Origin of the sequence: Leisingera sp. JC1 (genome assembly GCF_001679925.1) — a bacterium.
GTDB lineage: Bacteria > Pseudomonadota > Alphaproteobacteria > Rhodobacterales > Rhodobacteraceae > Leisingera.
This window is the reverse complement of record NZ_LYUZ01000035.1, coordinates 57,011-113,701: the sequence shown is the minus strand read 5'-3', so window position 1 is coordinate 113,701 and position 56,691 is coordinate 57,011. Positions and strand designations below refer to the sequence as shown.

Sequence of the window (56,691 nt, the reverse complement as noted above, 5' to 3'; positions counted from 1 at the left end):
CACGCGGCTCCATCGAACCGGGCAAGCTGGCGGATTTCGCAGTGTTGAACCGCAATCCGCTGGAGGACCCGGAGCTGATTGAGACCACCAAGGTCACCCGCACCATCCGCCGAGGGCAAACCGTTTGGGCGCAGGAGCAGTGATAATGCAGGCCAAACCGCGGATCGCCATTGCAGGCTTTCAGCATGAAACCAACTGCTTTGGCACCACCAAGGCCGGGCTGGCGGAGTTCGAGATGGCGGATTCCTGGCCCGCCATTCTGCACGGAGAGGAGGTGATAGCGGAGACCCGAGGCATGAACCTGCCCGTCGCAGGCTTTGCCAAAGCTGCGGAAGACGCCGGGATGGAACTGGCCCCCATCCTGTGGTGCGCGGCGGAACCGTCAGCGTATGTCACCGATGAAGCTTTTGAAACCGTCTGTGCCAAAATTCTGGACGGCCTGCGCGCCGCTGGGCCGCTCGTTGGCATTTTCCTGGAGCTGCACGGCGCCATGGTGAGCGAAAGCCACCCCGACGGCGAGGGGGAACTTCTACGGCGGGTGCGCGCCTGGGCCGGGCCGGACCTGCCCATCGTGGTCAGCCTCGACCTGCACGCGAATATCTCTGCGGCGTCGGTGGAACTGGCCGATTACATCGCGATCTACCGCACCTATCCGCATCTCGACATGGCTGAAACCGGCGCCCGCTGCGTGCCGGTGCTGCAGCACCTTCTGGCAGGCGACAGGCTGCACAAGGCATTCCGGCAGATGAACTGCCTGATCCCGCTGCATGCGCAATACACCACTGCCACACCTGCGCGGGAGCTTTATGCCGCGCTGCCGCCGCTGGAGCAGGCGGGCGTGCTGGCAGACATCGCGCTGGGGTTCACCGCGGCGGATTTCCCTGACACACGCCCCTCTTGCGTGGCCTATGCCCGGACTTCTGGCGCCGCAGCACAAGCCGCGGACCATATCGCCAGGCTGTTTGCTGATCTGGAACCGCACTTCAGCCACCCGATGCTGACACCGCAGCAAGCCGCAGAGATTGCCTGCCAGCCGCGCGCAGGCAAACCGGTTGTGCTGGCAGACGTGCAGGACAATCCGGGTGCAGGCGGCACCTCTGACACCACCGGGCTGCTGGCGGCACTGGCGCAGTCAGGCGCGCAGGGCGTTCTGATGGGGCTGTTCCATGACCCCGCAACCGCCGCCGCGGCGCATGAAGCCGGGCAGGGCGGCATCTTCCGCACAGCACTTGGCGGACGCTCAGGCGCAGAAGGCGACCAGCCGTTTGAAGCAGAGTTTCAGGTTCTGGCGCTTGGCGATGGCCGCTGCCCCTATAGCGGAGAGATGTATGGCGGCGGAGTAGCGGAGCTGGGTCCCGCAGCGGCGCTGCGGCTGCATGGGACAGGCGCAGACATTACCCTAGTTGTCACCAGCATCCGCAACCAATGCCTCGACTTGGCGCATTTCACCCATATCGGGCTGGACCCGGCGGCATTCAGCACGGTCTGCGTGAAAAGCACCGCCCATTTCCGCGCTGACTTCGAGCCCATCGCCAGCGCCGTTTATCCGGTAGCGGCCCCGGGCGTGTTTCCCTGTGATCTGGGCGGGTTCCCGTACAAGAACCTGCACCCGGACGTCAGAACCATCCCTGCAAAGGGCTGACACCTGTTGCAGGGATGGTCTTTGCAGGCGGCCAGGGGAAACCGCCTGCGGGGAGGATCAGTCCTCGTCCTCTCCGTTCTGGTAGGGCACCACCAGCGTCGGGATCTGCGAGCGGCGCAGCACCCGTTTGGCCACAGTGCCCAGGAACGTATGGGAGAACCCGTGGTCATGGGCCCCCAGCACGATCAGGTCGCATCCCAACTCGACCGAACGGCGCAGGATCACCTCTGCCGGGTGGCCGTCGGTCACCTCAACTGAGGTGACCTGATCGCGGATCCTGGCCTCGTCGCCTTCAAAAGATGCCCAGAACCGCGCCTGCCGCTCGGCCAGCATCTGCTTGACCATCTCATGCCGCCGCTTGGCCGCGGATTTGCGGGTTTCATCGTTCAGCACGAACATCTCGAAAGTGATGCGCGCATCCTCTGAAATCGGCTCATTCACATGCAGCACGTGAATTTCCGCCCCTGTCGCGTGCGCCAGACTGGCCGCATGGCGCAAGGCCAAGGTGGAGTTGTGCGACAGGTCGGTGGCAAACAGGATGTTTGTGATCATCGGTTTCATGCCGGTCTCCTTTCAGATCAGTAGCCGAACAGCCGCGGCAGCCACAGCGAGATTTCCGGGAAGAAGGCGATGATGAAGATCGCAATCGTGTTCACAGCCGCAAAGGGCAGCGCCCGCAGCGAAATCGTCTCAATCGAGATGTTCGAGATGCCAGAAGCAATGAACAGGTTTTCCCCCAAAGGCGGCGTCTGGAAGCCGATACCCAGGGTACAGACCATCACCACACCAAAGTGGATCGGGTCGATGCCCACTGAATAGGCCACCGGCAGCATCACCGGCACCAGGATAAGGATGGTGGCAAGCGTCTCCATGAACATGCCGACAAACAGCAGGAAGAAGATGATCAGCGCCCAGATCACATAGAGGTTCTGGGTAAAACTCAGCATGCTGTCCGCAATCATTGCAGGGATCTGGTTTTCCACCAGCAGGCGGCCGAACACGGTGGCAGTGAACAGGATCAGCAGCACGCGCCCGGTCAGCCAGGTGGTCGCCTCCAGCGATTGGAACAGCGACGACCAGGTCAGTTCGCGGTAAATGAAGACACCGATCACAAGGGTATAGAAGATCGCCACGATGGCCGCTTCGGTCGGGGTGAAGAAGCCGGTGTAGATCCCGCCCAGGATCACCAGGGGCGCCATCAGCGACCAGAATCCGCGGTACATCTCGCAGCCCACATTGCGGATCGACCAGCCGTCAGCAGATCCTTTGTAGCCGCGCTTCTTTGACATGAAGAAGTTCAGGATCAAGAGGCTGGTCGCGATCAGGAAGGCTGGCACAAAACCTGCAATGAACAGCTTGGAAATCGAAACGGACTGGAAGGTTCCGTATTTCTCCACTGCTTCCGGCGGCGGCGCCATGCCCAGGGCCGCGATACCGAAGATCACCATCGGGATCGACGGCGGGATGATGATGCCCAAACCGCCGGAGGACGCCGTGACCGCGGAGGCATAGCCCTTTTCATAGCCACGGTTGATCATTGCCGGGATCATCAGCATACCGACCGCCGCCGTGGTGGCAGGACCAGAGCCGGAGATTGCGCCAAAGAACAGGCAGGCCATCACAGTGGCGGCGGAAATGCCGCCTGTGAACGGCCCGGCCAGGCTTTCAGCCACATTGATCAGCCGTTTCGAGATGCCTGCGGCCTCCATCAGCGCACCGGCCAGGATAAACGCGGGCAGCGCCATCAGCGGGAAGGACCCGACAGAGGTAAAGGCGATCTGCACAAACTTGATCGGGTTTTCATCCAGATAGAGGAACGACAGCAGCGACGACACCCCGAGCGCGACAGTGATCGGCGCCCCCAGAAGCAGCAGCAGCAGAAAGGATCCAAACAGGATCGTGACGATTTCGGTTTCCATAGTCCTGTCCCTCCCGGTTAAGTGCGGTTGTCCGCGCCAGCGGCGGCCTTGATTTCATCAAGGTCGATCTGGTCGGGATCGTGGATATCTTCGCCGCGGATCAGCTTGCGGTAATTCACCTGCAGAATGCGGATCGTCATCAGCGCAAAGGCGATGGGCAGAACCATGTAGATGTATTTCATCTCGACGCCCAATGTCTGCGACTTCCAGAACTTGTTCATCTTGTTGAAGACGAAATCGGTGGCCAGCCACAGGAAATAGCAGTTGAAGAACAGCCAGAAGAGGTCGGCAAAGGCCTCGATGTACTTGATCCAGCCCGCAGGCAGAAACTTGAACTGGAAGGTGACCCGGTTATGCGCACCTTTCAGCGCCGCATAAGAGGCTCCGAAGTAGACGAACCAGACGAACATGTAGACCGACAGCTCTTCGATCCACGAAAACGAATGGCCGAACACCTCGCGCGAGACGATCTGCACAAACAGCAGAATGACAAAGCCGGACAGCAATATTCGGCAGATATAGCTTTCTATGTTGTCCAGGAATTTCCAGAACATGATGTACTCCTCCCCTGTGCAAAGCAGCGCCGTAGCGCTGCCTTGTTATTTTTCTCATTCAAMCCAGAGGTTTACTGGGCCGGATCGCGGCCAATTGTGGTCAGCACGGTGTTCAGCTTCTCGACACCGCCGATGGAGTCATAGAACTGCGGCCACACGGCTTCAGTTGCCAGCTTGATGAACTCGGCTTCGTCGTTTGCCGGATCGTCGATCTGCATGCCTTTAGCCAGCAGCTCTTCTTTGATCTGTGCCTCGATGTCGCGCAGGAACTGAGCCGACTTAACTGTCGCTTCCTTGCCCGCCTCGATCAGGATCTGCTGGTCTTCTTCGGACAGGTCCTGGAACACCGCCTCGGAGACGATCAGCGGCTCGATCGAAAAGATGTAGCGCAGGTTGGTCACATATTCCTGCACTTCATAGAACTTCATCGCGTTGATGGTGGTGTAGGGGTTGTCCTGGCCGTCGACAACCTTGGTCTGCAGGCCGGTGAAGGTTTCGGACCAGGCCATCGGAGTCGGGTTGATGCCCCAGGATTTGTAGGTCTCGATCATGATTTCGTTCTTGGGAACGCGGATGACCAGATCCTGCAGGTCAGCCACGGTGGTGACCGGCTTCTTGGAGTTGGTCAGACGGCGGAAGCCGGTGTAGGTCCAGGCCAGGATACGCACGCCGGCGTCCCGGATGGTGTTTTCGGTCAGCTCCTGGCCGATCGGGCCCTGGGTCAGCTTTTCCGCATCTTCCAGCGACAGGATCACATAGGGCAGGGTGAACACACCGACGGTCGGCGAGAACGGCGTGACGTTGTTGATCGCCAGCAACGACATGTCCAGGGTACCGATTGCGGCCTCATTGACAGTGTCCTGCTCCGACCCCAGCTGGCCGTTCAGGAACATGGTGCCGGTGTGCTTGCCGCCGGACTTTTCTTCCAGCGCCTCGATGAAGAACTTGCCGGTGCCTTCCTGCGAGCTGCCGGCACCGTCGCCCACGGCGATCTTGAAGTTCTTGGCGGAAACAGCGCCGGTGGTCAGCAGCGCAGCGGCGGAAACGGCTGCCGTCAGGGTGCAGACCTTCTTGAGAAATGACATAACTTCCTCCCGTATTGTCATTCTGGGGCCCAAGGTCCGGGGTGGCGCGCCCTCCACAGCGCATCTGCCAACCGGTTCCAGCCTTGGTCTGCCGGAAGCTACATTGCGTTTGTGGTTTCTTGAATGTAAACTTTTGAACGCAAAGTTTCACATATATCGAACCTATTGATGGCCCGGAAATCCAACCTCAAACATGTCGCCGATGCTGACCTGAAATTGCTGCGTGTGTTCAAAGCCGTCGCCGAAAGCGGCGGCCTGGCCGCAGCGGAAACCGAGCTGAACATCGGCAAGTCCACCATATCGAAATATCTCGCCGATCTGGAACTGCGGCTGGACCTGAAATTGTGCCATCGCGGTCCGGCCGGGTTTTCGCTGACCGACGACGGCAGCAAGGTGCTGAAATCCGCAGAGGGCTTGCTGCTCTCCGTTTCAGGCTTCCGGGCGGAAGTGAATGAAATCAAGCAGCAGCTGGCCGGCACTCTGCGTATAGCCTTGTTCGATCAATGCGCCTCAAACCCCGAGGCCTTTGTTGCCGGAGCGATCCGCTCTTTCAACAAAGCTGCCCCAGCAGTCGAAATCGACCTGTCGCTGGAGCCGCCCAACGTGATCGAAACCAATGTGATCGGCGGGAAGATCGACGTTGGCATTCTGGCGCTCCACCGGCCTTCGCCCAGCCTGAACTACGCGCCCCTTTATGGAGAGGACATGTTTCTCTACTGCGGCAAGGGGCATCCTTTCATGGATTGCGATCACGCCAGCCTCCGCCTGGAGGACGTGCGCGCGGCCAATTACGCTGGCATCCGGGTGAACTCCCCCAACCTGCACGTTGGCCAGACGCTAGGCTTCCGCCGCGCCGCCAAGGTCCAGAACGAGCAGGCACTGGCCATCCTCGTCATGTCCGGCAGCTATCTCGGCTTTCTGCCCGACCACTTGGCCGACAAGTTTGTCCGCGACGGGATGATGCGTAAAGTTCTGCCGGAACAGATTTACTACAGGAGCCAATTTGCAGCCGTCACCCGCAAGCGCCCGGCAATGAACCGCATCACCAGGCTGTTTCTCGACCAATTGACCGCAGCGCACTCCGGTCAGCAGCCGGACGGTATGGCACAGGAAAAGGCAGCCCCCGTCAGATGATATCCAGCGAAACTTTGACCCGGTCCATCACAACCGAGGACGTAAAGCGGCTGACATTGGATTCATCAAAGAAGTATTCTTGGGTGAAGGCCTCGTATTCCTTTATGTCCTTGACGATGACCATCAGGATGAAATCCGCTTCGCCGGTAGTGTAATAGCATTGCTGCACCTGCGGCGCCCTGCGCATCTTGCGTTTGAATGCATCCAGATGCATCCGGCTTTCGCGCTCCAGGACCACCTGCACGATCACTGTCATTTCGCGGCCCATCTTGGCCGCCGAGAGGACCGCGATTTCCCTTTCTATCACCCCGGTATCACGCAGTTTCTTCAGCCGCTTCTGCACCGCCGGTGCTGACAGTCCGACTTCCTGGCTGATCGCCTCTGCAGTCAGCTGCGCATTTGCCTGGATCAGCCGCAGTATGTCGTGGTCTTTGTTGTCCATAGCTGATTTTTGGGCCGGTTTGGCTGGAATGACAACTTGAAAACCTGCGCCAGACCCACCCGCAAGCAGCTGCCGCAAGGAGCTTGCGGATGTAAAACTCCAAAATATGAATGTATCACAGGATGACAATTTGCGGCATCCAAACGGCGTATCACCAGCAGCAGCGGCCAGTCCGGCCTCGAAAACAAAGGCTTTTGACAGCTGTTTCGCCGAAATGGCGCAAAGTTCAAATTTGCGGCATCAATTCCGCAATGTTTCCGGAAAACTTCATTTGTGCCTGGCTTACGGTACACGTTTTATCAGGACTTTCGGGAGTATGACTCCTCAAGGCCCCGGTGCGACCGGGCGCCGCAGACTGCAGGAGACCCTGGCCAATGCCCCGACTAACGAAACTGCCTCTGAAGCTGAAACTGCCGCTGATCATGGTGGCCCTGACAGGTGTGTTCCTCGTCACTGTGTCAGTGCTGGTCTATTCCATGGCAGAGCGCAGCATCCGCGAAAACGCATTTGCGGCCCAGAAGATCGAAGCCAAATCCGGTGCCCAGGCACTGGGGTTCCTGATCAAAGCGGCGCGCTCCGATGTCTCCAGCCTGGCGGGCCAGCCTGCGGTGTTCCGCGCGATAAGCAACTTCGAACGGGTGATCGGCATGGTCGAGGAAGACGACCCGGTTGCGTATCTCAAGCAGACTTATGCAGCCGGAAACCCCAACGCCGCGGACCAGCGGGAGGAATTGACGGATGCAGGCGACGGTTCCTACTACAACCAGTCGCATGTCACCTACCACCCCACCTTCCTGCAAAGCCTGCGCCTGAACGGCTATCAGGACCTGTATCTGATCACCCCCGCCGGGCAGGTGGTCTATTCGGTGAAAAAGCAGGACGATTTCATGACCAGTGTTCAGGAAACGCCTGACAGCGGTCTGTCGCAGGTGTTCCAGGCTGCGCTGGAAGCAGAGGCAGGCACAATCGCAGTGGCGGATTTCGCCGCTTACAGCCACAGTCCGGAAGCCGCAGCCTTCATGGCCGCGCCAGTGTTTGCCAAGAACGGCAAAATCGCCGGGGTCATTGCCATCCAGCTCGGCACCGATGGCGTCGTCAGGGCCCTGACCAGCAACCTGTCCGGCGGCACCCATCAGAACATCTATGTGGTCAGCAGCGACGGCGTGGCGCGCAGCCCGTCCTCGGTTGGGGGTCTGTTCCCGGCACTGCAGAAACTGCCGGAAACACCGCAGATCAAGGCCGCCAAATCGCATGAGGCAGGCCAATTTGAAGGAGTTCCTTCCTCGCTTGGCGAACGCGCCATTGCCCAGGTGGTGCCGCTGGGCCTGCCCGGATTCGACTGGTCGCTGGTGCTGGAAACCGATGAGCATACCGCCTTTGCCGTGGTCGAGCGCATCCGCCTGATCGCTGCCGGCATGATCGGTGCGGCGCTGCTGGCGGCGATCGGCGTGTCCTGGCTGGCGGCGCGCAGCGTCACCCGTCCGATCCACGCTCTGCGCGAAGCCACAAATGCGCTGGCCGATGCCGACTACAATTCTGAAATCCAGGGCCTCGCCCGCGGTGATGAGCTTGGCGATCTGGCCCGCAGCCTCGACACCTTCCGCGGCAAGCTGAAGGACGCGGATGAGGCCGCCGCCCGAGAAGTGGAGGCCGCCCGTCATACCGCCGCCGTGGTAGAGAGCATGAGCGCAGCCCTGTCGGAGCTCCAGCGCGGCAACCTGGCCTGCGACATCCGGGCACCGTTTGACGGTCACTACGAAACCCTGCGCGAAAACTTCAACCGCAGCCTCGAACGCCTGCGCGGCTCCATGGCCGAGGTGGTCGGCGCCGCCGGAAACGTTGGCCGTTTCTCCGAGGAACAGCGCGGCGCAGCAACCGAGATGGCGCACCGCACCGAAAGCCAGGCCGCAACCTTGGAAGAAACTGCAGGCTCCATCCGTGAGCTGACCGGCGGCATCCGCGACACGGCAGAGCGCGCGGGCCGCATGGACGACACCATGCGCGGCGCCCGCAGCGAGGCAGAACAAAGCACCGATGTGGTGACATCAGCGGTGGCGGCAATGGATCAGATCCAGGAGGCCTCCGCAGAGATTTCCAAGATCATCAACATGATCGACGACATTGCCTTCCAGACCAACCTGCTGGCGCTGAACGCAGGCGTCGAGGCCGCCCGCGCAGGTCCTGCAGGCGCTGGCTTTGCCGTGGTCGCCTCCGAGGTGCGGGCACTGGCACAGCGCGCTTCCAATGCGGCCGGGCAGATCAAGGGTCTGACTTCCGCCAGCGAAGAGCATGTCGCCAATGGTGTTGCCATGGTGGGCCGCGCCGGTGATGCGCTGACCCGGATTATCGAACAGGTCTCGGCGGTTTCGGGGCTGGTCACCGAGATCGCCGATGGTGTCCGGGCGCAATCGCGCGGGCTGGAAAAGATCGACGGCGCCATGCATCAGCTGGACAACATGACCCAGCAGAACGCCGCCATGTCCGAAGAGGCTGCCGCCGCCAGCCAGCTGCTGCAGCATGAATCGCAAAGTCTGACAGACATCGTCGGCCGCTTTGATTTGGGTGGTGAAGGTGCAGAACCGGATTTTGCGGCAGATCCGCACCGGCTGAGCGCTTGAACCCGAACCGGCAGGCTGGAGTCAGACTTCAGCCTGCCGGCAAGAAACGTGCTTTCAGCTACTTAAGCTTAACATAAGTCTCATTACAGGCCGCTTGCCTAGACCCCCAGGAACCGGTCCGCAATATCCGCAGGCAGCTCGGCTATCCGGCCCTCCCAAGCGTTGCTGCCCTTGTTGAGGATCACCGCTCTGTCTGCCACGGCGGAAAGTTCCTTGAGCGATTTGTCCACGACCAGGATCGACAGCCCCGCCTCGCGTTTCAGCCGGGCGATCGCGGCCCAGATTTCCTGCCGCACCACCGGCGCCAGCCCTTCGGTCGCCTCGTCGAGGATCAGAAGCCGCGGATTGGTCATCAACGCACGCCCGATGGTCAGCATCTGCTGCTCGCCGCCCGACAGCGATCCGGCGGCCTGGGTCCGGCGCTCCTCCAGCCGCGGAAACAGCTCTGCCACCTTGGCCATATCCCACGGGCCCGGGCGGGCGGCGGCGATCAGGTTCTCCTCCACTGTCAACGGCGCGAAACAGCGCCGGCCCTCGGGCACCAGCCCAACCCCCAGCCGCGCGATCTTGTGCGACGGCAGCTGGCGCAGGTCGTGACCGTCAAACGTCACCGCGCCCTCGGAAGCCGCCAGCATCCCGCAGATTGTCTTGATGGTGGTGGATTTACCCATGCCGTTGCGCCCCATCAGCGCCACAACCTCGCCCTCGCCGATCTCCAGATCGACCCCGAACAGCGCCTGTGCCGGGCCATATGACGCTTCAACCCCTTGCAATGACAGCAAGCTCATGCGGCGGCGTCCTCTCCCAGATAGGCACGGCGCACCTCTGCGTTGGCGCGGATCTCATCCGCAGTACCGGTGGCGATGATCTGGCCGTAGACCAGCACGCTGATCCGGTCCGCCAGGGCAAAGACCGCATCCATGTCGTGCTCCACCAGCAGGATCGGGGCCTCCTGCCGCAAGCCATCGAGGAACCCGGTCAGCGCCTTCGATCCGGCGGTGCCAAGCCCCGCCATCGGCTCATCCATCAGGAACAGCCTCGGTTTCAGCGTCAGCGCCACCGCCACCTCCAGCTGGCGGCGCTGGCCGTGCGACAGGTCAGCGGTGCGGCGGTTGGCGTCATCCATCAACCCGACCCGCTCCAGCGCGTCGCGCGCCCGCTCCAGCAGTTCCGGATCCTTCATCACATTGCGGAAGAAACGGAACACACGGCCCCGCCCGCCAAGCGCGCCCAGCACCGCGTTCTGCAGCACCGTGTATTCCATCGCCAGTGCGGAGATCTGGAACGTCCGCCCCAGCCCCATCCGCGCCCGCGCCACTGTATCCAACGCAGTCACATCCTTCCCCAGCAGCTCTACCGTGCCGCTGTCGGGTGTCAGGTTGCCTGCAATCTGCTTGATCAGGGTGGATTTGCCCGCCCCGTTCGGCCCGATCAGCGCGTGGATTTCACCGGGCCGCAGATCCAGCGAGACATCGCGGCTGGCCTGCAGCGCGCCAAAGCTCTTGTTCAGGCCCGTGGTTTTCAGAACGACATCAGCCATGCGCCTTCTCCCGTCCAGCAATCGCCCCGATCAGCCCGCCGCGGGCAAACAGCACGATCAGCAGCAGCAGCACGCCCAGGAAAATCTGCCAGTAATCGCTGATCCCGCCCAGCAGATGCTCCAGCAGGATATAAAGCGCAGCCCCTGCAACCGGACCATAGAGCCGCCCGACGCCGCCAAGGATCACAAAGATCATGATCTCGCCGCTGGTGTGCCAGCTGAGCATGGTGGGGCTGACGAAGCGATTCAGATCGGCAAACAGCGCCCCAGCCAGACCGGTGATGGCGCCGGAAATGACAAAGGCCGTCAGCCGCAGTGTAAACGGCGTCAGGCCCACCGCCTGCACCCGGTCCTCATTCTGCCGCGCCGCCGCCAGCGCCAGACCAAAGGGCGAGCGCGCCAGCCGTGCCGCAAACACCAGCGCCAGGCAGAGGATGACATAGGCAATGGCAAAGAACTGAATCGGATCCAGCGTGTTGAGGCCTGGAAACTCATTCCTGACCCAGATCGACAGCCCGTCCTCGCCGCCATAGGCGCTCCAACTGATCGCGAAGTAATAGAGCATCTGACCGAAGGCGAGCGTGATCATGATAAAGTAGACCCCGGAAGTGCGCAGGGACAGCGCGCCGATCACCAGCGCGGCAAGCGCGCTGAAAACCACAGCAACCAGCCAGATCAGCGGCATCTGGTTGCTGCCCTCGAACAGGAACGGCCACTCAAACAGCGGCTCATAGTTCTGGGCATGGGCGGCCAGAATGCCCATGGCATAGCCGCCGATCCCGAAAAACGCCGCATGGCCCAAGCTGATCAGCCCGCCAAGGCCGAGGGCAATGTTCAGCCCCACCCCGGCCAGCGCCAGGATCGCCGCCTTGGTCGCTAGCGTGATGATGAACGGCTCATCCAGTGTCCAGGCAGCCAGCGGCACGATTAGCAGCGCCGCAATCATCGCCCAGTTGAGCAGGCTCTCACGCGTCAGCATCATGCGCTCCCCCCATAAAGGCCAGAGGGGCGCACCAGCAGGATCGCCGCCATCAGAATGTAGATCAGCATCGAGGCCAGCGACGCCCCGGCAGAGGCCGCACTGGCCGGGTCCATGAACAGGGTAAACAGTTGCGGCAGGAACACACCGCCCAAGGTGTCGGTCATCCCCACCAACAGCGCCCCGGCCAAGGCGCCCTTGATGGAGCCGATGCCGCCAATGACGATCACCACAAAGGCCAGGATCAGCACCGGTTCGCCCATACCGACCTGCACCGACTGGATCGCCCCCACCAGCGCGCCCGCCAGCCCGGCCAGCGCCGCGCCAAGGGCGAAGACCAGCGTGTAGAGCTTTGAAATATCAACGCCGAGCGCGGCAATCATCTCGCGGTCGGCCTCGCCTGCCCGGATCTGGATGCCGATGCGCGTGCGCGCAATCAGCAGGAACAGCCCGGCGGCGATGGCCAAACCAATCAGGATGATCGTCAGCCGGTACAGCGGATACTGAATGCCCCCCGGCAGGCTGACCGGCCCCGACAGGTAGGACGGCACGTCCAGGAACAGCGGGAAGGAGCCGAACAGCCAGCGTGTGCCCTCAGAGAAAATCAGGATCAGCGCAAAGGTTGCCAGCACCTGGTCCAGATGGTCGCGCCGGTACAGGCGCCGGATCACCACCAGCTCCATCAGCGCGCCCGCGGCGGCGGCGGCGGCCAGGCTTGCGATCAGCGCCAGCAGGAACGAACCGGTCCAGCCCGCCACCGCCGCGGCGGCAAAGGCGCCAACCATATAGAGCGAGCCATGGGCCAGGTTGATCAGCCCCATCACCCCGAACACCAGCGTCAGCCCGGCTGCCATCAGGAACAGCATCATCCCGAGCTGGAGCCCATTCAGGATCTGCTCCAGAACTAGAATATACGTCATTTGATTTTCCGAAGGGGAAGTCTTGCCGTGTGCGGGGGCACCTCAGGCGCCCCCGTCCGGATCAGGTCTTACATCTTGCACTCGCCCGCATAGGCGTCGGCGTGATCGCTCAGGCCGGTGGCGATGATCTTGTTGGTATAGACGTCGCCTTCCTTGATCACTTCACGGACATAGATGTCCTGGATCGGGTGGTGGTTGTCGCCGAACTTGAAGTCACCGCGGACCGATGCGAACTCCGCCGCCTTCAGCGCCGCGCGGAAAGCGTCCTGGTCTGACACCTCCGCCTTGTCCAGCGCGCTCAGGATCAGGTTGGCTGTATCGAACCCCTGACTGGCATAGAGCGACGGCAGGCGGCCGTACTTCTCCTGGAAGGACACGACAAATTCAGCGTTGGCCTCGTTGTCGAGGTCCTTGTTCCACTGCGAGGTGTTCTTCACCCCCAGCGCGGCGTCACCCACCGCCTGCAGAATGCCCTGGTCAAAGGAGAACGCCGGGCCGACCACCGGCAGGTCCACACCGCTGCCCGCATATTGCTTGAGGAAGGAGATTCCCATGCCGCCAGGCAGGAAGAAATAAACCGAGTCTGCGCCCGACGCCCGGATCTGCGCGATTTCGGCGGCATAGTCAGTCTGGCCCAGCTTGGTGTAGATCTCACCGGCCAGCTCGCCTTGGTACATCCGCTTGTAGCCGGTCAGTGCGTCCTGGCCCGCCGGGTAATTCGGCGCCAGGATGAAGCTGTTCTTCAGCCCCGCCTCGTTGGCATAAGCGCCCGCGGCCTCGTGCAGGTTGTCATTCTGCCAGGCGACGTTGAAGTAATTCGGATGGCAGCGCTTGCCGGCCAGCGCCGAAGGGCCGGCGTTGGGCGACAGGTAAAACACGTTCTGCGCGGTTGCCGCAGGCACCACCGCCATTGCCAGGTTCGACCAGATGATGCCGGTCAGGATGTCCACCTTCTCGGATTGGATCATCCGGTCGGCGATCTGTACCGCCACGTCAGGCTTGCGCTGATCGTCCTCGATCACCACCTCGACACCCTCGCGGCCGTCCTGTTCGATCGCCAGCATGAAGCCGTCGCGCACATCCACACCCAGCCCTGCGCCGCCGCCGGACAATGTGGTGATCATGCCGATCTTGGTATCCGCCTGGGCTGCAACAGCCAGCGCCGGAATCGCAGCCGCCATTGCAAGCATCCGAATGGTCTTCATTACGTCTTTCCTCCCAGAATATGCCCCGGCCCTTGGGCCTGGGTTCTTGATCAAATGCTTGCGACTTTAACGCCGCCCCGGCAGAAGCCAAGAGCCGCCGCAGCCCGCATCGCCCCGGCTGATCTTGCGCCAGCCCTCGGGGTCAGCCTACGCAGGCTTGAATATATATTTCAAGCATAAAATATATAGGGCAATATTGTTGCCTGAATTGCTGCAGCTGCATGATAATGGGCTTGTTACCGATACGAGGGGCCGGCCTCTCGCGCTCCCCGGGGTATTGGCCACCAGAAAGAAGCAGCAGGTTTTCAGGCTGGAAAGCCCGGCCCGAAACAGACTGCCAGATGGTCAATCAGCGCCCGGATCCGCACCGTCAGGTGGCGGCTGGAGGGGTAAACGGCGTAAAGCGTTGCCGGGTCGGTTTCCTGTTGTTCGAAAAGCACTTGCAGCCTGCCGTCGCGCAGGAACGGCAGCGCGGTGTAGTGCGGGCAGCGGGCAATGCCAAGACCGCTTGCGGCCATATGCGCCACCGCCCTGGGCGAATTGGCCCGGAAGCTGCCGCCGGCGGTGACGGTCCGTTGCGCCGCGCCCTTGCCAAAGACCCAGGCGTCCGGTTGCGGCGAGGTCATCTGCAGCAGACAGTTGTGAGTGGCCAGCGCCTCCGGCTCCGCCGGTTCGCCGTGCTCGGCCAGATAGTCCGGCGACGCCACCAACACCAGCCGCATGTCGCAAAGCTTGCGTGCCACAAGCGTCGAATCCTTCAGGGCACCGAAACGCACGGCCAGATCGACCCCCTCCTCCAGCATCGGCAGATGCCGGTCCGACAGCACCAGCTCCACCGAGACCTTGGGGTGCGTCTGTTGGAACGGCTGCAGCGCCTCCACCAGTTCGCGGCTGCCGAAACCGGTGGGCGCAGTGATGCGGATCGGTCCTGCCAGCTCCTGCTGGCGCAGCTGCACCACGTCCTCCAGCTCGTCGAACTGCGCAAGCAGAGGCAGGCAGCGCTCCAGATAGGCGCGGCCGGTATCGGTCAGCGTCACCTTGCGGGTGGTGCGGTTCAAAAGCTGCGCGCCCAGCTGCTCCTCCAGCCGGGCGACATATTTGCTGGCCAGCTTGGTGCTGATCCCAACCTGCCGCGCGCCGGAGGTAAAGGAGCTTTGCGCCGCCACGGCGGCAAAGGCGCGCATGCAGTCCAGCTTGTCCATCCCAGGGCCTCCGGCGTTTGTTATGAACAGCATGTACATAATCTTTCCATGAAATGGAATATTATCGCCATCTACAGCGCAGCGTATCTTCCCGGTGTCTTCAGAAACCAGCGGCCCCTGCCGCAGCAAAGGACCCCAGACATGGCACATCCGATCCGCATCCACAGCTTCCCCCTCTCCGGCCACGCCCACCGGGTAGAGCTGTTCGCCAGCCTCACCGGCATCGCCCATGAGGTGGTGAACGTCGACCTCGCCGGTGGCGAGCACAAGAAACCGCCTTTCCTGGCGCTGAACCCGGCAGGCCAGGTGCCGGTGATCGAGGACGGTGAGACCGTTATCACCGATTCCAACGCGATCCTGGTCTACCTGGCCCGCAAATACGCGCCGTCCTGGCTGCCCTCCGACCCGGTGCAAGAGGCTGAGGTGCAGAAGTTCCTGACCCTTGCGGCAGGCGAGATCGCCTTCGGCCCGGCGGCGGCTCGGCTGATCAACGTCTTCAACGCGCCGCTGGACGCAGACTTCTGCGCCACCATCGCGGCCCGCGTGCTGGGTAAGATCGACGCCCATATGGAGGGCCGCCGCTTCCTGGTCGGCGACACCCCCACCATCGCCGACGTGGCGGTCTATTCCTACATCGCGCACGCGCCGGAGGGCGGCATATCGCTGGAGCCCTACCCCAATGTCCGCGCCCTGCTGGCAAATATCGAAGCTTTGAAAGGCTTCAAGCCGATGCCCGCAACCAAGGCCGGCCTCGCAGCCTGATCCCGCGGGCGGCGGTCCACCGGGCCGCCGCCGCATTGCTCCAGCTAAAGGAGGTTCCCATGCCCCATGACGCAGACAGCCCCTCGCCCTTCCACGCAGGTGAAAAGGAAATGCAGCGCCGCGCGGGCAAGCGCGACATGGCAGAGACCCTGGGCCGCCGGATGATCCGCCCCTTCATGCCTGAGGAGCACCGGGAGTTCTTTGCCCAGCTGCCGTTCCTGGCCGCCGGTGCCGTGGACGCGGATGGCTGGCCCTGGGCCAGCCTGCTCAGCGGTGCCCCCGGATTTGCCGTCTCGCCCGACCCGGAGCACCTGCAAGTAACGCTGAATGGAACTGCGGAGGACCCGGTCCAGGCGGCAATCCGCGAGGGCGCACCGCTGGGGATGTTGGGGATTGAGCTCCACAGCCGCCGCCGCAACCGGCTGAACGGGCGGATCATTTCAGCAGGCCCGGAAGGTTTCACCCTGCGGGTGGACCAGTCCTTTGGCAATTGCCCGCAGTATATTCAAGAGCGGGACCTGACCCCCGCCGATAACAAGCCCGCCGCACCCCCGCAGGCCTTTACAGACCTGCCGCCGGAGCACAGCGCGCTGATCGCCCAGGCCGAAACATTCTTTGTCGCCAGCCACATCCCCGCAGCCGCGAACCCGGAGCGCGAGGGTGTCGATGTCTCCCACCGCGGCGGGCGGCCCGGTTTTGTCCGGGTGTCGGGCAACACCCTCACCATCCCGGATTTCCGCGGCAACAACCACTTCAACACGCTGGGAAATTTCCTGCTGAACCCGCGCGCGGGCCTGGCCTTCCCGGACTTCGAAAGCGGCAGCCTTCTGCTGCTGACCGGCACGGTGGAGCTGCTGGAAGAAGACCATCCGGACGTGACCGCCTTTGAACGCGCACAGCGCGGCTGGCGCTTTACCCTGCACAAGGGGCTATGGCTGGAAGCCGCCCTGCCCTGGCGGACCGGCCCCGGAAGGTTTGCCGCTCAAACCCTGCGTACCGGCACCTGGGCGGAAACCCAAGCCAGTAGCAGTTCACCCGGCAAATAGCATCCTCGCGTAGGACCCTGAAATTTTCTCTGGACAAAGCTGTCCAGGATGGCCGATGTATTGGACAGAAATGTCCARAGGGCGGATTCGGGGGCGCTCCCCGCTGACCCGGCGGTGTCAGACAGGGAGCAAGTCCATGAAGTCGCACTATCGTGCCGTTGTCATCGGGGGCGGCGTTGTCGGCGCCTCCGTCCTTTATCACCTGGCGAAATTCGGCTGGACCGACGTCTGCCTGATTGAACGCTCGGTGCTGACGGCGGGATCAAGCTGGCACGCGGCGGGCGGCTTTCACGCGCTGAACGCCGACCCGAACATCGCTTCGCTGCAAGCCTATACCATTGACCTGCTGAGCGAGATCGAAAAGGAATCCGGCCAGTCCGTCGGCATGCACATGACCGGCGGCATGACGCTGGCGGGCACGCCCGACCGCTGGGAATGGCTGCAGTCGGCCTACCGCACATTTCAGTCGATCGGCATCGACGACTGCCGCCTGATCACCCCGCAGGAAGCGGGCGAGCTGTGCCCGATCATGTCCACCGAGGGCATCCTCGGCGGTATGTGGGCCGACCGCGAGGGCTATGTCGACACCACCGGCACCGTGCACGCCTATACCGGGGCCGCCAAGAAGCGCGGCGCCGAGGTGATCGAGCACAACCGGGTGCTGGAGCTGCATCAGGTGGATGATGGCTGGCAGGTGGTGACCGAAAAAGGCACCATCCACGCCGAGCATGTGGTCAATGCCGCGGGCCTCTGGGCCAAACATGTCGGCCGCATGGCGGGCGTGGAACTGCCGGTCTCGCCGCTCAACCACCACTACCTGATCTCCGACACCATCCCCGAGCTGGAACAGCTCGATTTCGAGGTGCCGATGACCGTCGATCTGGAGGGCTTCACCTATATGCGCCAGGACCAGAAGGGCATCCTGCTGGGCATCTACGAGATCGACCACGAGCATTGGATGATGGATGGCGCGCCCTGGGAATACGGGTTCGAGCTGCAGCAGGAAGACCCTGACCGGATCGAACGGGAACTGACCCTGGGCTTCGAACGCTATCCGGCCCTGCAAACCACCGGCGTCAAGACCTGGGTCAACGGCGCCTTCACCTTTGCCCCCGACGGCAATCCGCTGGTCGGCCCGGTGCGCGGCAAGCCCGGCTACTGGTGCGCCTGCGGCGTGATGGCCGGCTTCCTGCAGGGCGGCGGCGTCGGCAAGTCGTTGGCCGAATGGATGATCCACGGCGAGCCGGAGGCGGATGTCTTCGGCATGGATGTGGCGCGCTTCGGCGATTACGCCCAGAACAAACGCTTCATCAAGGAAACCACTGGCCAGTTCTATACCCGCCGTTTCGTGATGACCTACCCGAACGAGCAGCTGCCCGCAGGCCGCCCGCTGAAGAAAGCGCCCGCCTATGACGGCATGACTGCCGCGGGCTGCCGCTGGGGCGCCAGCTACGGGCTGGAAGTGCCGCTCTATTTCGCTCCGTCGGAAGACTTCACCGAAACCCCGACCCTGAAACGCTCCAACGCATTCGAAATAGTCGCTGACGAATGCCAGGCCGTGCGCAACGCAGTGGGCCTCTTGGACATCTCCGCGTTCTCCCGCTTTGAGGTCACTGGCGCAGGCGCCGAAGCATGGCTCAACCGCATCATGGCGTCGAAACTGCCAAAACCCGGCCGCGCCAAACTGGCGCCGATGCTGTCGTCCGAAGGACGTCTCAAGGGCGACCTCACCGTGTTCAACTGGGGTGACGGCACCTGGTGGATCATGGGCAGCTACTACCTGCGCGAATGGCACATGCGCTGGTTCCAGGACCACATGGGCGAAGGCGTCGAAGTGCGCGATGTGACGGATGCCATCACCGGCTTCAGCCTCTCCGGCCCGAACAGCCGCAAAGTGTTGGAAAAGCTGACGGATACCCCCATCGCAGACCTGCCCTTCATGGGCTGCACCACGCTGGACATCGGCATGCTGCGCCTCAAGGTCGGCCGCCTCTCGGTCGCGGGCGAGCTGGGCTATGAGCTCCACTGTTCCGCCGCCGAACACATTACCCTGCGCGAAACCCTGCTGGAAGCGGGGGCTGACCTTGGCATCCGCGAAGTCGGTTTCAACGCGCTCCTCAGCCTGCGGCTGGAGAAAAGCTTTGGCATCTGGAGCGCCGAATTCACCCAAGGCTACACTGCCGCCCAAACCGGCATGGACCGCTGGATCGACTGGGACAAGGACTTCATCGGCCGCGAGGCCGCGCTGAACGAGCGCGACGCAGGCGGCCCGGCGCAGGTCATTGTGTCGCTGGAAGTCGAGGCCATGGACGCTGATGCCAGCGGCTATGAACCGGTCTGGCAGAACGGCAAGCGTGTGGGCTTCGTCACCTCCGGCGGCTACGGCCATACCCTGGGCAAATCACTCGCCATGGCAATGGTGGACCGCGCGGCAGCTGCGGAAGGCACGGAACTCACCGTCCATATCGTCGGCCAGGCACGCGCCGCCCGCGTGATTGCGCCCTCCCCCTATGATCCCTCCGGGAAAGCGATGCGAGGCTGACGCAATGACAAATGAAATCGAGGGCAATGCCCGTGGACGCCGGAACAGGGGGCGGGGGCGGGGTCGCAAAGCGGAAGCCGCCCCTGCTCCGCAGCGCAACGTGAACTACCGCCAGCTCAAAAACCCCTTCCCGCTGATGGAGGTCTTTCCGGCGCATCAGATCGCGGACATGCATGAAACCGCGCTGAGAATGCTGGAAGAGCTGGGCATGAAGGTGCTGCTGCCCGAGGCGCGCCGGATCTATGCCAAGGGCGGCGCCCGCGTCGATGAAGACCGCGAAATGGTCTATATCGGCCGCGACATGGTGGAGGCGGCGCTTGCCACCGCGCCCCGCTCCATCACCTGCCGGGCCGGAGCAAGGGAGCGCGACATCACCCTGGAGTTGGGCAGCCTGGTGTTCCAGGCCGGTGCCGGCGCGCCCAATGCCACCGATCTGGAACGCGGCCGCCGCCCCGGCTCAGCCCGGGACTACCTGGAATACCTGCAGCTCACCCATCACTTCGACGTCTTCCACATGATTTCTCCCCAGGTGGAGCCGCAGGACGTCCCCATCCATCTGCGCCATTACTTCACCACCGAGGCGCAGATGACCCGGACCGACAAGTTCCCCTTCATCTTCTCGCGCGGGACGCCGCAGGTGATGGACTGTTTCGAGATGATCCGCGACTTCCGCGGGCTGTCGGATGCCGAGTTCCAGGCCGAGCCGCGCTGCTACACCATCATCAACACCAACAGCCCGCGCACGCTGGACATTCCGATGGCGCAGGGGCTGATCGACTTTGCCCGCCACGGGCAGGTCTCGATCATCACGCCCTTCACGCTGATGGGGGCAATGGCGCCGATCACCGTCGCAGGCGCCATCACCCTCAGCCATGCGGAGGTGCTGGCCGCGCTCACTCTCACCCAGCTGGCCAAACCCGGCGCGCCGGTCTGCTACGGCACCTTCACCTCCAACGTGGACATGAAATCCGGCGCGCCTGCATTCGGCACACCCGCGCATTTCCAGGCCTCGCTGGCGGCAGGCCAGCTGGCGCGGCACCTCGGCCTGCCGTGGCGGTCCGCTGCCGGATCGGCATCAAACAGCAACGACGTGCAGGCGGCCAATGAAAACCAGATGGGGCTCTGGGGCTGTCTGATGGCGGGCGCCACCGTGATCATCCACTCGGCCGGCTGGCTCGAAGGCGGGCTTTCGGTTTCTTACGAGAAACTCATCACCGACGCCGAGGTCCTCAACATGATTGCCGAACTCTGTGCAGGCGCCCAGGCGGGGACGGAGGAAATAGGCTACGCCAGCGCCCTGACACAGGTGGAGCCGCAGGGGCATTTCTTTGCCGCCCCCCAAACCATGGACCGCTACAGCACGGAGTTCTATCAGCCGGTGGTGCATGACTACGCCAACTTCGGCACCTGGACCGAACGCGGTGCCCTGAATGCCAGCCAGCGCGCCACCCGGGTCTGGAAGGATATCCTCGCCCATGATACCCGGCCGGTGACGGATGAAACCCGCGCTGAGGCCCTGCAGGCCTTCATCGCCAAGCGCACCGCAGAAGGCGGCGCCCCGCCGGAGAGCTGACATGGCCAGACGCGCCGCCCCGGTGCWGCACCGGGACAACCCCGACAAGGAACCCCTCAGCGGCCATGTGAAGGTCACGCCGGAGGACTGGCTGAACGTGGCCCGCGACCTGCTGGTCAGCGAAGGGGTGGCCGGGGTCAAGGTGCTGGCAATCGGCGAACGGCTCGGCGTCTCGCGCTCCAGCTTCTACTGGTACTTCAAAAGCCGCAAACACCTGCTGGAGGCGCTGCTGGACGACTGGGAAGCGCGCAATACCGCACCCATCCTCGACCACTGCGAAATGCCCGCCGCCAACATAAGCTGGGCGGTCTGCAATTTCTTCCGCTGTTTTGTCGACCCGGACCTGTTCGACGCCAGCCTCGACTTCGCGGTCCGCGAATGGTCGCGCCGCGACGGCAAGGTGCGCAACCGGATCGACGCGGCGGATGCGCAGCGCCTCGCCGCGGTGACGGCGATGTTCGAACGCCACGGCTTTTCCGCCTATGAGGCAGAGGCCCGCGCCCGGATCCTCTATTTCATGCAATGCGGCTATCACGCGCTGGAAGTGCGCGAACCGATGCAGGCCCGCACCGCCCGGCTGGAGGGCTACCTGCTGGGCTTTACCGGGGTTGAACCGGACCCGGAGGCCGTAGCTGCCGCCCGGATATTTGCCGAAGGCAAGATGGCCCCCTGAGGCGCCCCCCGGGGCCTTTGCAACCGGAAAGAAGCAGCGGAGGCTGGTTCAGCCCCGGCTGTGAAAGATGAAGCCGAGGAAATTCAGCAACAGCTGCGCCGCCAGGATCTGGGTGCTCTCGGAGGGGTCATAGGCCGGAGCGACCTCCACCAGGTCGATGCCCGCCACATCGCCGCGCTGCGCCAGCCCCTGCAGGATTTCCAGCACGTCGTAATAAAGGAAACCGCCATGGCTCGGCGTGCCGGTGCCCGGCGCGATTGAGGGGCAGAAGGCGTCGATGTCGATGGTCACATAATACCGCGCGCCTTCGGGGATGCGCGCCAGCACCGCTTCAGAGCCCAGCTTGCGCACCTGCCGCACCGACAGGATGTCGGAACCGCGCGCGCGGGCATCCTCATAGCCTTCCCGCGCAGTGGAGGACACATTGCGGATGCCCAGCTGGGTCATGCCGCTGACATAATCCTTCTCGATCGCGCGGCGCATCGGGTTGCCGTGGCCCTCGGTGACGCCATGGCGCTCATCAACGAAATCCAGATGCGCGTCGATCTGCACCACATGGATCGAGCCGTTCCTGGCGCAGTCCTCCTCAAAGGCCCGTATACAGGGGATGTTGATGGAATGATCGCCGCCGATCACCACCGGCAACGCGCCTGCCTGCAGGATCTTCCGCACCCCGTATTCGATATTGGCGTGGCTTTCCCCGGTCATGGTGTGGACGATGTCGGCATCCCCCAGATCGACGATCCGCACATCTTCCCCCAGGTAGGTGGCATCATCCTCGTGATCATAGGCGCCGGCATGGCCAAAGCTGAACAGGGTGGACGCCTCGCGCACCGCCCGCGGGCCGAACCGCGCGCCGGACCGGTACTGGCAGCCGAAATCATAGGGCGCACCGAGGACCGCAACATCCGCATCGATGCTGTCCCAATCCGCAACATAGGGTTTCTTGCCAAAGGTCGCGATGCCGGTGAACGGCAGGTTCAGGCGGCCAGTCTCATATCCATGTCCGGACATTTGCGTCTCCAACTGCAAGGCTTCACAGCAGTTGATCACGGCAAGCCGCATGAAAAAATATTCTGCTGTTCATCTTCACATAAAGTGATTTCATGCATCCCGATCACCCCCTAAGACAGAGCGCCCCCATGAAACTGCTGCGCAACACTTTGCTGGAAACCTTTGTCACCGTTGCCGACTGCGGCGGTTTCTCCGAGGCGCAATATGCGCTTGGCATCACCCAATCCGCCATCAGCATCCGCATCCGCGATCTGGAGACCTCGCTGGGCTACCGCCTGTGCGACCGCGGGCGCGGCGGCTTCCGCCTGACGGAACGCGGCGAGACCGTCTACCGCAGGGCCCGCGACATGCTGCGCAGCGCCCGTGATTTTGATGCCGGGCTAATGGAGCTGCGCGGCACCGTGACAGGTGACTTGCGGATCGGCGTGGCGGATGCCGTCAGCAGCCTGCCCGGCCTCAACCTGACACAGGCGCTGCAGCGCTTCGGGGCGCGGCCGAACGACGTGCAGCTCGACATTACCGTGGCCTCCCCGGCTGAGCTGACGCAGCAGCTGATCACCGGCGCGCTGCATGCGGCCATTGCCCCTTTCCGCAACCAGATCGCCGATCTGGCGTATGAGGACCTGTGCCAGGAGGAGCACCGGCTGTATTGCGGTGCGGGGCATCCGTTATTCACCCTGCAGGAGCAGGAGGCCGCCCCGCAGGACATCGCGCAGTACCCGCTCTGCCAGCGGTCCTATGACCGGCTGCCGCTTGCGGGACTTGCCTCCGGTGAACCCGCGGCCTCTGCCGCCAACATGGAAGCCCTGGCGATGCTGATCGCAACCGGGCAATACCTTGGCCCGCTGCCCGCGCATTTTGCGGACGCATGGGTTCGCAGCGGCAAACTTCGGGAAGTGAACGGTCCCGAGTTGCGCTGGATCACAGTATTTCACCTCGCCACCCGCCGCGGCCAAATGCACCGGCGGGCGGTCTCCCTGTTCGCCGAAGATGTGCGCAGCAGCCGCCAGCCCCCGCCTGCGGCACCTAGCCCGGGCTGACCCGGCAGCCCTGCACGAAATCTGCACAAAAGCCCCCTGAAACCTGCGGAGACAGCACGCCAAAGATGCAAGCGCAGGCCGCATCACTGCAGGCAATGAAAATTGCAAGCAGGAGACAGGACATGAGGCAGGAACTGGTAATACACGGCGTGCCGGACAGCATCAGGCTGGATGCGTGGTGGCTGGAGGCCGCAGGCGGGCCGCCGCAGGCGCAGCCCCGCCGCCGCAAGGACGGCGGGCCGCTTCTCGCCTCGTTGCGGATGCGTCATGCAATACCGCTTCTGGCATCGCTGGTTGCGGTTGCGGACTGGCTGTTCTGGGACCAGCCGGCTGGCATTTCGGTTGCCGTCTTTGCGCTGATCCTCTCTGCCGCCGTCATGGCGATGAAGCCCCGCCGGCCAACAGCCCGCGAATGGGCAGGCGCCGCTTGTTTTGCCCTGCTCAGCAACCTGCCCGCCGTCATCGAGCTGCAGTTCCTGTCCGTCCTGTTCAGCCTCGGCGGCCTGATCTGCCTGACAACCTGGGCGGTCTACGGCCCAGCCGTCAGCGAGCGGCTGGCGCTGCGCACCGCTCTGCGCCTGCCAACGGTTGGCGCCGCGCTGCTGCTGCGCGATGCATTCCGCGCCATGCCCGCCTCGGACCTCAGCTCTGGCGCCCGCCGCCAGGCGGCCTCGCTGGCGCTGCCGCTGCTCATGGGGGCGGTTTTCCTGATGCTGCTGGCCTCGGCCAACCCCGTGCTGGAGGAGTTTCTGGCAGAGCTGGACCCCGGCCGCCTATTCGAGCTGCAGTTCTGGCTGCGGCTTCTGTTCTGGACCGTGATGGCAGCGCTGCTGTGGCCCTGCCTGAACCTCAGCGAAACATGGCTGGGCAGCGCCGCGCCTGCCGCAACCGTGCAAAAGGCCGGCCCCAGCAGGGCCGCCTTTCTGATCAACCCGGTGTCAGTGCGCAATTCTCTGGTGCTGTTCAACCTGCTGTTCCTGATCCAGACGGTGATGGACCTCGGCATCCTGACCGGCGGCGTCTCCCTGCCGGAGGGGATGAGCTATGCCTCTTACGCCCACCGCGGTTCCTATCCGCTGGTGGTGACGGCTCTGCTGGCCGGTGTGTTCACACTGATGACGCGCAGCATGACCGGCGCCGACAAAACCCTGCGCGCCCTGGTCTACCTGTGGCTGGCGCAAAACATGTTCCTGGTGCTGACGGCGGCCATCCGGCTGCACCACTACGTTGAAGCCTACGCGCTGACCTACCTGCGTGTGGCCGCCTTCGTCTGGATGGGGCTGGTGCTGGCGGGACTTGTGCTGACGGTTGTCCAGATCCACCGCGGCCACGGCAATGCCTGGCTCCTGCGCCGCTGCTTTGCCGCCCTTCTGGGCACTCTCTACATCTGCGGTTTCGTGAACTTCGCCGGGGTCATCGCCCGCTACAACCTGACCCACGGCAGCACGCTGGTGAAACAGGACACCTATTACATCTGCAGCCTCGGCGCCGGTGCCTACCCCGCTGTCCATGCCTTTGAAACCGAAACCGGACAGCAGGTTTGCGGCAGCGCAATGCACTATGACCTTTACAAGACCGCCATCACCAACTGGCGCGAATGGGGCTTTCGGAGGTGGCGGATCCAAGCCTATTATCAGCAGCAGAATTGAAGGACCCCATTTGATGCCAGCCCGCATTCTTGTTGTCGATGACGATCCCGATATCCTTGAGGTGACCGGCTTCGCGGTGGAAAAGGCAGGCTTTGAGACCGTCTTTGCCAGTGACGGCCTCGCCGCGCTGAACGCGAGCCGGGAGGAGACTCCCGACCTGATCGTGCTGGACATCGGGCTGCCGGAAATGGACGGGCTGGAGGTCTGCCGCGAGATCCGCAAATCCTCCGACGTGCCGATCCTGTTCCTCACCGCCCGCGATGACGAGATCGACCGTATCGTCGGGCTGGAGCTGGGTGCCGACGACTATCTGACCAAACCCTTCTCCCCGCGTGAGCTGGTGGCCCGGATCAAGGCGATCCTGAAACGCAGCGCCCCTGCTGCCCCGGCGCAACCCGAAGCGGTGCTGGCGCAGGGCAGCCTTCATCTGGACGCAGAGCGCCACCTCTGCCGCTTCGCCGCCGCGCCGGTGGCCCTGACCGGGTCGGAGTTCCGGCTGCTGGCAACCCTGATGGCCCGCCCGGACCGGGTGCTGTCGCGAGCGCAGCTGGTGGATGCGCTTTACGGCTACAACATCCATGTCTCCGACCGCACCATCGACAGCCACATCCGCAACATCCGCGCCAAGCTGGCGCAGGCCGGCTGCACAGAGGGGATCGTGACCGTGCACGGCGTCGGCCTCAGGATGGGCGCATGCACGCCAGCCTAACCCGCAAATGGCGGCCGCGGCTCTGGGCAGTGGTGCTTCTGGTGCTGGCGCTGGTCCTGTGCCTGCCCTTTGCCGGACTGATCCTGTTCCGCTTTTACGACAGCCAGCTGGTGCAGCAGACCGAGGAAAGCCTGCTGACCCAGGCCGCGGTGATGTCCGCGGCCTACGCAGAATTTTATGCAGGCGCGTCCGGCGCCAAGCCGCCCCGCGGACGCCCGGTTTCCGGCGAGCACGCGGTGTTTCCGTCGCTGTCGGTCAACAGCGAAACCGTGCTGCCGCCGCGGCCCGACGCAAAACCGCTCTCCGGTCCTGCGGGCGCCCCTTACCGGAAAATCGCCACACGGCTGACCCGCATCGCCAATGCCGCACAGGCGCAGACACTGGCCGGCTACCGGTTCCTGGATGCCCGCGGCAATGTCTTTGCAGGCTCGGCCGAAACCGGCACCTTTCTGGGCCATGTGGAGGAGGTGCAGGGCGCGCTGGCGGGCGAAACCGTTACTGTTGCGCGCACCCGCCTGCGCGAAGACGCGCCGCCCGCGCTTTACACTCTCAGCCGCGGCGCCCGCGTGCGCGTGTTCGTGGCGATGCCGGTCTTTGCGGACCAGACCCTGATCGGTGCGGTCTACCTCAGCCGCACCCCGAACCACATCTTCCGGTTTCTCTATGGCGAGCGCTTCAATCTGGCCAAGGCCGCAGGCTTTGTTGCCCTGTCCACCATGCTCATCGGCTATGTGTTCTGGCGCTTCATTACCCGCCCGATCCAACTGCTGATCCAGCGCAGCCATCTGGCGGGCCACGGCAGCCAGACGTGGGAGCCGCCGGATCAGCTTGGCACCCGCGAGATCGAGGAGCTGAGCCGCAGCTTCCAGTCGCTGACCGGCCGCCTGCAAAGCAAGCAGGACGCGCTGAAAACCTACACCGCCCATGTGACGCATGAGCTGAAGTCGCCGCTCACCGCTCTGAAAGGTGCTGCGGAACTGCTGCGCGACGACGATCTGCCCCCGGCCCAGAAACACCGGCTGCTGGATACCGTGGACAAGGGCGGCAAACGGATGGAGGACCTGCTGGCCAACATGCGTGCTTTCAGCCTTGCGGATCAAAGCGCGATGGCTGGGAGCTGCTGCTTAGATGAGATCCATGCGCAGGTTTCGCAAGCCTTTCCCGCCCTTGCGGTCAAGGTGCAGAACGGCACCCTGCCGCTGCCGGTGGCGCCGCGCACCCTGCAGATCATCCTGACCCATCTGCTGGAGAACGCCCAGCAGCACGGCGCCAAGGAGGCCGTGCTGACCGCCTGTCAGGACGGCACCGCCACCTGCCTTCAGATCACAGACGACGGCCCCGGCATCAGCGCAGGCAACGCAGACAAGATCCTGCAGCCCTTCTTCACCACCCGGCGGGACAGCGGCGGCACCGGCATGGGGCTCAACATCGTCAAGGCAACGGCAGAGGCCCTCGGCGGCACGCTGAGTGTTGTCCCGTCCAGCAACGGCGCCTGTTTCCGGCTGACCTTCCGCTGAAATCAACCGGGCCGCACTGCAGCAGGCGGCCCGGTTCAGCGCATCAAAGACGTGTCAGACCTGCCCCGGCAGCCACAAAACAATCGCCGGGAACGCCACCAGCAGCGCGATGGTCACGGCGTCGGCGATGAAGAACGGCGTCACCCCCTTGAACACATCCTGCACGCTCAGGTCATCGCGCACGCCCGCCACCACAAAGCAGTTGAGGCCGATGGGCGGGGTGATCAGGCAGAACTCGGCCATCTTGACCACCAGGATGCCGAACCAGATCGCGCACATCGGGCCGGACATGCCAAAGGTGCTGTCCGCGGCCRAAACCGCCTCACCGCCATTGAGCGCCATCACCGCCGGGTAAACCACCGGCAGCGTCAGCAGCAGCATGCCGATTGCATCCATGAACATCCCCAGCACTGCATAGGCCAGCAGAATGCAGATCAGGATCAGCATCGGGCTCATCTCCAACGAGGTGATCCAGTCCGAAAACGCCCCCGGCAGATCCGCGAACCCGAGGAACCGCACATAGATCAGCACCCCCCAGATGATGGTGAAGATCATCACGCTCAGCTTGGCGGTTTCCAGCAGCGCATCTTTCAGCTCCCGCCAGCGCATGCCGTGGCGCAGGGCCATCAGGAACACCACAAACGCCCCGATTGCCCCGCCCTCTGTCGGGGTGCCCCAGGCGTCGCCGCCAAAGGGGTTGTAGACAAAGAAGATGATGGTCAYGACGACAAACACGATCGGCAGCGCAGGCGGCAATGCCGCAAACCGCTGGCGCCAGGTGAACCCGGTGACGCGCGGGCCGAAGTCCTTGATCACCACTGCCATGCCGACGATCAAGAGACCATAGATCACCGCCGAGAACGCGCCGGGAATGAATCCTGCCAGCAGCAGCTTGCCCACGTCCTGTTCAACGATGATGGCATAAATCACCAGAATGGCTGAGGGCGGGATCAGCGACGCCAGCGTGCCGCCAGCGGCCACAACGCCCGCGGCAAAGCGTTTGTCATAGCCGATCTTCAGCATCTCCGGGATGGCTATGCGGGCAAAGACGGCAGAGGTGGCCACCGACGCGCCGGATACGGCGGCAAATCCCGCGGTGGCAAAAACGGTGGACACCGCCAGCCCGCCCGGCACCCAGGCCATCCAGCGTTTGGCGGCCTCGAACAACGCTCGTGTCAGCCCCGCGTAATAAGCGAGATAGCCAATCAGGATGAAAGTCGGAATTAGGCTCAGCGCCTGACTGGACACCTTGGAATGCGGCACCTGCCCTGCGGTCTTGACCGCAATGGTCAGCGCCTTGCCGAAACGCGCCGGGTCATATCCGAACTTGGCCCAGAAGATCCAGATCAAGCCGATCATCCCGGCAGCAGCAGCGGCAAAGGCCACCCGCATGCCCAGGATCACCATCACCAGCAGCCCGGCTGAAACGATCAGCCCAATTTCAATCGGTTCCATATCAGAAATTCCTCAGCTGTCGTGGCCGGAGACGTGATCCGCCTCCATCGCAGCCTGGGTGGCGGCATCGGCAATCATCGGGACGGCAACGGGCCGGTCCGTGCCGCTGCGCCAAGCGCGGCCATAGGCCCAAAGCTGCAGTAAAAGACGCAGACACAGCACGCTGAAGGCCACCGGCGCCAGCAGTTTCGCAGGCCAGAGCGGCAGCGAGATGTCCATTGAGCTGTCGGCGCTCCACCACGGCGCGGCAAAGTCGAAACTGCGCTGGAAATGCGCCCAGCTGCCCCAGACCATCAGCAGCATCAGGATCAGCACGGCGGCGGTGGTCAGGAACTCGGCTAGGTACAGCGCCCGGCCTTTGAGGGCGCCCACCAGCATGTCCATGCGGATATGGCCGCCGTCGCGCTGGGTGAACGAAATGCCCATGAAGGCAATCAGCGGCATCGCCTGCTCGATCCAGTCCACATAACCCGGCAGCGGGCTGTTGAACAAATTGCGCCCGCCGACGGAGCCAACGGCAAGCAGCATCAGGGAAAACACCGCCAGGCCGCTCAGCAGGGCAAGGGGCTTTTCGATACGGTAAAGGGTCTGATCAAGCGTGCTGAGACGGCTGCCGTCTGTCAGCACGAGGGATGAGCCGGCCATGGCGGGACTCCATCAAGTTTTCAGGGGAAAAAAACAGTCGCCCCGCAGCGCGCGGCTGCGGGGCGCGGCAGTGTCAGCTGCCTTTGGCGATCAGACCTGTCACCAGGTCGTAAAGTTCCTGCGCAGGCAGGCCGCGGGCGGCGTTTTCCTCGATCCACGCCTGGGCCGCAGGTGCCGCGGCGGCCTCCTTGAAGGCAGCGATTTCCGCATCCGGGAAGGTCACCAGCTCAATCCGGGCGGCATCCAGTGCCGGTTCCCAAGTGTCCAGGGAGTTGAACTTGTAGAAATCAACGTAATGGGCCAGCGCCTCATCCACCGAGCCCAGCAGAGCCGCGCGGTGCTCATCGGACAGGCTGTCCAGCGCATCGGTGTTCACCACCACCGGGCAGTTCACCGTGCCGGGGTTCAGGTTGGTGGTCCACCAGGTGCCGTTTTCGATGGTGCCAAAGGACATATGCGCATGCGGCGCAAAGGCCACCGCCTTGACGATGCCGCTGTCCATCGCCTGGCGCACCTCGGTGGCCGACATCGAGGTGGGCACCGCGCCGACGGCTTCCATTGCCTTGCCGATACCGCCGGTTGCCCGCACGGTCAGCCCCTCAAAGTCCTTCAGCGTGCCCGGCACATCGCCGGTGCCGACCAGATTGTACTGCGGCAGCGGCGAAGGCATCAGCAGGGTCGCGTTCCAGCGCGCCAGATCCTTTTGCACCGCCGGGTGCTGATAGACCGCTTGCGAGACGGCGATTTCCTGCTCCAGCGATGTCACGCCCAGAAACGGCAGTTCCAGCACGGTGATGGTCGGGTTCTTGTCGCGGTGGTAGCCGGCGCAGAACTGGGCCATTTCAAAGGCGCCGATGGAGATGCCATCGAGGTTTTCCTTGTTCTTGCTGAGGCCGCCATAGCTGATGTTCAGGGTGAACTCGCCGCCGGTCTTATCGCTGACCAGCTCCGCCAGCTTCTCGACATGTTCGGTAAAGGCCCGGCGCTTGCCCCAAAGCGAGACGTTCCATTCGGTGGCCAGGGCTTCGGTGCCAAAGGCGGCGGTGAGGGCGGCCAGCGCGGCCCCCTTGAGATAAGTGCGCATCAGTGCTCCTCCCAGAAACATGCGGATATGATTGGGGGAGTATCCGGGACGGCGGGCCGCCTGCCTATGAAGGAAACCGCGCGGCATTTGCGGGCCGCCCTGCGGATTTCCGCAGGGTACACGGGCTACAGAAGCGCGTCCTTGTCGAGGCCCAGTTTGACGATCTTTTCGTTCAGCGTGCGGCGGCCGATCCCCAGCGCCTCGGCGGCAGCRTCCATGCGGCCCTCGTAGGCTTTCACCGCCTTGCCGATCAGTTCGCGCTCAAACGCGGCCACAGCCTCGCGCAGGGTATCCGGCACGTCGTCCGGGGGCTGATCCATGCGGATGGCTTCAGCCATGGTGCCGCCGCCGCGGCGCGCGGCCAGCACCCGGCGCTCGCACACGCTGCGCAGCTCGCGCACATTTCCCGGCCAGCCGTGCGCCATCAGCGCGGTCAGATCGTCCTGAGAGATATCCGGCACGGCGGTTTCGTAAAGCTGCGCAAAATGCGCCAGGAAATGCGCCGTCAGCAGCATCAGGTCATCGCGGCGCTGGCGCAGCGGCGGCAGAGTCAGCACCATGGCATTTAGCCGGAACAGCAGATCCTTGCGCAGGCGGTTCTCCTGCACGGCCAATTCAACGTCCTCATTGGTGGCAGAAACCACGCGGAAGCTGACCGGCACCGGCAGCTGGCCGCCTGCGGGCAGAACCTGCTTGTCCTCGATCACCCGCAGCAGCTTGGCCTGCACTTCCAGCGGGCAGGAACAGACCTCATCCAAAAACAGCGTGCCGCCCGAGGCCGCCAGCAGCCGCCCGCCGGACCCGCCATCGGTGCCAAACATGTCAGCCTCAAAGGTGGCGGGCGACAAGGCAGCGCAATTCAGCGCCAGAAACGGCGCATCGGCGTTTGGCCCCAGATCATGCAACGCGCGGGCAACCAGCTCCTTGCCGGTGCCGGTCTCGCCCTCGATCAGAACCGTGGTGCCGGTCTCCGCAAGGTCCAGGGTATCCTGACGCAGCTGAACCACCGGCGCCGACTGCCCCAGCAGCACCCGGTCCAGCCCCGACAGCGCAAACAGCCGCGCCTTCAGCCGCGCGTTGCTTTGCTGCATCCGGTGCTGTTCGGCCGCGTGGCGCAGGATCGCCAGCAGACGGCGCGGCTCATAAGGTTTCTCGACAAAGCTGTAGGCGCCGTCCTGCATCGCCTTCACCGCCATCGGAATGTCGCCATGGGCGGAAATCAGCACCAGCGGCGGCGCGGCGGGATCCAGCGCGGCCAGCAGATCCAGCCCGGACATGCCGGGCATCCGCACATCGGACAGGATGACATCCGGCTGAAGCTCCGCCAGCCGCTCCAGACCCGCCGCCGCCCGTGCCGCCGCGGTGACCTGCCAGCCCGCGGCCTCCAGCAGTTCCGCCACCGACTGGCGCATCGCCTTGTCATCATCAATGACCAGGATGCTGAAGGGCCTGGCGCTGCTCATGGCTGATCTTCCTCTGCTTGCCGGAACGGAAACGCGACCCGGAACACCGCACCGCCCGCGTCCCTGTTGCGGGCCGTCATCGTGCCGCCGTGATCCTGCACGATACCGGCAGAAATCGCCAAGCCCAAGCCCATGCCCCGGCCGCTTTCGCGGGTGGTGACAAAGGGCTCCTGCAGGTCGGCCAGCGTGGCTTCGCCCAGACCATGGCCATTGTCCTTGATGTCGAACCAGGCCTCACCTTCCGCAGCGCCGGTGCGGGCCATGATCAGCGGCGCGGCGCTTTCCTCGCTGGCATCAATGGCATTGCGCAACAGGTTGGTCATCACCTGCTCGATCCGCAGGCGGCTGCCCCGCACGCTGACCGGGCCGGGGCACAGATCCAGCCGCAGCTGTGCCCCCGCCTCCTCTAGATTGGGGGCAACCAGGGCCGCAGAGGCACGCATCGCGGCGTTCAGATCAACGGCAGTTTGGCTTTCGGCGTCCGGTGTCGCAAAGAACTTGAGCTGCCGGGTGATGCCCTCCATCCGGTCCACCAGCGCGCCGATCCTGGAGGGCAGCGCAGCGGCGTTGCCCGGAGCGATCTCCGCGGCAACCAGATGGTTCCGCATGGCGGCAATCGGCTGGCCCAGCTCATGCGTTACCGATGCAGCCAGCCTGCCCAGGGCTGCCAAGCGGCTGGCGCGCTCCAGCTCCTCCTGGGTGCGCTTCAGCCGCCGTTCCGCGGTGCGGCGGTCCTCGATCTCGCTTGCCAGCATCTCGTTGGCCCGGCGCAGCTGCGCCTCTTCCTGTTCGGACCGCGCCAGCGCGGCGCCGATCCGGCGCGCCCGCTGCACCTGGAACAGGATCAGCGCAAGGCCCGCGGCAAACCCAACCAGCGAGGTGACCAGCCAGCTGCGCGCCACCGCCCGGTCGTCGCCGGCAAAGTAATGCAAGGTCCAGCCGTGCGGCGGGATGTCTGCTGTCAGATGTATCTGCTCCCGCCCGGCAATCACCGCGCGCGGCCCCTCGCCCGCCTGCCATTGCAGCGGTTCCAGCGCCTGGCCCGGAAACTGCCGGGCTTCCTTGATCCGCTGCCGCTGCCCGGCCGCCAGCGGCGCCAGCACCCGGTACCGCCAGGCGGGGTCAGAGGCCAGCAGCACAACGCCGTCCTCATTGGCCATCAAGACCTGCTCGCCCGAACCGCTCCAGCTCTGCTCCAGCGGCTGAAAGCCGATCTTGATCGCAATCACACCCCCAAGCGCTCCCTCCGGGCCCCGCACTGCATCCGCGATAAAATATCCGGGCAGGCCGGTTGTGGTGCCAATGGCGTAAAACCGTCCCTGCCCGCCTTGCAGCGCCTGCTGAAAATAGGGCCGGAACGCATAGTTCTGCCCGACAAAGCTGCCGGGCTGGCGGAAATTGGAAGCCGCGATGGCAACCCCGGCCGTATCCATCAGGTAAATCGCATCCAGCCCCGCCTTGGCGGCAAAGTCTTCCAGCCGCAGGTTCAGCGCGCCGGTATCCGCACCGCCGGCCGTTCCGATGACCGCGGCGTCCCGCGCCAGCACATGGGTCAGATGGGAAAACCGCTCCAGCTCCGCAACAACAGAGCTTTGGTAGAGAGACAGCGGCCCTTCCGCCTTGGACACCTCTTCGGAGCGGAAATAGGCACTGGACACCCGGAACACGCCAGCTGCGACGGCAATCGTCACCACGAGGGATATCAGGAACGGGATCAGGCGCATTCCCGTCGATAGGCTGCAAAAACGCGCCATGGCAAGACATTAGTGGCCCCCAGTCGGCAGCCGTTCTCAAGGCTGGACAACTTCTGCGCGCCTGCCGCACTATCCGGAAACGATCCCTGCACCGGGCGGAACCTTTCCGGGCGGCGGCAAGTTCAGCCGCAATGGCGCAGTACAGAGTAGCAAAAGCCAGGCCCAAGCCCGGCCGCAAAGGAGCGAAGGAAACCATGTCCCAGATATCCAGCACCGTCCTTGCGCTGCTCGAAATCCTGTCCTATGCCTTCATCTTCGCCCTTGGTGCGGGCCTGTTGTGGGTGATTGCGATCTACATCCGCGACAAGACCCAGACCGCCAGCACCCTGCGCCGCAATTACCCGGTAATCGCCCGTTTCCGCTATTTGTTCGAGCACCTGGGCGAATTCTTCCGGCAGTATTTCTTTGCGCTGGACCGCGAGGAGATGCCGTTCAACCGCGCCGAACGCTCCTGGGTCTACCGCGCTGCCAAAAATGTGGACTCCACCGTCGCCTTCGGCTCCACCCGCGACCTGCGTCCGGCAGGCACCGTCTATTTCGCTAACGCGCCCTTCCCGGACCTCGAACACGGCACAACCCCGCCTGCGCCAGTTACCGTCGGCCCCTATGCCCGTACGCCCTACACCACATCGTCGATCTTCAACATCTCCGGCATGAGCTACGGTGCCATTTCGGTTCCGGCCGTCCGCGCCCTGTCGCGCGGCGCCAAAAAGGCCGGCATCTGGCTCAACACCGGCGAGGGCGGGCTGTCGCCCTACCACCTGGAGGGCGGTTGCGACATCGTGTTCCAGATCGGCACCGGCAAGTTCGGCGTGCGCAAACCGGAGGGCGGCTTTGACGAAGACAAGCTGCGCGCCGTCGCCGCCCATGAAACCGTCCGCATGTTCGAGCTGAAGCTCAGCCAGGGCGCCAAGCCCGGCAAGGGCGGCATCCTGCCCGGCGCCAAGGTGACTGAGGAAATCGCCGCCATCCGCGGGCTGACGCCGGGCGAGGACGCGATCAGCCCCAACCGCCACCCGGAGGCCTCCAACGTGGGCGAACTTCTCGACATGATCGCCTATGTGCGCGAGGTGACGGGAAAACCGGTGGGGTTCAAGGCGGTGCTGGGCGCCCACGGCTTCCTGGACGGCCTGTGCCAGGAAATCCTGGCCCGCGGCGAGGCCAGCGCGCCGGATTTCATCACCATAGACAGCGCCGACGGCGGCACCGGCGCCGCCCCGATGAGCCTGATCGACAACATGGGCATGCCCCTGCGCGAAAGCCTGCCCAAGGCGGTGGATGTGCTGACCCGCTATGGCTTGCGCCAGCGCATCAAGATCTGCGCCAGCGGCAAGCTGATCAACCCGTCAGAGGTCGCCTGGGCCTTCTGCGCCGGCGCCGATTTCGTCAACTCCGCGCGCGGCTTCATGTTTGCGCTTGGCTGCATCCAGGCGCTGCAGTGCAACAAGAACACCTGCCCCACTGGCATCACCACCCATAACCCCAAGCTGCAGTTCGGCCTTGATCCCGCCGACAAGGCGGAACGGGTCGCCTCTTATGCCAAGAACATGCTCAAGGAGGTGACTGTCCTCGCCCACAGCTGCGGCGTCACCGAACCGCGGCTCTTGCGCCGCTACCACGCGCGGATCGTGCAGGACAGCGGGCGGTCCGTGTCCATGGCTGAGCTGTACCCGGAACAGGCCCAGCAGCACGCCATGCTGTAAATTTCCGCTCCGCCGCCGGAAACCCTGTCACAAAACCGGTCCCCGATCCGTCATCCCTTCAGACCCTTATTTCTGGAGGCATGAATGCAAAGGATCTTTCTGACGGCGGCGGGCGGATTTGCCTTGGTCAACGCCGCATACATGTGGACCGCAACCCAGCACTGGTACGCAACCGTGCCGGGGGTGCAGCAGACCGGACCGCTGAACATTCATTTCGCCAAGGACGTCGCGCTGGCCTTCCTGTCCAGCGGCCTGGCACTGGCCTGGGCCGGGCTCAAGGCGGACCGCAGTGCCGCGGTCTTCGGCTCTGCCTGGCTGGTGTTCCATGCGCTGTTCCACATCTGGATCTGGACCCACCACGGCTTTCCGGCGGACCTGATTGCGCTGACCAACCTCACCGGCATCCAGCTGCCTGCCGCCGCCGCGCTCTGGGCCGCCCTCACCCTGCAACGGCAGGCGCTCCCCCAGACACAGCAAAAGGCCTGAACCATGATCAAGTTTCTTCTCAAGCTGGCCACCCAAAGTTTCGCGGACCGCTACAGCTACGATGCCGCCTATATGCAGCATGTCACTAAAACCTCTGCCTCCGCAGGCTTGCGGCTGGCCATCGCCCTGCCGCTGTTCGCCCAGTACCGCGGCCCCCGGGCCGCGCAGGAGGTCCGCTGGGGTGCCCAGCTCGCCTCCACGCTGGACGGCGACTGCGGCCCCTGCGCCCAGCTGGTTGCCAGAATGGCGCTGGAGGCCGGGATGCCCGCCGACAAGCTGGCGCTCTGCCTGCAGGGCCAGGCCGGCAGCGCAGGCGACCTCGGGCTGGGCTTCCGTTTTGCGCGGGCGGCCATCGCCGATGGTCCGGAGCTGGAAGAGTTGCGCCAGGAAATCGCCCTGCGCTTCGGCGAAACCGCTGTGGTTGCAGTCTCCTTCGCCGCCGCCAGCGGACGGATTTTTCCGGTCTTGAAGCGGGGCCTCGGCTTTGCCAAGACTTGCAGCCAGGTGTCCATCGGGGATGAAATGATCAGGGTGCAGCTTCAGAAATGAACATGCTGACAGATGTGTTTGAGGCCGAAAGGCGCCGGCTGGTCTCGATCTGCTACCGGATGCTGGGCGAGGTCGGCGGCGCCGAAGACGCGGTGCAGGAAACCTGGCTGAAATGGGCGGCGGCAGACCGGAGCCAGATCGCCAACCCCGCCGCCTGGCTGCGCCGGGTCGCCACCAACATCGCCATCGACACCCTGCGGCTGGCACAGACCCGGCGCGAGACCTATGTCGGGCCCTGGCTGCCGGAACCGCTGATGCAGGCGGCAGAACAGGAACCTGTGCCGCATTTCGAACTGGCACAGGAATGCGAGCTGGCGCTCTTGTGGGCGATGGAACGGCTGAACGAACGCGAACGCGCCGCCTTTATCCTGCGCGAGGCGTTTGACGCCAGCTATGGCGAAATAGCAGCGGTGCTGGACACCACCCAGGCCGCCTGCCGCCAGCTGGTCAGCCGCTCGCAGAAGAAACTGCAGGACAGCGGCCCGCGCTTTGACGCCCCGCCCGCGGAGGTCGCCGCCCTGTGCGAGCGGTTCTTCGGCGCGGTGATGGCAGAGAACTACGATGCCGCCCTGGCGATGCTGGCACCGGACAGCGTGGCCCTGTCTGACGGCGGCGCGAACCGGCGCGCGGCCCGGCGGCCGCTCTGCGGCGGGCCCGAGATCATGCAGGTGTTTCAGGCCCTGCACCAACGGGCCAAGACGGAACAGGGCTGGACCCTGCGCACCGCCGTGGCCAACGGCAAGGCCGCACTCCTGCGCTACAAGCACGGGCAGCTCGACTCGATCACCACGCTGGCCCCGGACCATACCGGCCGGATCGCCTGGATCTACATACTGCTGAACCCGGACAAGCTGGGCACCGCCCTGCCCGGTTCCGGCTGATCTGCCCGCCCTTTCCCCCGGCTGCCGCGGCCGCTATGACCGCGGCAGCTTACCCAAGGAAAGGCAAACCCCATGACCATCACCCGTATCGGCACCACCGCCCGCTCCAGCAAAATCGTCAAGCACAACGGCGTCGTGTACCTCAGCGGCCAGGTGTCCGAGGCCGAAACCGCCGCGGACCAGACCCGCGAGATCCTCGCCAAGGTCGACGCCCTGCTGGCAGAGGCCGGCAGCGACAAGACCCGCCTCCTGCAGACCGTGATCTGGCTCTCCGACATGTCCTATTTCGCTGAGCTGAACGAGGTCTGGAACGCCTGGGTTCCCGAAGGCCACGCCCCGGCACGCGCCTGCGGCGAGGCCAAGCTGGCCCGCGAAATCCTGAAGGTGGAGATCATCGTCACCGCCGCCTGCGACTGACCCGCAGCCGCACAAAGACAGCGCCGGGCCTCAACAGCCCGGCGCTTTCCTTTTGCAAAAACCTTACGTGCCTCAGGCGTGCAGGTCCTGCTTCATCCGGGTTCCGTCCGCTGCCACCGTCTCAACCGAGATCGGCGACGCCGAAGGATCGTCGTGCAGCGACTTCAGCAAACCCCAGATCATTGCGATCAGCACAAAGGAAATCGGGAAAGCCGCCGCAATCGACGCCGTTTGCAGGGCGCCAAGCCCCCCGGCCAGCAGCAGCGCCGCCGCAACCACGCCTTCGCCCAGCCCCCAGATGATGCGGAACTTCTTCGGCGGGTTGTCATCGCCCATCGACAGCATGGTGGTGATCACCAGCGTGCCGGAGTCTGACGAGGTGATGAACCACGAGAACAACAGGAACGTCGCCAGCAGCGACATCGGCCAGCTGACCCAGCTCATATCGCCCATCCAGCTGGTGGTGCCGATGTTGTCGATGGTCCCGAACAGCGCGCTCGGCAGGTTCCAGTCGCGCACGGTCTGGATGATGCCCGCCCCATCAGCCGAGGCCACACCGGCCCCCATGTGCATCTCTTGCCAGATCGCGTTGCCGCCGAACATGCACAGCCAGAAGAACGCGATGGTGGTGGGAACAAACATCACGCCGACCATGAATTCGCGGATGGTCCGGCCGCGCGAAATGCGGGCAATAAACACGCCGACAAACGGTGACCAGGAGATCCACCAGCCCCAGTAAAAGATTGTCCAGCCGCCCTGCCAGGCCACGTCCGGGCCTTCGGTCGCAGTCCAGAACCCCATCGGGATGAAGCTGGCAACATAGTCGCCGACCGTGGTCACAAACAGGCCCATCAGCCACTGGAACGGCCCGAAGATCACGAAGGCCGCCAGCAGCACGATCGACAGCCAGATGTTCCATTCCGACAGGATGCGGATGCCTTTGCCAACGCCGGACACCGCGGAAATAGTCGCGATGACCGACACAACCGCGATCAGTACCAGCTTGGTGCCGGTGCCGGGATCAACACCGAACAGATGGTTGAGCCCCGCCGCCATCTGGCTGACGCCCAGACCCAGCGAGGTGGCGACGCCGAAGACCGTGCCGAACACCGCCAGAAGGTCCACCGCGTGCCCCCACGGGCCATAGATACGCTCGCCGATCAGCGGGTACAGCGCCGAGCGCAAAGTCAGCGGCAGCTTCTTGCGGAACCCGAAATACGCCAGACTCAGACCAACCAGCACGTAAAACGCCCAGCCGTGGAACCCCCAGTGGAAGAAGGTCACGCGCATCGCGTCCACCGCGCGCTGCATGTCCATTTCCGTATGGCCCGCAAGGTCCGCATGCGGGTTGTTGGGATAGCCCCAGACTGCAGAGGTGTCGAAGTAGAAGATCGGCTCGGCAACACCAAAGAACAGGATGCCGATGCCGATGCCTGCGGAGAACAGCATCGAGAACCAGCTGAAGTTGCTGAACTCAGGGCGCGAGTCGTCGTCCCCCAGGCGGATCTTGCCGAAACGCGAGAACATCAGCCAGAAACAGACAAAAAGCCCGATGGAAAACAGGGTGATGTAATAGAAGCTGAGCCCGTTTTCGATCCAGCTGCGGATCGACTTGTAAAGGCCCCCGGCGAACTCGACGTTCATGACCGTGAAGATCACGAAGGCAGCGATCATGCCCTTGGCCGCAATGCTCATCCCCGGATGAAGACCGGTAAAGAAACCGGATTTCGCCACCAGGTGGCTGTTGGAACTGTCTTCAGACATTTGGTCCTCCCAATTGTTTCTGATGCCTCAGCGCCCGGGCCCTCCAGCCGCGGAAAACTGAGCAGAGCGCGAAGCGGGATGAAGCCTTCCCGATGGCCCGGCGCTCCGGCATGGTCCCCCCCGCTGCCGCATTTGCGGTCAGCACGCTTTCAAAAAACGGGCCGGATCGGGGAGGAGATCCGGCCCGCAAAAAGAAACCCGGCAGCGCGCGAGCCGCCGGGTTTCCAAGTTATCCGCGCTGGCCCACGTGGCGCCCGGCGCCTTCCGGCAGCGGCAGGCCTGCGTGCGCGGCGGCAAAGGACGCCAGCTTGTCCGCCACCTCCGGCGACGGCAGCGAGGTGCCGCGCGCGTTCAGGTCCATGTGCAACAGCAGCGTCTCCACCGTCGCCGCCAGCTTGCCTTCGGTGCCGTGCAGGCGGTGGAACAGATGCATCTTCTTGCCCTCGCCCTTCAGCACCTGAGTGGTCACGGTCAGCGCATCGCCCTCGTGCAGCTCATCCAGGAAGCGCACATGGTTCTCCACGGTGAAGTAGCTGCCGCCCGCGGCGATGTACTCGGCGTCGCAGCCGATCATCTCCATGAACCGGTCGGTCGCCTGGGCCGACGCTTCGGTGTAATGCGCCTCGTTCATGTGGCCGTTGTAATCGGTCCAGCTCTGCGGCACCGGGCGGCTGACGGTGACCGGCAGCTCCACCGCGTCCGGCACGGGCAGCGTGGCTTCATGGGTGTTGATGACACCGCCTGCCCCGCTGCCGGATTTCTTCAGCGCCCGCATCATGCCGACCAGGTTGTCGTCCCGCAGCCGCTCCAGCGCGCGGATCGGCATATGGCCGGATTGCGCGTCCGACTGGCCCGCGATCAGGTCCACCAGTTCCTCGGTGAACTCCGGCACATCCATCAGCTTGGTCCAGGGCCATTCCAGCGCCGGTCCGAACTGCGCCATGAAATGCTTCATGCCCGCCTCGCCGCCGGCAATCCGGTAGGTCTCGAACAGACCCATCTGCGCCCAGCGGAGGCCAAAGCCCATGCGGATCGACTCGTCCAGCTCCTCGGTGGTGCAGATGCCGTCCTTGATCAGCCACAGGCCTTCGCGCCAGACTGCTTCCAGCAGACGGTCGGCGATATGCGCGTCGATCTCCTTGCGCACGGTCAGCGGGTACATGCCCACCGATCGCAGGATGCCAGCGGCCTGCGCGCAAGTCTCCGCATCGCCCACCAGCTCGACCAGCGGCAGCAGGTAAACCGGGTTGAACGGATGCGCCACCACGGCGCGGGCGCCTTCGGCGTTCAGCTCCGACGGTTTGAAGCCGGAGGTGGAGGAGCCGATCACCGCAGATGCCGGTGCGTGCTCCTGCAGCTGAGCGTGGATCTTGTGCTTCAGATCCAGACGCTCCGGCACGCTCTCCTGGATCCAGGCGGCATCCGCCACCGCTTCCGCCATGTCGGCGTGGAAGGTCAATTCGCCTTCGGCCGGCAGCGCCTTGTCATACAGCGACGGCAGCGAGCGGCGGGCGTTGGCCAGCACTTCGCCGATCTTGCGCTCTGCTTCCGGGTCCGGGTCGAACACCCGCACATTCCAGCCGTTCAAAAGGAACCGCGCGGCCCAGCCACCGCCAATTACCCCGCCGCCGATGATTGCTGCTGTTTTCATGATCTATCCTCTGATCGCCCTCCCTGTGCGCCCGCCGGTGCACAGGGGGTGTACAGGGGGTGCACGCATGGCACCCCCGCATTTCGGCTTATTTTTCCACCGGCGCGCGCTTGGTCAGGCCCAGTTTCTCGCGGACCGCCTCCGGACCGATGATCCGGGCGCCCATGCCTTCGATCACGCCCACCGCGCGCTCCACCAGCTGCGCGTTGGTGGCCAGCACGCCCTTGTCCAGGAACAGGTTGTCTTCCAGACCGACCCGCACGTTGCCGCCCGCCAGCACCGACTGCGCCGCGTAAGGCATCTGATCGCGGCCCAGCGAGAACGCCGACCAAGTCCAGTCCGACGGCACATTGTTGACCATCGCCATGAAGGTGTTGAGGTCGTTCGGCGCGCCCCACGGCACCCCCATGCACAGCTGCACCAGCGCGTTAGGCTCCAGAATTCCCTCTTTTACCAGTTGCTTGGCAAACCACAGGTGGCCGGTGTCAAACGCCTCAATCTCCGGCTTCACGCCCAGATCGGTCATCATCTGGCCCATCGCCCGCAGCATGCCCGGCGTGTTGGTCATGACGTAATCGGCCTCGGCAAAGTTCATGGTGCCGCAGTCCAAGGTGCAGATTTCCGGCAGGCATTCGGCGATATGGGCCATCCGCTCAGTGGCGCCGATCATGTCGGTGGCCGCCTCATTGACCGGCAGCGGCGCTTCGGTGGAGCCGAACACGATGTCGCCGCCCATGCCCGCAGTCAGGTTCAGCACCACGTCCACCTCGGAATCGCGAATGCGGTCGGTAAGCTCCCGGTAATACTCAAGTTTCCGGGACGGCGCGCCGGTTTCCGGATCACGCACATGGCAGTGAACCACCGCCGCGCCGGCCTTGGCCGCCTCGATCGCGGACTCCGCGATCTGCTTGGGCGAACGCGGCACATGGGGGGATTTGTCCTGGGTGCCGCCAGAGCCGGTCACGGCGGCAGTGATGAAGACGTCTCGGTTCATGGTCAGGGGCATGGTTTCGCTCCTTTGGGGTTAAGCTTGCAATTCGGGGTGATCCGCAAACAGCTCCAGCGCCTGCGGATTGGCGAGGCCGGAGAGGTTGCGGACGTGATGTTTGTTCACCACATCGCGCACCGCCAGCTCGGCAGTTTTGCCGGATTTGGTGCGCGGGATGTCAGCGACGGCGATGATTTTCGCGGGCACATGGCGCGGCGAGGCGTTCTTGCGGATTTCCGTTTTGATCCGGGCGGTTAGCTCATCATCCAGCGCAGCACCTTCGGCGGGAACCACAAACAGCACCACCCGCACGTCGTTGTCGATGCTCTGGCCGACCACCACCGCATCTGCGACCTCGTCGATCTTGTCGAGCTGCCGGTAGATCTCCGCCGTGCCGATCCGCACGCCGCCGGGGTTCAGCGTCGCGTCCGAGCGCCCCAGCACCACATATCCGCCGTGTTCCGTGCGGATGGTGAAATCGCCCTGCCGCCAGATATTGCGGTATGTTTCGAAATAGCTGGCACGGTAACGGGCATTGTCCGGGTCGTTAAGGAACCGCGTCGGCATCGACGGATGCGCATTGCGGCAGACCAGCTCGCCGGCCGTGCCCTCCACCGGTTCGCCCTGATCGTTCAGGGTTGCCACATCCAGCCCCAGCATCGGTGCCTGGATCTCGCCCTGGTGCACCGGCAGCAGCGGGCAGCCGCCGATGAAACAGCCTAGAATATCAGTCCCGCCGCAGATCGAGGCCAGCTGCACATCCGCCTTCCAATCGGCATAGACATGGGCAAAGCCTTCGGGCGACAGCGGCGAGCCGGTGGACAGAACCACCCGCAGCGCTGCCAGGTCATGGCTGTCCGCAGGCCGGTTGCGGCGCTTTTGCGAGGCATCGATGTATTTGGCGGAAATACCGAAATGGGTGACCTTCTCAGCCTCGGCCAGGTCAAACAGCCGGCGCATGCCCGGATACATCGGGTTGCCGTCAAACAGCACGATCACGGCCTCGGAGGCCAGCGCCGCCACCTGCCAGTTCCACATCATCCAGTTGCAGGTGGTGTAATATAACATCCGGTCGCCCGGTTGCAGGTCGCAGTGCAGCTGCTGCTCCACCAGCATCCGCAGGAGGGTGCCGCCGCCGGAATGCTCAATGCACTTGGGCTTGCCGGTGGTGCCGGAGGAGAACATCACATAGAGCGGATCGCGAAAGCCCATCGGCCGGCAGTCCAGCGCCGGGGCGTCTGCCTGCTTGAAGGCCTCATAGGCGGTCATGCACTCCGGCAGATCCTGCGCCTCGCCAGCATAGGGCCAGACCACGATCTGCCGGATCGACGGCACCCGGGCCGCGACCTCGGCAATGGCGGCGCGGGTCTCAAACGCTTTGCCGTTATAGAAATAGCCGTCGGCGGCAAACATCAGCTTGGGTTCGATCTGGCCGAAGCGGTCGACCACCACATCCGGCCCGCTCTCCGGCGCGCAGGAGGACCAGACCGCCCCCAAAGATGCCGTGGCCAGCATCGCCGCCACGGTCTGCGGCATGTTCGGCACATAGCCCGCGACGTGGTCGCCAGCGCCGATCCCGGCTGCCCGCAGCGCGGCGGCAAGCATTTCCACCTCGCGCTTCAGCTCCGCACGGGTCCAGACCATGCGGCGCCCGTCCTCGCCAATGAACACAATCGCCTCGCGCCCGTCGGCATTCTTCAGGAAGGTGTCCACGACGTTCAGCCGCGCTTCGGGGAAGAAACGGACCTGCACCGGGTCCTGATGGGCCAGCAGCGGCACCTCCCCCGGGTCGCCCTCCAGCCCGCAGAACTCCCAGGCCAGCGGCCAGAAATCCTGCGGCTGCGCAACCGACCAGACGTGCAGACCGGCAAAGCTGTCCAGCGATGTTCCGGCAATCGCAGAAGCCTGCGACATGAAACCGGACAGCAAAGGTTTGCGGCGCACCGAAAGGTCCGGCTGCCAGAGAAGAGGAGCGGTGGTCATGGAGGTATCAGTGGTTAGAGAGCAGGCGTCAGGTGGGCGTCGGCGGATCGTCAAGATGCTTGACTTCCTGCGTGATTAGCGCAGGAGTTGACGCAGCGCTTATACAGTTTCGGTCAAAAAACATACAGATGCCGCCAAATCAGCCGCCGATATTCGAATTCCTGCTGTTTGACGGGTTTTCCAACATGGTGCTGGCCAGCGCCATGGAACCGCTGCGCGACGTGCGGATGAATGCCGGCCAGGATATTGCCGGGTGGCGCGTCACCACGCTGGACGGGGCACCGGTGCGCAGTTCCAGCGGGCTGCAGATCACGCCGGACGGCGCATTTGACGAACGCCAGGGCAACCGCACCCTGGTTCTGGTTGCCGGCTACCATGTGCGCGAACAGGTAACGCCTGCCCTGCTGGCCAAGCTCAGGGCAGCCACGCGGGCTGCCCGGCTCGTTCTGGCGCTCGATACCGCCGCATGGCTGCTGGCTGCAGCCGGGGTGCTGGACGGCCATACAGCAACGATCCACTGGCAGGAACTGGACGCCTTTGCCGAGACCTTTCCCAAAGCCGAGGTCTCCACCGCGCGGTTTGTGCGCTCCGGCCCGTTCCTCACCTGCGGCGGCGCCAGCACTGCCCTCGACATGATGCTGAGCCTCATTCAGGATCTTTACGGCTCTGCCGCCGCCTTTGGCGCCTCGACGATGTTCGTCTATGACCCCTCGCGCCAGTCGGAACTGAACCGCGGCGCCGCGCGGCTGGAGCAGCGGGGATCGCCCAAGATCCTGAAGGCCGCGAACCTGATGGCAGAAACCATTGAAACCCCGCTGAGCACGGCGGCGCTGGCCAAGCGGGTGTCGCTGTCAGAGCGCACACTGGCGCGGGCATTCCAGCGCGAACTCGGCATGACGCCGGGAAAATACTACAAAATGCTGCGGCTCCAGCATGCCCGCTACCTGTCGGAGGAAACCCATCTGAGCCTGGAGCAGATTGCCCTGCGCTGCGGGTTTTCCTCAGCCTCCTCTCTGGGGCGGTCGTTCAGCGGGCATTTCGGCCGGACCATCCGCGAGGCGCGGGGACGGGAAAAACCGTGGGTCCAGCAATCCGGCGGCAACGGGAGCGGCTGAAAACGGCATCCGGCAAGCGGCGGCAGCCCTAGACCAGGCCCATTACCACCGGTGAATGCGGCTCAATCCCGAGATCGCGAAACCCCGCAACCCCTTCGCCCACCGTATTGTCGCGCCGCATCAGCGCGATCTGTGCCGGGGTAACCGGAGGACTGGGCAGCAGCGACAGCAGCGCCGCTGCAACCCGCCACAGAGCAAACGGCACCGGCAGCAGCAGGCGGCGGCGGCCGGTGCGGGCTGCAAGACGCTGCAGGATGTCACGGTAGGCCAGCACATCCGGCCCGCCCAGCTCAAACACCTTGCGCTGCGCCCGCGGGCCATCCAGAACACGGGCCACCGCTTCCGCCACATCCTCCACCCAGACCGGCTGCAGCCGGGTCTGGCCGCGGCCGAACAGCGGGATCACCGGCAGCTGCGCGGCAAGCCGCTGCAGATCCCCGAAGAACACGCCGCCCTGGCAGAACATCACGCTGGGCCGCAGGATCACCGCATCGGGGCAGGCACTGCGCACCGCGGCCTCCCCCTCAGCCCTGGCCCGCACATAGGCCGAGGGCGAATGCAGGCTGGCGCCGATGCCGGAGACGTGGATCAGCCGCTGGCCCGGGGTCTGCCGAACCAGCCGGGCGACCCTGCGGGCGCCCTCCACATGCACGCTGTGAAAATCCTGCTGCCGGGTTTCCGTGTAAAAGCCGATGCAATTGACCACCCATCCAGCACCGCTGAGTGCACGCGCCATGACGCTCTGCTGTGCCAGATCCGTCTGCACCTGCTCCACCCCCGGCTCCCACTCATCCGGCGGCGGCGCCCCGGGCGCACGGGTGCCGGCGCTGACGCTGCAGCCCTGCTGCTGCAGACGCCGCACCACCCGGCGGCCAAGAAACCCCGTGCCGCCCAGCACGATCACTCTGCGCGGGCTGATCTGCATCCGGAAGCGCTCCCTATGGGGATCTGCGCCTCCAGATAGCGCATCCGCGCCGCCGCGCCACTTGCGCCCGTCTTTGCCGGATCAATCCAGCCGGAACCCGATCTTCAAGCCGACCTGATAATGGGCGACCTTGCCGTCCTCGACATGGCCGCGGATCTCACCGACCTCGAACCAGCCGATATGGTCAATGGTCTTAGACGCGCGGGAAATGGCCCCGCTGATGGCATCCTCAATGCTGGATTGCGAACTTCCGACCACATCCACTGTCTTGTAAACCGCGTCACTCATCACACACCTCCTCACTCTGCAGCCCTGGCGGCCGCAGTACGGGGTCCAGTGTGACCGGATAAGCGCCCGCGTCCAGAGTTTCCTCCGGATCAGATCAGCGCATCACAAAGGGATCGGGGATCGGATCATCGCTGGTGCGCAGCCAGACGGCCTTCACCTTGGTGTAGTCCAAAGCGGCCTGCAGCCCGCCCTCGCGCCCGTGGCCGGACAGGCCGTGGCCGCCAAAGGGCGCAATCGGGCTGACTGCGCGGTAGGTGTTGACCCAGACGATCCCCGCCCGGATGCCCCGGATCATCCGGTGTGCACGGGTGAGGTTCTGGGTGAACACGCCCGAGGCCAGGCCGAAGGCAGTATTGTTGGCAATCTCCATCGCCTCTGCCTCGGTCTCGAACTCCACCACCGACAGCACCGGGCCGAAGAATTCGTTCGACAGGCAGGGTGCCTCCGGTGCATCAGAGCAATCGAGCACCGTGGGCGGGAAATAGAACCCCTCCCCTTCCGGCACGGTGCCGCCCGTGACCAGCTTGGCACCGGCCGCAACCGAGGCCCCGATCAGCCGCAGCGCATGATCGCGCTGTTTCAGGGTGCAAAGCGGCCCGACCTCGGTCGCCATATCATCCGGCGCACCGATCACCACCGCTTCGGCCTTCTCCTTCAGCCGCGCAAGGAACGCGTCCTTAATGCCCTTCTGGATCACCAGCCTCGATCCCGCAACACAGCTTTGCCCGGTGGCGGCGAAGATACCGGAGACCTGCGCATTCACCGCGCTTTCCAGATCGGCATCGTCAAACACGATGAAGGGCGACTTGCCGCCCAGCTCCAGCGAGGTGGAGGCGAGGTTTTCCGCCGAATTACGCACGATATGGCGCGCGGTTTCCGGCCCGCCGGTAAAGGCCACATGGGCAACGCCAGCGTGGCTGGTCAGCGCCGCMCCCGCCTCCGGCCCGCCGGTGATCACGTTCACCACGCCGGGCGGAAAGCCCGCCTGATCAAAGATGCGGGCAAATTCCAGCATCGGCGCCGGGCCTTCCTCCGACGCTTTCAGCACAACGGTGCAACCCGCCGCCAGCGCCGGGCCGATTTTGACAGCAGACAGGAACAGCTGCGAATTCCACGGCACGATGGCGGCCACCACCCCCACCGGCTCGCGCCGCAGCCAGACCTCCATGTCCGGCTTGTCGATCGGCAGATGCGCGCCTTCGATCTTGTCGGCCAGCCCTGCGTAATAGCGGTAGTATTCCGCCACATAGGCGATCTGGGCCGAGGTCTCGCGGATGATCTTGCCGGTGTCGCGGGTTTCAAGCTCCGCCAGCCGCGGGGCCTTTTCCGCCACCAGATCAGCCAGCCGCATCAGCAGCTTGCCGCGCTGGGTGGCACTCATCCCAGCCCATTCAGGGGAGAAGAACGCAGCCTCCGCAGCCTTGACCGCCCGGTCCACATCCGCCGCCGAAGCGGCCGACATCTGCGCCCAGGCTTTGCCGGAGGCAGGATCGAGGCTCTCGAAGGTCTCGCTCGCGTCCTCAAACGCACCGCCTATATACTGCTGGAAAGACTGCATTCTCAGGCTCCCTTACTGAAACGCGGGCATGACTTCGGTGATGAACCGCTCAAGCGAGGCTTTCTTGCGCTCGAAACTCATGCTGCTGTCGATCCAGAACGAGTATTCATCATACCCCAGCGCCTCATACTTCTTCAGCCGCTCGATCACCGCCGCCGGTTCGCCGATCACCAGATCGCGCTCCATCGCCTCGGGCGAATAGAACGGATGCGCCGCGATTTCCTCGTCGCTCAGCGGGTCGATCAGGCCCTGGCGGATCTCGCGCTTGTTCATGAACCAGGCGCCGAAATAGCAGTAGAACCGGTTCAGTTCCTCTGCCCCGCGTTTCACATCCGCTGCGCTGTCCGCCACATAGGTGTGCTGCAGCAGCATGATCTTGGGCCGCGGCACATCGGCATGCTTGGCGCAGGCATCGTTGAACTTGCCCATCAGGTCGGTGATTTCCTCGTCCCCCTTCCACAATGGCGTCACCTGCACATTGCAGCCATTGGCCACGGCAAATTCATGGCTGTTCGGATCACGCGCCGCCACCCAGATCGGCGGGCCGTTTTCCTGAACCGGTTTCGGGGAAGACGKGGTTTTCGGGAAGGAGKGGAACTCCCCCTCCTGCGCGTAATCGCCCTGCCACAGGCCCTGCACCGCCGGGATCAGCTCCCGCATCCGCTGGCCCGCCTCCCAGGCGTCCATGCCGGGCATCATGCGTTCGTATTCAAACGAATAGGCGCCGCGCGCGATGCCCAGGTCCAGGCGGCCATTGGTGATGATATCGGTCATCGCCGCCTCGCCCGCCAGCCGGATCGGATGCCAGAACGGCGCAATCACCGTCCCCGTGCCCAGCCGCACGTTCTTGGTGTGCCGCGCCACGTCGATGAGGTTCAGGAACGGGTTCGGCGAGATGGTGAAATTCATCCCGTGATGCTCACCCGTCCAGACCGCATGCATCCCGCCGTCATCGGCAATTTTGCACAGCTGGATGAACTCGTCATACAGCTGCTTCTGATCGTCTGCCGCGGAAATCCGCTCCATATGCGCAAAGAGGGAAAATTTCATGCGCCTTTGCTCCCTGTCGCCACGGGGCGGACCTGCCCGGTGGTCTGATTGCCATAATACACCCCGAAATTGCCCATCCGGGCCTCACTCGCGAACCGTTCCAGCATGGTGCACATAGCCGCGTCGGCAATGTCCATCAGCGTGGATTGGGTCAGCGGTGTGAAAACACCCTTGGCCGGTGTGCCGCCGGCCGATTGGCACAGAAACGAGATATGCTGATGTTCGCGCGCTTTGTCTTCGTAAACAGAATAGATGAACCCCGGCTCAGCCTCGACGCCGGTGTCCGCGATCAGCTTGGCCAAGGCGGCAGAGGCGCCCTCCTTGCCGACCCGGATTTCCGGCAGCGTCAGCTTGCCCTGGTCGTTGCCCATGAGCAGCACCTTGCCCTCATGCTCAATCAGGGCCGAGACAATCAGCTTAGCCCCCTGGCTCAGCGCCTCGGCCTCCGCCGCCGCTGTCACATAGGCACCGCGGGCGTATCCCAGACCCGGCGCGGGCGAGGTCTCAAACGCCTCCACCCGGCCGATCAGGATCAGGTGATCACCGGCTTCGACCCGGTTGTGCATGGAACAGTCGAACCAGGCAGAGACGCCTTCGAACACCGGGCTGCCCTCAGGCCCCTTCTGCCAGCTGACGGCAGCAAAGCGGTCCTCGACCGGGCGGGCGAAGGTGTTGGAGACGTCCTTCTGGTCCTCTGCCAGCACATTGACGGCAAACCCGCCCGCTTGCTCAAACGCCGCGTAATTGCTGGAGGAATTGGCGATGCAGACCAGCACCAGCGGCGGATCCAGCGACACGGAGGTGAAGGAGTTGGCGGTAAAGCCGATGGGGTTTCCGTCCGGATCATGCGTTGTCACCACGGTGACGCCGGTCATGAAGGTCCCGAATGCGTTTCGCAGGGCGCGCGGGTCAATCTCGCTCATGACGTTGCTCCTTCGGTGTTCAGCCAGTCGTGCAGGGCCGCGTTGACCTCTGCGGGTGCAGTCAAATTGACCATATGCCGGTGGCCTTCGATGACAATGGCCCTGCCCTGCGGCGCGGCGGCGGCCATCGCTTGCGCCATTTCCGGCGTTGAGTTCGGATCCCCGTCGCCGGTCAGCGCCAGCAGCGGGCAGCTTATGCCCGCAAAGCCGTCGGCATAGGTGCTGTCGCCGCGGGCAAAGGCGGTATAGGCGGCGGCGTAGCCTTGCAGGTTCACAGCAGACAGCCACTTACCCACCTGCGCCCGCGCCTGTTGGTCGGCGGGGCTGTCCCCGAACCAGCGCGCCAGCGGCGTTTCCAAGTCAAAGCAGCCCGTGCGGATTTCAGCCGCGCGCGCCTCAACCGCAGCCCGTGCGTCTGAGGAACGGCGGAACACCCCGTTCAGCAGCGCCACCCGGGCCACGTTTTCCTGATGGCTGACAGCATAGCCGCCCGCAATCAGCGCACCCATGGAATGGCCTGCAAGCGAGACAGGCCCTAAGTTTAGAGCCTGCAGTGCGCCATGCAGCCACGCCACATAATCCGGCAGTTCCGCCCCCTCCGGCAGCGGCGCGCTGCCGCCATGGCCGGGCATGTCCAGCGCGATGACCTCATGGGTCTGCGCAAAAGCCTCAATCTGCGGCCCCCAGGCCGCCGATTGCATGCCGACCCCGTGGATCAGCACCAGCGGAGACCCCTCCCCTGCCCGCAGGCAGGTGACAGCCCCGTAAGGCTCAGACAGCGGCAGGATTGTCGACGTCATGGCCCAGTTCCTTCAGGTCCTGATAGCGGTCGCCGATCCGGTGATGCGGCCGCCCGCCGATGGAGGCGCCAAGCGCGATCACGATCTCATCCGGGCCCGGCGCATCCGCCACGGACAGCTGGATGGTCAGGTAATGGCTGCGCCGCCCGCCGTCGTTCTTGTCCATCAGCGGGATCTGCAGCGAGGCATTGGCCGGCCCGCGGGTGTTGGTGAAGGCGAGGTAGGATTTCGCCCCCACCGCCTCGCGGAAGTGGTTGCCGAACCGCAGCGTGTGGATCAGGGCAGAGGCATGCTCGACCTCGCCATTCACACCAACGATGGCGGATTTGCCGTAGCCCTCAACCTTATCGCCGCCGCCGGCAGCCTCCAGGATCATCGCCGTCAGCTTCTCGCCAAGACCCGGAGCGCAATCATGGATCGCAGGGCGCAGGTCCTCGACAAACCCCTGCCCTGCCCAGGGGTTTTTGATCACCGCCACCGCGGCAATCATCTTGAGCGGGGTTTCCGCTGCCTTGCCGCCCTCGATCAGGGTCTCTTCGACATGCAGCAGCGTCTTGCGGATTTCGGCGGGCATGGGCGGGTCTTTCTTGTCTGATTCCAGTTGCCGTAATATGGTATACCATCATACAGTATGTCAATGCAGACTTGTTCCGCCCTGCCCCCGTTGCTATCGGAAGAACCATGACCAGCCCCATCATGAGCAAAATCGACCACCAGCCGCAGACCCTGCGCGACATCGTGCAGGAGCGGATGCGCGAGGCGATCATCTCCGGCCAGTTTGCCCCCGGCGAACGGCTGGTGGAGCGGCCCCTGTGTGACCAGTTGGGCGTCAGCCGCACCGTGGTGCGCGAAACGATCCGGTACCTGGAGGCAGAGGGGCTGGTGGAGATCCTGCCCGGAAAGGGGCCGATTGTGGCGCAGCTCACATGGGCCGACGCGCGGCAGATCTACGACATCCGCCAGATGCTGGAGACCGCCGCCGCCACCGAATGCGCCCGCAACATCACGCCGCAACTGGCAGAGCAGTTGCGGGCGGCACTGCAGAGCCTGCAAGAGGCCGTGGGCGCAGGCGTGCCCACCCCGATGCTGCGCGCCACGACGGAGTTTTACCGGATCATCTTCGATGGCGCCGGCCACAACGTCGCCTGGGAAATCGCCCAGCGTCTGAACGGCCGCATCAGCCGGCTGCGGGCAGTGACGCTGTCTACCGCGGAGCGCCAGAAGCCCGGCCCCGCCCATATGCAGGATATCTGCGAGGCAATTGTGTCAGGGGATGCAAAGGCTGCACAGGCCGCCATCGAACGGCACCTGAGCGACGCCAAACACACCGCCGAACGGCTGTTGCAAGAAAAATAGCCGGCCTCCTCACTGGAAACCGGCTACCCAGGTTTGTTTGGCGGGCTGAATTATCAGCCCAGGATGCCGGGCAGGTTCAGCCCGTGCTCCCGCGCGCAGTCCTTGGCGATGTCATAGCCCGCGTCCGCATGGCGCATGACGCCGGTCGCCGGGTCATTCCACAGCACGCGGCCAATGCGGCGGTCTGCGTCCTCGGTGCCGTCGCAGCAAATCACCACGCCGGAATGCTGCGAGAAGCCCATGCCAACGCCGCCGCCATGGTGCAGCGACACCCAGGTCGCGCCGGAAGCGGTGTTCAACAGCGCGTTCAAGAGCGGCCAGTCAGAGACCGCGTCAGAACCGTCCATCATCGCCTCTGTCTCCCGGTTCGGAGACGCGACAGAACCCGAGTCCAGATGGTCGCGGCCAATCACCACCGGTGCCGACAGCTCGCCATTGCGGACCATCTCGTTGAACGCGAGGCCGGCCTTGTGCCGGTCGCCGAGGCCGATCCAGCAGATCCGCGCAGGCAGGCCCTGGAAGGCGATGCGTTCCTGCGCCATGTCCAGCCAGCGGTGCAGGCCTTCGTTCTCCGGGAACAGCTCCTTCATCTTGGCGTCGGTCTTGCGGATATCCTCCGGATCGCCCGACAGAGCGCACCAGCGGAACGGGCCGATGCCCTTGCAGAACAACGGGCGGATATAGGCGGGCACGAAGCCCGGAAAGTCAAAGGCGTTCTCCAGCCCCTCCTCCAGCGCCATCTGGCGGATGTTGTTGCCGTAATCCACCGTGGGCACACCCATCGCGTGGAAGTCGCACATCGCCTTCACTTGCACCTTCATCGAGGCGCGGGCGGCCTTTTCCACCGCTTTCTTGTCCGATTCTCGGCGCTCTTTCCATTCGCCCATGGTCCAGCCCAGCGGCAGGTAGCCGTTGACCGGGTCGTGGGCGGAGGTCTGGTCGGTCACGATATCGGGGCGGATGCCGCCTGCTTCGGCGCGTTTCACCAGCTCCGGGAAGATCTCTGCCGCGTTGCCCAAGAGGCCCACGGATTTCGCCTCACCTGCCGCGGTCCAGCGCTCGATCATCTCCAGCGCTTCGTCGAGGGTTTCGGCTTTCTCGTCCAGATATTTGGTGCGCAGGCGGAAGTCGATGCTGTCGGGGTTGCACTCCACCGCGAGGCAGCAGGCACCGGCAAACACGGCTGCCAGCGGCTGCGCGCCACCCATGCCGCCCAGGCCGCCGGTCAGGATCCACTTACCCTTCAGGTCACCGCCGTAATGCTGACGACCGGCCTCGGCAAAGGTCTCATAGGTGCCCTGCACGATGCCTTGGGTGCCGATGTAAATCCACGAGCCAGCGGTCATCTGGCCGTACATCATCAGGCCCTTCTTATCGAGCTCATTGAAGTGGTCCCAGTTGGCCCAATGCGGTACGAGGTTCGAGTTCGCGATCAACACCCGCGGCGCGTCCTTGTGGGTCTGGAACACGCCGACCGGCTTGCCGGACTGCACCATCAGGGTCTGGTCTTCCTCGAGGTTTTTCAGGTTTTCGACAATGAGGTCGAAGTCCTTCCAGGTGCGCGCGGCGCGGCCGATGCCGCCGTAGACCACCAGCTCATGCGGGTTTTCCGCGACGTCGGGATGCAAATTGTTCATCATCATCCGCATCGGCGCCTCAGTGAGCCAGGACTTGGCGGTGATTTCCGGGCCGGTGGGCGGAAAGATGTCGCGGGTGTTCTTGCGGGGATCGCTCATGCCGAGGGCCTCCAGTTTTTGAGATCAGTCAGAATGTTGGTGAGATGGGCGCGCAGTTCTTCCGCGCGCTCCTGCAGATAGGTCCAGGGCGGGCTTTCCTGGCAGTAGGTGGCCTGCGCCAGCTCCATCTGGATAGCGTGCAGGCCGTCCGCAGGGCGCCCGTAGTGGCGGGTGGTCCAGCCGCCCTTGAAACGGCCGTTGAGGGTGGAGGTATAACCCTCCGCCGCCGCGCATTGGGCCACGGTCAGCGCCTCGATCGAAGCGTCGCAGGTTTCGCCCATGTTGGTTCCCACATTGAAATCCGGCAGGCGGCCCTCGAACAGGAACGGAATGTCGCCGCGGATTGAGTGGCAGTCGTAGAGGATGGCAAAGCCATGGATCGCCTTCACCCGCTGCATCTCCGCCGTCAGCGCCGCGTGATAGGGCGCGTGATAGGCGTCGCGGCGGCGGGTGATCTCCGCCTCATCCGGTTCCTTGCCCTCCTGCCAGATCGGCAGCCCGTCAAAATCCGTGAGCGGCACCAGAGTGGTGGTGTTTTGCCCGGGATATAGACTGATACCACCCGGATCGCGGTTCACGTCGATCACATAGCGGTGGACCGGTGTGCGGACGGTTGTCACCTCCTCTGCCAGCCCGGAATACAGGTCATGGATATGCCAATCGGTATCGGCCAGCGCCCTGCCCGTCTCGTTCAGGCACTCCCAGATGTCCGGCGGCACATCGGTGCCGGTGTGGGGCAAGCCCAGCACCAGCGGCGAGGTGCCTTGGGTCACTTCGATCATGCCGTCACCTTCACGCCTGCGGCCTCCGCAATCCGTCCCGCACGGACCATGGCGCTGGCGGCTTCGATGTCGGGCGCCAGGTAGCGGTCCTCTGCCAGCGCGGGGATATCGGTGCGCAGCATTGCCAGCACGTCCTGCAGCCGGGCGGAGGTCATGAGCGGCGCGCGCGCCTCCACCCCTTGTGCGGCGCAGAGCATTTCGACGCCGAGGATCACCGACAGGTTGGCGTTCATCTTCGACAGCCGCAGCGCGCCATGGGCGGCCATGGACACATGGTCCTCCTGATTGGCCGAGGTCGGGGTCGAGTCGGTCACGCAGGGGTTGGCCAGATGCTTGTTCTCGCTCATCAGCGCGGCGGTTGTGACTTCGGCAATCATGAAACCGGAATTGAGGCCTGGATCCGGCGTCAGGAACGGCGGCAGGTCGTGGCTGAGGGTCGGATCCACCATCAGCGCCACCCGGCGCTGCGCGATGGCGCCGATTTCGGCGACGGCCAGCGCGATCTGATCCGCGGCAAAGCCCACATATTCGGCGTGGAAGTTGCCGCCCGAGACGATCCGGCCTTCGTTCACCAGCACCAGCGGGTTGTCGGTGACGGCATTGGCCTCGATCTCCAGCGTTTTGGCGGCCATCCGCAGTACGTCCAGTGCCGCGCCCACCACCTGCGGCTGGCAGCGGATACAGTACGGGTCCTGCACGCGGGTGTCGCCCTCGCGGTGGCTCTCGCGGATCTCAGACCCGTCCATGATCCCGCGCATTTCGCGGGCCACGTCGATCTGCCCGGCATGGCCGCGCAGGGTGTGGATGTCGGCGATCAGCGGCGCGGTGGAGCCCATGATGGCGTCGGTGCTCAGCGAGGCAATCGCCATAGACGCCTCTGCCATGCGCCAGGCGTCAAACAGCCCCCCCAGCGCGCAGGCGGTGGAGAACTGGGTGCCGTTGATCAGCCCCAGGCCTTCCTTGGGTCCCAGCACAATAGGCTCTAACCCGGCCTTTTTCAGCGCTTCCGCGCTGGACATGCGGGTGCCTTCGAACGTGGCCTCCCCTGCCCCGATCATCGCCGCCGCCATATGCGCCAGCGGTGCCAGGTCGCCCGACGCGCCCACGGACCCCTGCGACGGGATCACCGGCACCACGCCGCGTTCCAGCATCTGCTCGATCTGCTCGATCACCAGCCAGCGCACGCCCGACGCGCCGCGGCCCATCGACAAGAGCTTCAGCGTCATCATCAGCCGGGTCTTGTCCTCCGGCAGCGCCTCCCCTACCCCGCAGCAGTGGCTGAGGATCAGGTTGCGCTGCAGGGTGGCGGTGTCAGCCGGTGCGATCTTGGTCGAGGCCAGTTTGCCGAAACCGGTGTTGATGCCATAGACGGCTTCCTCACCCGCAGCGGCCTCTGCCACCATTTTCGCGGCGGCCTCCACCGGCTCACGCGCCGAAGACGCCAGCTTGGCCGGGGTCAGGTTGCGGTAGATATCTTCCAGCGTGGACAGCGTCACCGTGCCGGGGATCATCTCGATCATCGTTTTCCCTCATAGATACGGGTGTAAAGCGGGTTGAAGCCGATTCGGTA

Annotated in this window: 52 protein-coding genes (2 of these 52 only partly in view); 20 read left to right on the top strand and 32 right to left on the bottom strand. The window is 64.2% G+C overall.

The genetic code is table 11. The features are described from left to right. Positions 1–143, top strand: partial view of an amidohydrolase gene (locus A9D60_RS04840; RefSeq protein ID WP_065266559.1) — the final stretch only. 1,480 nt of this gene lie to the left of the window's left edge; the window shows 143 of its 1,623 coding nt (coding positions 1,481–1,623); its start codon lies beyond the left edge, outside the window; the stop codon is at positions 141–143. A 2-nt stretch (positions 144–145) separates the two neighbouring features. Then, on the top strand, positions 146–1,642 hold the full coding sequence (locus tag A9D60_RS04835; protein WP_065266558.1) for a M81 family metallopeptidase: 1,497 nt from the start codon (positions 146–148) through the stop codon (positions 1,640–1,642). Positions 1,643–1,699: 57 nt separating this feature from the next. Here A9D60_RS04835 and A9D60_RS04830 read toward each other — a convergent pair whose 3' ends face one another. The 4 genes from A9D60_RS04830 to A9D60_RS04815 form a co-directional block, all read right to left on the bottom strand. Further along, positions 1,700–2,203 (bottom strand): universal stress protein, encoded by a 504-nt coding sequence (locus tag A9D60_RS04830; RefSeq protein WP_065266557.1) that lies wholly within the window; start codon positions 2,201–2,203, stop codon positions 1,700–1,702. Positions 2,204–2,220: 17 nt separating this feature from the next. Then, positions 2,221–3,561 carry a TRAP transporter large permease gene (locus A9D60_RS04825; protein WP_039180391.1) on the bottom strand — a complete coding sequence of 447 codons (1,341 nt, stop codon included), beginning with the start codon at positions 3,559–3,561 and terminating at the stop codon, positions 2,221–2,223. A gap of 17 nt (positions 3,562–3,578) precedes the next feature. After that, positions 3,579–4,115 carry a TRAP transporter small permease gene (locus tag A9D60_RS04820; protein ID WP_065266556.1) on the bottom strand — a complete coding sequence of 179 codons (537 nt, stop codon included), beginning with the start codon at positions 4,113–4,115 and terminating at the stop codon, positions 3,579–3,581. A gap of 71 nt (positions 4,116–4,186) precedes the next feature. Beyond that, positions 4,187–5,200 carry a TRAP transporter substrate-binding protein gene (locus tag A9D60_RS04815; protein ID WP_065266555.1) on the bottom strand — a complete coding sequence of 338 codons (1,014 nt, stop codon included), beginning with the start codon at positions 5,198–5,200 and terminating at the stop codon, positions 4,187–4,189. A gap of 168 nt (positions 5,201–5,368) precedes the next feature. Here A9D60_RS04815 and A9D60_RS04810 point away from each other — a divergent pair, with 168 nt between their 5' ends. After that, positions 5,369–6,334 (top strand): LysR family transcriptional regulator, encoded by a 966-nt coding sequence (locus tag A9D60_RS04810; RefSeq protein ID WP_065266554.1) that lies wholly within the window; start codon positions 5,369–5,371, stop codon positions 6,332–6,334. Here A9D60_RS04810 and A9D60_RS04805 read toward each other — a convergent pair. After that, positions 6,327–6,776, bottom strand: a complete 450-nt coding sequence (locus A9D60_RS04805) for an Lrp/AsnC family transcriptional regulator (protein ID WP_065266553.1) — start codon at positions 6,774–6,776, stop codon at positions 6,327–6,329. The genes A9D60_RS04810 and A9D60_RS04805 overlap by 8 nt on opposite strands. A 374-nt stretch (positions 6,777–7,150) precedes the next feature. Between A9D60_RS04805 and A9D60_RS04800 the strand changes: the two genes are divergently transcribed. Then, on the top strand, positions 7,151–9,394 hold the full coding sequence (locus A9D60_RS04800; RefSeq protein WP_065266552.1) for a methyl-accepting chemotaxis protein: 2,244 nt from the start codon (positions 7,151–7,153) through the stop codon (positions 9,392–9,394). A 98-nt stretch (positions 9,395–9,492) separates the two neighbouring features. Here A9D60_RS04800 and A9D60_RS04795 read toward each other — a convergent pair whose 3' ends face one another. The 6 genes from A9D60_RS04795 to A9D60_RS04770 form a co-directional block, all read right to left on the bottom strand. Further along, positions 9,493–10,182, bottom strand: a complete 690-nt coding sequence (locus tag A9D60_RS04795) for an ABC transporter ATP-binding protein (RefSeq protein WP_065266551.1) — start codon at positions 10,180–10,182, stop codon at positions 9,493–9,495. Next, positions 10,179–10,934, bottom strand: a complete 756-nt coding sequence (locus A9D60_RS04790; RefSeq protein ID WP_065266550.1) for an ABC transporter ATP-binding protein — start codon at positions 10,932–10,934, stop codon at positions 10,179–10,181. The genes A9D60_RS04795 and A9D60_RS04790 overlap by 4 nt, the downstream gene beginning before the upstream one ends. Next, positions 10,927–11,916, bottom strand: coding sequence for a branched-chain amino acid ABC transporter permease (locus A9D60_RS04785; RefSeq protein ID WP_065266549.1), 990 nt, complete (start codon positions 11,914–11,916; stop codon positions 10,927–10,929). The genes A9D60_RS04790 and A9D60_RS04785 overlap by 8 nt, the downstream gene beginning before the upstream one ends. Beyond that, positions 11,913–12,833, bottom strand: coding sequence for a branched-chain amino acid ABC transporter permease (locus tag A9D60_RS04780; RefSeq protein ID WP_065266548.1), 921 nt, complete (start codon positions 12,831–12,833; stop codon positions 11,913–11,915). Before A9D60_RS04780 ends, A9D60_RS04785 begins: the two co-directional genes overlap by 4 nt. Before the next feature lie 68 nt (positions 12,834–12,901). Then, positions 12,902–14,038, bottom strand: a complete 1,137-nt coding sequence (locus tag A9D60_RS04775) for an ABC transporter substrate-binding protein (protein WP_065266547.1) — start codon at positions 14,036–14,038, stop codon at positions 12,902–12,904. Between the two features lie 305 nt (positions 14,039–14,343). Continuing rightward, positions 14,344–15,240 carry a LysR family transcriptional regulator gene (locus A9D60_RS04770; protein WP_065266546.1) on the bottom strand — a complete coding sequence of 299 codons (897 nt, stop codon included), beginning with the start codon at positions 15,238–15,240 and terminating at the stop codon, positions 14,344–14,346. Between the two features lie 141 nt (positions 15,241–15,381). On the opposite strand from A9D60_RS04770, the gene A9D60_RS04765 reads away from it, so the two are divergent. The 5 genes from A9D60_RS04765 (at position 15,382) to A9D60_RS04745 (ending at position 21,836) form a co-directional block, all read left to right on the top strand. After that, entirely contained in the window at positions 15,382–16,002 is a 621-nt protein-coding gene (locus A9D60_RS04765) for a glutathione S-transferase family protein (RefSeq protein WP_065266573.1), read from the top strand. A 59-nt stretch (positions 16,003–16,061) separates the two neighbouring features. Then, positions 16,062–17,048: a pyridoxamine 5'-phosphate oxidase family protein gene (locus A9D60_RS04760; RefSeq protein ID WP_065266545.1), complete on the top strand. Its 987-nt coding sequence runs from the start codon at positions 16,062–16,064 to the stop codon at positions 17,046–17,048. Positions 17,049–17,184: 136 nt separating this feature from the next. Continuing rightward, the gene (locus A9D60_RS04755; protein WP_065266544.1) at positions 17,185–19,590 is read left to right on the top strand and encodes a GcvT family protein; all 2,406 of its coding nucleotides are present in this window, start codon (positions 17,185–17,187) and stop codon (positions 19,588–19,590) included. Positions 19,591–19,594: 4 nt separating this feature from the next. Continuing rightward, positions 19,595–21,163 (top strand): trimethylamine methyltransferase family protein, encoded by a 1,569-nt coding sequence (locus A9D60_RS04750; protein ID WP_065266543.1) that lies wholly within the window; start codon positions 19,595–19,597, stop codon positions 21,161–21,163. 1 nt (position 21,164) lies between these two features. Further along, positions 21,165–21,836, top strand: a complete 672-nt coding sequence (locus A9D60_RS04745; protein WP_065266542.1) for a TetR/AcrR family transcriptional regulator — start codon at positions 21,165–21,167, stop codon at positions 21,834–21,836. Between the two features lie 48 nt (positions 21,837–21,884). On the opposite strand, the gene speB is transcribed toward A9D60_RS04745, so the two are convergent. Further along, the gene (gene speB / locus A9D60_RS04740; RefSeq protein ID WP_065266572.1) at positions 21,885–22,850 is read right to left on the bottom strand and encodes an agmatinase; all 966 of its coding nucleotides are present in this window, start codon (positions 22,848–22,850) and stop codon (positions 21,885–21,887) included. A 128-nt stretch (positions 22,851–22,978) separates the two neighbouring features. Between speB and A9D60_RS04735 the strand changes: the two genes are divergently transcribed. The 4 genes from A9D60_RS04735 to A9D60_RS04720 all read left to right on the top strand — a co-directional run bounded on the left by A9D60_RS04735 (position 22,979) and on the right by A9D60_RS04720 (position 27,765). After that, complete coding sequence (locus A9D60_RS04735) at positions 22,979–23,890, top strand: LysR family transcriptional regulator (protein ID WP_065266541.1); 912 nt, start codon at positions 22,979–22,981, stop codon at positions 23,888–23,890. 122 nt (positions 23,891–24,012) lie between these two features. Beyond that, entirely contained in the window at positions 24,013–25,539 is a 1,527-nt protein-coding gene (locus tag A9D60_RS04730; RefSeq protein ID WP_065266540.1) for a DUF4153 domain-containing protein, read from the top strand. Between the two features lie 13 nt (positions 25,540–25,552). Beyond that, on the top strand, positions 25,553–26,248 hold the full coding sequence (locus A9D60_RS04725) for a response regulator transcription factor (RefSeq protein ID WP_065266539.1): 696 nt from the start codon (positions 25,553–25,555) through the stop codon (positions 26,246–26,248). Beyond that, on the top strand, positions 26,233–27,765 hold the full coding sequence (locus A9D60_RS04720) for a sensor histidine kinase (protein ID WP_065266538.1): 1,533 nt from the start codon (positions 26,233–26,235) through the stop codon (positions 27,763–27,765). The genes A9D60_RS04725 and A9D60_RS04720 overlap by 16 nt, the downstream gene beginning before the upstream one ends. A gap of 54 nt (positions 27,766–27,819) precedes the next feature. Here A9D60_RS04720 and A9D60_RS04715 read toward each other — a convergent pair whose 3' ends face one another. The 5 genes from A9D60_RS04715 to A9D60_RS04695 form a co-directional block, all read right to left on the bottom strand. After that, entirely contained in the window at positions 27,820–29,220 is a 1,401-nt protein-coding gene (locus tag A9D60_RS04715; RefSeq protein WP_065266537.1) for a TRAP transporter large permease, read from the bottom strand. A 12-nt stretch (positions 29,221–29,232) separates the two neighbouring features. Beyond that, complete coding sequence (locus A9D60_RS04710; RefSeq protein WP_065266536.1) at positions 29,233–29,865, bottom strand: TRAP transporter small permease; 633 nt, start codon at positions 29,863–29,865, stop codon at positions 29,233–29,235. Between the two features lie 73 nt (positions 29,866–29,938). Next, positions 29,939–30,949: a C4-dicarboxylate TRAP transporter substrate-binding protein gene (locus tag A9D60_RS04705; RefSeq protein ID WP_065266535.1), complete on the bottom strand. Its 1,011-nt coding sequence runs from the start codon at positions 30,947–30,949 to the stop codon at positions 29,939–29,941. 125 nt (positions 30,950–31,074) lie between these two features. Beyond that, positions 31,075–32,412 carry a sigma-54-dependent transcriptional regulator gene (locus A9D60_RS04700; protein WP_065266534.1) on the bottom strand — a complete coding sequence of 446 codons (1,338 nt, stop codon included), beginning with the start codon at positions 32,410–32,412 and terminating at the stop codon, positions 31,075–31,077. Then, positions 32,409–34,136 carry a sensor histidine kinase gene (locus A9D60_RS04695; RefSeq protein WP_065266533.1) on the bottom strand — a complete coding sequence of 576 codons (1,728 nt, stop codon included), beginning with the start codon at positions 34,134–34,136 and terminating at the stop codon, positions 32,409–32,411. Before A9D60_RS04695 ends, A9D60_RS04700 begins: the two co-directional genes overlap by 4 nt. A gap of 224 nt (positions 34,137–34,360) precedes the next feature. Here A9D60_RS04695 and A9D60_RS04690 point away from each other — a divergent pair, with 224 nt between their 5' ends. The 5 genes from A9D60_RS04690 to A9D60_RS04670 all read left to right on the top strand — a co-directional run bounded on the left by A9D60_RS04690 (position 34,361) and on the right by A9D60_RS04670 (position 38,202). Continuing rightward, the gene (locus A9D60_RS04690; RefSeq protein WP_065266532.1) at positions 34,361–35,869 is read left to right on the top strand and encodes an FMN-binding glutamate synthase family protein; all 1,509 of its coding nucleotides are present in this window, start codon (positions 34,361–34,363) and stop codon (positions 35,867–35,869) included. A gap of 84 nt (positions 35,870–35,953) precedes the next feature. Next, on the top strand, positions 35,954–36,355 hold the full coding sequence (locus A9D60_RS04685) for a hypothetical protein (protein WP_065266531.1): 402 nt from the start codon (positions 35,954–35,956) through the stop codon (positions 36,353–36,355). A 3-nt stretch (positions 36,356–36,358) separates the two neighbouring features. Continuing rightward, positions 36,359–36,904, top strand: a complete 546-nt coding sequence (locus tag A9D60_RS04680) for a hypothetical protein (protein ID WP_065266530.1) — start codon at positions 36,359–36,361, stop codon at positions 36,902–36,904. Beyond that, the gene (gene sigJ / locus A9D60_RS04675) at positions 36,901–37,785 is read left to right on the top strand and encodes an RNA polymerase sigma factor SigJ (RefSeq protein ID WP_065266529.1); all 885 of its coding nucleotides are present in this window, start codon (positions 36,901–36,903) and stop codon (positions 37,783–37,785) included. Before A9D60_RS04680 ends, sigJ begins: the two co-directional genes overlap by 4 nt. A 72-nt stretch (positions 37,786–37,857) precedes the next feature. Then, on the top strand, positions 37,858–38,202 hold the full coding sequence (locus A9D60_RS04670) for a RidA family protein (protein ID WP_039148384.1): 345 nt from the start codon (positions 37,858–37,860) through the stop codon (positions 38,200–38,202). 72 nt (positions 38,203–38,274) lie between these two features. Here the strand turns inward: A9D60_RS04670 and A9D60_RS04665 are convergent, their stop codons facing one another. The 4 genes from A9D60_RS04665 to A9D60_RS04650 form a co-directional block, all read right to left on the bottom strand. Then, positions 38,275–39,966, bottom strand: coding sequence for a BCCT family transporter (locus tag A9D60_RS04665; protein ID WP_065266528.1), 1,692 nt, complete (start codon positions 39,964–39,966; stop codon positions 38,275–38,277). A gap of 229 nt (positions 39,967–40,195) precedes the next feature. Beyond that, on the bottom strand, positions 40,196–41,617 hold the full coding sequence (locus tag A9D60_RS04660) for a carnitine 3-dehydrogenase (RefSeq protein ID WP_065266527.1): 1,422 nt from the start codon (positions 41,615–41,617) through the stop codon (positions 40,196–40,198). A gap of 88 nt (positions 41,618–41,705) precedes the next feature. Further along, positions 41,706–42,623 carry a 3-keto-5-aminohexanoate cleavage protein gene (locus tag A9D60_RS04655; protein ID WP_065266526.1) on the bottom strand — a complete coding sequence of 306 codons (918 nt, stop codon included), beginning with the start codon at positions 42,621–42,623 and terminating at the stop codon, positions 41,706–41,708. An 18-nt stretch (positions 42,624–42,641) separates the two neighbouring features. Beyond that, a complete protein-coding gene (locus tag A9D60_RS04650) occupies positions 42,642–44,588 on the bottom strand; it encodes an acetoacetate--CoA ligase (protein WP_065266525.1) in 1,947 nt (648 codons plus the stop codon). A 128-nt stretch (positions 44,589–44,716) separates the two neighbouring features. On the opposite strand from A9D60_RS04650, the gene A9D60_RS04645 reads away from it, so the two are divergent. After that, positions 44,717–45,703, top strand: a complete 987-nt coding sequence (locus tag A9D60_RS04645; RefSeq protein ID WP_065266524.1) for a GlxA family transcriptional regulator — start codon at positions 44,717–44,719, stop codon at positions 45,701–45,703. A 28-nt stretch (positions 45,704–45,731) separates the two neighbouring features. Here A9D60_RS04645 and A9D60_RS04640 read toward each other — a convergent pair whose 3' ends face one another. From A9D60_RS04640 to A9D60_RS04610, 7 genes are all read right to left on the bottom strand, one after another. Continuing rightward, positions 45,732–46,628 (bottom strand): complex I NDUFA9 subunit family protein, encoded by an 897-nt coding sequence (locus tag A9D60_RS04640; protein ID WP_083194102.1) that lies wholly within the window; start codon positions 46,626–46,628, stop codon positions 45,732–45,734. An 81-nt stretch (positions 46,629–46,709) separates the two neighbouring features. Continuing rightward, on the bottom strand, positions 46,710–46,916 hold the full coding sequence (locus A9D60_RS04635) for a dodecin (protein ID WP_065266523.1): 207 nt from the start codon (positions 46,914–46,916) through the stop codon (positions 46,710–46,712). Between the two features lie 94 nt (positions 46,917–47,010). Further along, the gene (locus A9D60_RS04630) at positions 47,011–48,474 is read right to left on the bottom strand and encodes an aldehyde dehydrogenase (protein ID WP_065266522.1); all 1,464 of its coding nucleotides are present in this window, start codon (positions 48,472–48,474) and stop codon (positions 47,011–47,013) included. 12 nt (positions 48,475–48,486) lie between these two features. After that, positions 48,487–49,524, bottom strand: a complete 1,038-nt coding sequence (locus tag A9D60_RS04625) for an LLM class flavin-dependent oxidoreductase (RefSeq protein WP_065266521.1) — start codon at positions 49,522–49,524, stop codon at positions 48,487–48,489. After that, positions 49,521–50,447, bottom strand: coding sequence for a flavin reductase (locus A9D60_RS04620; protein WP_065266520.1), 927 nt, complete (start codon positions 50,445–50,447; stop codon positions 49,521–49,523). Before A9D60_RS04620 ends, A9D60_RS04625 begins: the two co-directional genes overlap by 4 nt. After that, on the bottom strand, positions 50,444–51,247 hold the full coding sequence (locus A9D60_RS04615; protein ID WP_065266519.1) for an alpha/beta fold hydrolase: 804 nt from the start codon (positions 51,245–51,247) through the stop codon (positions 50,444–50,446). The genes A9D60_RS04620 and A9D60_RS04615 overlap by 4 nt, the downstream gene beginning before the upstream one ends. Next, positions 51,219–51,821: an amino acid synthesis family protein gene (locus A9D60_RS04610; protein ID WP_019294371.1), complete on the bottom strand. Its 603-nt coding sequence runs from the start codon at positions 51,819–51,821 to the stop codon at positions 51,219–51,221. Before A9D60_RS04610 ends, A9D60_RS04615 begins: the two co-directional genes overlap by 29 nt. 107 nt (positions 51,822–51,928) lie before the next feature. Here A9D60_RS04610 and A9D60_RS04605 point away from each other — a divergent pair, with 107 nt between their 5' ends. Beyond that, the gene (locus A9D60_RS04605) at positions 51,929–52,603 is read left to right on the top strand and encodes a GntR family transcriptional regulator (RefSeq protein ID WP_065266518.1); all 675 of its coding nucleotides are present in this window, start codon (positions 51,929–51,931) and stop codon (positions 52,601–52,603) included. A 53-nt stretch (positions 52,604–52,656) separates the two neighbouring features. On the opposite strand, the gene hutU is transcribed toward A9D60_RS04605, so the two are convergent. The 4 genes in view from hutU to hutI are tightly spaced (each overlapping or abutting the next) and all read right to left on the bottom strand, a layout consistent with a single transcriptional unit that may run on beyond the window. Further along, positions 52,657–54,339, bottom strand: coding sequence for a urocanate hydratase (hutU, locus tag A9D60_RS04600; RefSeq protein WP_065266517.1), 1,683 nt, complete (start codon positions 54,337–54,339; stop codon positions 52,657–52,659). Further along, entirely contained in the window at positions 54,336–55,121 is a 786-nt protein-coding gene (gene hutG, locus A9D60_RS04595; protein ID WP_065266516.1) for an N-formylglutamate deformylase, read from the bottom strand. The genes hutU and hutG overlap by 4 nt, the downstream gene beginning before the upstream one ends. Further along, positions 55,118–56,641 (bottom strand): histidine ammonia-lyase, encoded by a 1,524-nt coding sequence (hutH, locus tag A9D60_RS04590; protein WP_065266515.1) that lies wholly within the window; start codon positions 56,639–56,641, stop codon positions 55,118–55,120. The genes hutG and hutH overlap by 4 nt, the downstream gene beginning before the upstream one ends. After that, a protein-coding gene (gene hutI, locus A9D60_RS04585) for an imidazolonepropionase (RefSeq protein WP_065266514.1) crosses the window boundary here: on the bottom strand, positions 56,638–56,691 show its end. The gene runs 1,155 nt beyond the window's last position; only the last 54 of its 1,209 coding nucleotides appear in the window; its start codon lies off the right edge, out of view; the stop codon is at positions 56,638–56,640. The genes hutH and hutI overlap by 4 nt, the downstream gene beginning before the upstream one ends.

Excerpts from the sequence above, each read along its gene's own strand:
- A9D60_RS04755 (WP_065266544.1), top strand. The coding sequence starts at position 17,185 with ATGAAGTCGCACTATCGTGCCGTTGTCATCGGGGGCGGCGTTGTCGGC.
- hutG (WP_065266516.1), bottom strand. The coding sequence starts at position 55,121 with ATGATCGAAGTGACCCAAGGCACCTCGCCGCTGGTGCTGGGCTTGCCC.
- A9D60_RS04830 (WP_065266557.1), bottom strand. The coding sequence starts at position 2,203 with ATGAAACCGATGATCACAAACATCCTGTTTGCCACCGACCTGTCGCAC.
- A9D60_RS04785 (WP_065266549.1), bottom strand. The coding sequence starts at position 11,916 with ATGATGCTGACGCGTGAGAGCCTGCTCAACTGGGCGATGATTGCGGCG.
- A9D60_RS04790 (WP_065266550.1), bottom strand. The coding sequence starts at position 10,934 with ATGGCTGATGTCGTTCTGAAAACCACGGGCCTGAACAAGAGCTTTGGC.
- A9D60_RS04645 (WP_065266524.1), top strand. The coding sequence starts at position 44,717 with ATGCCGCCAAATCAGCCGCCGATATTCGAATTCCTGCTGTTTGACGGG.
- A9D60_RS04690 (WP_065266532.1), top strand. The coding sequence starts at position 34,361 with ATGTCCCAGATATCCAGCACCGTCCTTGCGCTGCTCGAAATCCTGTCC.
- A9D60_RS04650 (WP_065266525.1), bottom strand. The coding sequence starts at position 44,588 with ATGACCACCGCTCCTCTTCTCTGGCAGCCGGACCTTTCGGTGCGCCGC.
- A9D60_RS04670 (WP_039148384.1), top strand. The coding sequence starts at position 37,858 with ATGACCATCACCCGTATCGGCACCACCGCCCGCTCCAGCAAAATCGTC.
- A9D60_RS04615 (WP_065266519.1), bottom strand. The coding sequence starts at position 51,247 with ATGACGTCGACAATCCTGCCGCTGTCTGAGCCTTACGGGGCTGTCACC.
- A9D60_RS04780 (WP_065266548.1), bottom strand. The coding sequence starts at position 12,833 with ATGACGTATATTCTAGTTCTGGAGCAGATCCTGAATGGGCTCCAGCTC.
- A9D60_RS04610 (WP_019294371.1), bottom strand. The coding sequence starts at position 51,821 with ATGCCCGCCGAAATCCGCAAGACGCTGCTGCATGTCGAAGAGACCCTG.
- A9D60_RS04835 (WP_065266558.1), top strand. The coding sequence starts at position 146 with ATGCAGGCCAAACCGCGGATCGCCATTGCAGGCTTTCAGCATGAAACC.
- A9D60_RS04685 (WP_065266531.1), top strand. The coding sequence starts at position 35,954 with ATGCAAAGGATCTTTCTGACGGCGGCGGGCGGATTTGCCTTGGTCAAC.
- A9D60_RS04710 (WP_065266536.1), bottom strand. The coding sequence starts at position 29,865 with ATGGCCGGCTCATCCCTCGTGCTGACAGACGGCAGCCGTCTCAGCACG.
- A9D60_RS04800 (WP_065266552.1), top strand. The coding sequence starts at position 7,151 with ATGCCCCGACTAACGAAACTGCCTCTGAAGCTGAAACTGCCGCTGATC.
- A9D60_RS04820 (WP_065266556.1), bottom strand. The coding sequence starts at position 4,115 with ATGTTCTGGAAATTCCTGGACAACATAGAAAGCTATATCTGCCGAATA.
- hutH (WP_065266515.1), bottom strand. The coding sequence starts at position 56,641 with ATGATCGAGATGATCCCCGGCACGGTGACGCTGTCCACGCTGGAAGAT.
- A9D60_RS04620 (WP_065266520.1), bottom strand. The coding sequence starts at position 50,447 with ATGAGCGAGATTGACCCGCGCGCCCTGCGAAACGCATTCGGGACCTTC.
- A9D60_RS04765 (WP_065266573.1), top strand. The coding sequence starts at position 15,382 with ATGGCACATCCGATCCGCATCCACAGCTTCCCCCTCTCCGGCCACGCC.
- A9D60_RS04810 (WP_065266554.1), top strand. The coding sequence starts at position 5,369 with ATGGCCCGGAAATCCAACCTCAAACATGTCGCCGATGCTGACCTGAAA.
- sigJ (WP_065266529.1), top strand. The coding sequence starts at position 36,901 with ATGAACATGCTGACAGATGTGTTTGAGGCCGAAAGGCGCCGGCTGGTC.
- A9D60_RS04775 (WP_065266547.1), bottom strand. The coding sequence starts at position 14,038 with ATGAAGACCATTCGGATGCTTGCAATGGCGGCTGCGATTCCGGCGCTG.
- A9D60_RS04815 (WP_065266555.1), bottom strand. The coding sequence starts at position 5,200 with ATGTCATTTCTCAAGAAGGTCTGCACCCTGACGGCAGCCGTTTCCGCC.
- A9D60_RS04660 (WP_065266527.1), bottom strand. The coding sequence starts at position 41,617 with ATGAAAACAGCAGCAATCATCGGCGGCGGGGTAATTGGCGGTGGCTGG.
- A9D60_RS04750 (WP_065266543.1), top strand. The coding sequence starts at position 19,595 with ATGACAAATGAAATCGAGGGCAATGCCCGTGGACGCCGGAACAGGGGG.
- A9D60_RS04635 (WP_065266523.1), bottom strand. The coding sequence starts at position 46,916 with ATGAGTGACGCGGTTTACAAGACAGTGGATGTGGTCGGAAGTTCGCAA.
- hutU (WP_065266517.1), bottom strand. The coding sequence starts at position 54,339 with ATGAGCGATCCCCGCAAGAACACCCGCGACATCTTTCCGCCCACCGGC.
- A9D60_RS04680 (WP_065266530.1), top strand. The coding sequence starts at position 36,359 with ATGATCAAGTTTCTTCTCAAGCTGGCCACCCAAAGTTTCGCGGACCGC.
- A9D60_RS04730 (WP_065266540.1), top strand. The coding sequence starts at position 24,013 with ATGAGGCAGGAACTGGTAATACACGGCGTGCCGGACAGCATCAGGCTG.
- A9D60_RS04640 (WP_083194102.1), bottom strand. The coding sequence starts at position 46,628 with ATGCAGATCAGCCCGCGCAGAGTGATCGTGCTGGGCGGCACGGGGTTT.
- A9D60_RS04605 (WP_065266518.1), top strand. The coding sequence starts at position 51,929 with ATGACCAGCCCCATCATGAGCAAAATCGACCACCAGCCGCAGACCCTG.
- A9D60_RS04770 (WP_065266546.1), bottom strand. The coding sequence starts at position 15,240 with ATGGACAAGCTGGACTGCATGCGCGCCTTTGCCGCCGTGGCGGCGCAA.
- A9D60_RS04655 (WP_065266526.1), bottom strand. The coding sequence starts at position 42,623 with ATGCCCCTGACCATGAACCGAGACGTCTTCATCACTGCCGCCGTGACC.
- A9D60_RS04760 (WP_065266545.1), top strand. The coding sequence starts at position 16,062 with ATGCCCCATGACGCAGACAGCCCCTCGCCCTTCCACGCAGGTGAAAAG.
- A9D60_RS04795 (WP_065266551.1), bottom strand. The coding sequence starts at position 10,182 with ATGAGCTTGCTGTCATTGCAAGGGGTTGAAGCGTCATATGGCCCGGCA.
- A9D60_RS04695 (WP_065266533.1), bottom strand. The coding sequence starts at position 34,136 with ATGCGCCTGATCCCGTTCCTGATATCCCTCGTGGTGACGATTGCCGTC.
- A9D60_RS04665 (WP_065266528.1), bottom strand. The coding sequence starts at position 39,966 with ATGTCTGAAGACAGTTCCAACAGCCACCTGGTGGCGAAATCCGGTTTC.
- A9D60_RS04805 (WP_065266553.1), bottom strand. The coding sequence starts at position 6,776 with ATGGACAACAAAGACCACGACATACTGCGGCTGATCCAGGCAAATGCG.
- A9D60_RS04725 (WP_065266539.1), top strand. The coding sequence starts at position 25,553 with ATGCCAGCCCGCATTCTTGTTGTCGATGACGATCCCGATATCCTTGAG.
- A9D60_RS04705 (WP_065266535.1), bottom strand. The coding sequence starts at position 30,949 with ATGCGCACTTATCTCAAGGGGGCCGCGCTGGCCGCCCTCACCGCCGCC.
- A9D60_RS04720 (WP_065266538.1), top strand. The coding sequence starts at position 26,233 with ATGCACGCCAGCCTAACCCGCAAATGGCGGCCGCGGCTCTGGGCAGTG.
- A9D60_RS04825 (WP_039180391.1), bottom strand. The coding sequence starts at position 3,561 with ATGGAAACCGAAATCGTCACGATCCTGTTTGGATCCTTTCTGCTGCTG.
- A9D60_RS04735 (WP_065266541.1), top strand. The coding sequence starts at position 22,979 with ATGAAACTGCTGCGCAACACTTTGCTGGAAACCTTTGTCACCGTTGCC.
- speB (WP_065266572.1), bottom strand. The coding sequence starts at position 22,850 with ATGTCCGGACATGGATATGAGACTGGCCGCCTGAACCTGCCGTTCACC.